The sequence below is a fragment of the Sporosarcina sp. NPDC096371 genome (assembly GCF_044762865.1).
GTDB lineage: Bacteria > Bacillota > Bacilli > Bacillales_A > Planococcaceae > Sporosarcina.
This window is the reverse complement of sequence record NZ_JBIWFE010000001.1, coordinates 458,229-515,899: the sequence shown is the minus strand read 5'-3', so window position 1 is coordinate 515,899 and position 57,671 is coordinate 458,229. Positions and strand designations below refer to the sequence as shown.

General features: G+C 43.2%; 55 protein-coding genes (2 of these 55 cut by a window edge). All 55 read right to left on the bottom strand.

Annotated features, from left to right (window positions below; translation table 11 throughout):
• Positions 1–400: the 5' end (the start) of an EF-P 5-aminopentanol modification-associated protein YfmF gene (gene yfmF / locus ACIQ0H_RS02385; protein ID WP_403410362.1), read on the bottom strand. 878 nt of this gene lie to the left of the window's left edge; only the first 400 of its 1,278 coding nucleotides appear in the window; its start codon is at positions 398–400; the stop codon falls past the left edge of the window.
• 157 nt (positions 401–557) lie between these two features.
• Positions 558–1,517 carry an ABC transporter permease gene (locus ACIQ0H_RS02380; protein WP_403410359.1) on the bottom strand — a complete coding sequence of 320 codons (960 nt, stop codon included), beginning with the start codon at positions 1,515–1,517 and terminating at the stop codon, positions 558–560.
• A 1-nt stretch (position 1,518) separates the two neighbouring features.
• Complete coding sequence (locus ACIQ0H_RS02375) at positions 1,519–2,565, bottom strand: ABC transporter permease (protein ID WP_403410356.1); 1,047 nt, start codon at positions 2,563–2,565, stop codon at positions 1,519–1,521.
• Positions 2,555–4,105, bottom strand: a complete 1,551-nt coding sequence (locus ACIQ0H_RS02370) for an ABC transporter ATP-binding protein (RefSeq protein WP_403410353.1) — start codon at positions 4,103–4,105, stop codon at positions 2,555–2,557. Before ACIQ0H_RS02370 ends, ACIQ0H_RS02375 begins: the two co-directional genes overlap by 11 nt.
• A 262-nt stretch (positions 4,106–4,367) precedes the next feature.
• On the bottom strand, positions 4,368–5,444 hold the full coding sequence (locus tag ACIQ0H_RS02365) for a BMP family lipoprotein (protein ID WP_403410350.1): 1,077 nt from the start codon (positions 5,442–5,444) through the stop codon (positions 4,368–4,370).
• A 48-nt stretch (positions 5,445–5,492) separates the two neighbouring features.
• Positions 5,493–6,221: a GntR family transcriptional regulator gene (locus ACIQ0H_RS02360; protein WP_403410347.1), complete on the bottom strand. Its 729-nt coding sequence runs from the start codon at positions 6,219–6,221 to the stop codon at positions 5,493–5,495.
• A gap of 165 nt (positions 6,222–6,386) precedes the next feature.
• A complete protein-coding gene (locus tag ACIQ0H_RS02355; protein WP_403410344.1) occupies positions 6,387–8,705 on the bottom strand; it encodes a DNA translocase FtsK in 2,319 nt (772 codons plus the stop codon).
• A gap of 121 nt (positions 8,706–8,826) precedes the next feature.
• Complete coding sequence (locus ACIQ0H_RS02350) at positions 8,827–10,494, bottom strand: ribonuclease J (protein ID WP_403410341.1); 1,668 nt, start codon at positions 10,492–10,494, stop codon at positions 8,827–8,829.
• 174 nt (positions 10,495–10,668) lie between these two features.
• The gene (gene dapA, locus ACIQ0H_RS02345; protein ID WP_403410338.1) at positions 10,669–11,559 is read right to left on the bottom strand and encodes a 4-hydroxy-tetrahydrodipicolinate synthase; all 891 of its coding nucleotides are present in this window, start codon (positions 11,557–11,559) and stop codon (positions 10,669–10,671) included.
• 21 nt (positions 11,560–11,580) lie between these two features.
• The gene (locus ACIQ0H_RS02340) at positions 11,581–12,609 is read right to left on the bottom strand and encodes an aspartate-semialdehyde dehydrogenase (protein ID WP_403410335.1); all 1,029 of its coding nucleotides are present in this window, start codon (positions 12,607–12,609) and stop codon (positions 11,581–11,583) included.
• 167 nt (positions 12,610–12,776) lie between these two features.
• Entirely contained in the window at positions 12,777–13,367 is a 591-nt protein-coding gene (locus ACIQ0H_RS02335; RefSeq protein WP_403410332.1) for a dipicolinate synthase subunit B, read from the bottom strand.
• 12 nt (positions 13,368–13,379) lie between these two features.
• A complete protein-coding gene (locus tag ACIQ0H_RS02330) occupies positions 13,380–14,153 on the bottom strand; it encodes a hypothetical protein (protein ID WP_403410329.1) in 774 nt (257 codons plus the stop codon).
• Positions 14,143–14,418, bottom strand: coding sequence for a YlmC/YmxH family sporulation protein (locus tag ACIQ0H_RS02325; RefSeq protein ID WP_403410326.1), 276 nt, complete (start codon positions 14,416–14,418; stop codon positions 14,143–14,145). Before ACIQ0H_RS02325 ends, ACIQ0H_RS02330 begins: the two co-directional genes overlap by 11 nt.
• A gap of 165 nt (positions 14,419–14,583) precedes the next feature.
• Positions 14,584–15,831 carry a M16 family metallopeptidase gene (locus tag ACIQ0H_RS02320; RefSeq protein ID WP_403410323.1) on the bottom strand — a complete coding sequence of 416 codons (1,248 nt, stop codon included), beginning with the start codon at positions 15,829–15,831 and terminating at the stop codon, positions 14,584–14,586.
• Between the two features lie 236 nt (positions 15,832–16,067).
• On the bottom strand, positions 16,068–18,185 hold the full coding sequence (pnp, locus tag ACIQ0H_RS02315) for a polyribonucleotide nucleotidyltransferase (RefSeq protein ID WP_403410320.1): 2,118 nt from the start codon (positions 18,183–18,185) through the stop codon (positions 16,068–16,070).
• A 298-nt stretch (positions 18,186–18,483) separates the two neighbouring features.
• The gene (rpsO, locus tag ACIQ0H_RS02310) at positions 18,484–18,753 is read right to left on the bottom strand and encodes a 30S ribosomal protein S15 (protein WP_403410317.1); all 270 of its coding nucleotides are present in this window, start codon (positions 18,751–18,753) and stop codon (positions 18,484–18,486) included.
• Positions 18,754–18,888: 135 nt separating this feature from the next.
• Complete coding sequence (locus ACIQ0H_RS02305; protein WP_403410314.1) at positions 18,889–19,827, bottom strand: bifunctional riboflavin kinase/FAD synthetase; 939 nt, start codon at positions 19,825–19,827, stop codon at positions 18,889–18,891.
• A 212-nt stretch (positions 19,828–20,039) separates the two neighbouring features.
• Complete coding sequence (truB, locus tag ACIQ0H_RS02300; RefSeq protein WP_403410311.1) at positions 20,040–20,999, bottom strand: tRNA pseudouridine(55) synthase TruB; 960 nt, start codon at positions 20,997–20,999, stop codon at positions 20,040–20,042.
• A 239-nt stretch (positions 21,000–21,238) separates the two neighbouring features.
• Positions 21,239–21,589 carry a 30S ribosome-binding factor RbfA gene (rbfA, locus tag ACIQ0H_RS02295; RefSeq protein ID WP_403410308.1) on the bottom strand — a complete coding sequence of 117 codons (351 nt, stop codon included), beginning with the start codon at positions 21,587–21,589 and terminating at the stop codon, positions 21,239–21,241.
• 22 nt (positions 21,590–21,611) lie between these two features.
• Positions 21,612–21,890: a DUF503 domain-containing protein gene (locus ACIQ0H_RS02290; RefSeq protein ID WP_403410305.1), complete on the bottom strand. Its 279-nt coding sequence runs from the start codon at positions 21,888–21,890 to the stop codon at positions 21,612–21,614.
• Positions 21,887–24,301, bottom strand: a complete 2,415-nt coding sequence (infB, locus tag ACIQ0H_RS02285; protein WP_403410302.1) for a translation initiation factor IF-2 — start codon at positions 24,299–24,301, stop codon at positions 21,887–21,889. Before infB ends, ACIQ0H_RS02290 begins: the two co-directional genes overlap by 4 nt.
• Positions 24,249–24,626, bottom strand: coding sequence for a YlxQ family RNA-binding protein (locus ACIQ0H_RS02280; RefSeq protein WP_403410299.1), 378 nt, complete (start codon positions 24,624–24,626; stop codon positions 24,249–24,251). The genes infB and ACIQ0H_RS02280 overlap by 53 nt, the downstream gene beginning before the upstream one ends.
• Complete coding sequence (rnpM, locus tag ACIQ0H_RS02275) at positions 24,623–24,901, bottom strand: RNase P modulator RnpM (protein ID WP_403410296.1); 279 nt, start codon at positions 24,899–24,901, stop codon at positions 24,623–24,625. Before rnpM ends, ACIQ0H_RS02280 begins: the two co-directional genes overlap by 4 nt.
• A 19-nt stretch (positions 24,902–24,920) precedes the next feature.
• Positions 24,921–26,105, bottom strand: coding sequence for a transcription termination factor NusA (gene nusA / locus ACIQ0H_RS02270; protein WP_403410293.1), 1,185 nt, complete (start codon positions 26,103–26,105; stop codon positions 24,921–24,923).
• 21 nt (positions 26,106–26,126) lie between these two features.
• Positions 26,127–26,603 carry a ribosome maturation factor RimP gene (gene rimP / locus ACIQ0H_RS02265; protein WP_403410290.1) on the bottom strand — a complete coding sequence of 159 codons (477 nt, stop codon included), beginning with the start codon at positions 26,601–26,603 and terminating at the stop codon, positions 26,127–26,129.
• Positions 26,604–26,885: 282 nt separating this feature from the next.
• Entirely contained in the window at positions 26,886–31,199 is a 4,314-nt protein-coding gene (locus ACIQ0H_RS02260; RefSeq protein WP_403410287.1) for a PolC-type DNA polymerase III, read from the bottom strand.
• Positions 31,200–31,315: 116 nt separating this feature from the next.
• Positions 31,316–33,019, bottom strand: coding sequence for a proline--tRNA ligase (locus ACIQ0H_RS02255; protein WP_403410284.1), 1,704 nt, complete (start codon positions 33,017–33,019; stop codon positions 31,316–31,318).
• Between the two features lie 136 nt (positions 33,020–33,155).
• The gene (gene rseP / locus ACIQ0H_RS02250) at positions 33,156–34,415 is read right to left on the bottom strand and encodes an RIP metalloprotease RseP (RefSeq protein WP_403410281.1); all 1,260 of its coding nucleotides are present in this window, start codon (positions 34,413–34,415) and stop codon (positions 33,156–33,158) included.
• 45 nt (positions 34,416–34,460) lie between these two features.
• Positions 34,461–35,609, bottom strand: a complete 1,149-nt coding sequence (locus ACIQ0H_RS02245) for a 1-deoxy-D-xylulose-5-phosphate reductoisomerase (protein ID WP_403410278.1) — start codon at positions 35,607–35,609, stop codon at positions 34,461–34,463.
• A 19-nt stretch (positions 35,610–35,628) separates the two neighbouring features.
• Positions 35,629–36,423 (bottom strand): phosphatidate cytidylyltransferase, encoded by a 795-nt coding sequence (locus ACIQ0H_RS02240; RefSeq protein WP_403410275.1) that lies wholly within the window; start codon positions 36,421–36,423, stop codon positions 35,629–35,631.
• The gene (locus ACIQ0H_RS02235) at positions 36,420–37,214 is read right to left on the bottom strand and encodes an undecaprenyl pyrophosphate synthase (protein WP_403410272.1); all 795 of its coding nucleotides are present in this window, start codon (positions 37,212–37,214) and stop codon (positions 36,420–36,422) included. The genes ACIQ0H_RS02240 and ACIQ0H_RS02235 overlap by 4 nt, the downstream gene beginning before the upstream one ends.
• Positions 37,215–37,587: 373 nt before the next feature.
• Positions 37,588–38,145 (bottom strand): ribosome recycling factor, encoded by a 558-nt coding sequence (gene frr / locus ACIQ0H_RS02230; protein ID WP_403410269.1) that lies wholly within the window; start codon positions 38,143–38,145, stop codon positions 37,588–37,590.
• Positions 38,145–38,870: a UMP kinase gene (gene pyrH, locus ACIQ0H_RS02225; RefSeq protein ID WP_403410266.1), complete on the bottom strand. Its 726-nt coding sequence runs from the start codon at positions 38,868–38,870 to the stop codon at positions 38,145–38,147. The genes frr and pyrH overlap by 1 nt, the downstream gene beginning before the upstream one ends.
• Before the next feature lie 79 nt (positions 38,871–38,949).
• Positions 38,950–39,834, bottom strand: coding sequence for a translation elongation factor Ts (tsf, locus tag ACIQ0H_RS02220; RefSeq protein ID WP_403410263.1), 885 nt, complete (start codon positions 39,832–39,834; stop codon positions 38,950–38,952).
• A gap of 149 nt (positions 39,835–39,983) precedes the next feature.
• A complete protein-coding gene (gene rpsB, locus ACIQ0H_RS02215) occupies positions 39,984–40,709 on the bottom strand; it encodes a 30S ribosomal protein S2 (RefSeq protein ID WP_403410260.1) in 726 nt (241 codons plus the stop codon).
• Between the two features lie 142 nt (positions 40,710–40,851).
• Complete coding sequence (locus tag ACIQ0H_RS02210) at positions 40,852–41,340, bottom strand: hypothetical protein (protein ID WP_403410257.1); 489 nt, start codon at positions 41,338–41,340, stop codon at positions 40,852–40,854.
• 17 nt (positions 41,341–41,357) lie between these two features.
• Complete coding sequence (locus ACIQ0H_RS02205) at positions 41,358–41,666, bottom strand: hypothetical protein (RefSeq protein ID WP_403410254.1); 309 nt, start codon at positions 41,664–41,666, stop codon at positions 41,358–41,360.
• Positions 41,663–42,445 (bottom strand): FliA/WhiG family RNA polymerase sigma factor, encoded by a 783-nt coding sequence (locus tag ACIQ0H_RS02200; RefSeq protein ID WP_403410252.1) that lies wholly within the window; start codon positions 42,443–42,445, stop codon positions 41,663–41,665. The genes ACIQ0H_RS02205 and ACIQ0H_RS02200 overlap by 4 nt, the downstream gene beginning before the upstream one ends.
• 130 nt (positions 42,446–42,575) lie before the next feature.
• Positions 42,576–43,067, bottom strand: a complete 492-nt coding sequence (locus ACIQ0H_RS02195) for a chemotaxis protein CheD (protein ID WP_403410249.1) — start codon at positions 43,065–43,067, stop codon at positions 42,576–42,578.
• 1 nt (position 43,068) lies between these two features.
• A complete protein-coding gene (locus ACIQ0H_RS02190; protein WP_403410246.1) occupies positions 43,069–43,701 on the bottom strand; it encodes a chemotaxis protein CheC in 633 nt (210 codons plus the stop codon).
• On the bottom strand, positions 43,691–44,158 hold the full coding sequence (locus ACIQ0H_RS02185; RefSeq protein WP_403410244.1) for a chemotaxis protein CheW: 468 nt from the start codon (positions 44,156–44,158) through the stop codon (positions 43,691–43,693). Before ACIQ0H_RS02185 ends, ACIQ0H_RS02190 begins: the two co-directional genes overlap by 11 nt.
• A gap of 16 nt (positions 44,159–44,174) precedes the next feature.
• On the bottom strand, positions 44,175–46,235 hold the full coding sequence (locus ACIQ0H_RS02180) for a chemotaxis protein CheW (protein WP_403410241.1): 2,061 nt from the start codon (positions 46,233–46,235) through the stop codon (positions 44,175–44,177).
• A 13-nt stretch (positions 46,236–46,248) separates the two neighbouring features.
• Positions 46,249–47,397 carry a protein-glutamate methylesterase/protein-glutamine glutaminase gene (locus tag ACIQ0H_RS02175; RefSeq protein ID WP_403410238.1) on the bottom strand — a complete coding sequence of 383 codons (1,149 nt, stop codon included), beginning with the start codon at positions 47,395–47,397 and terminating at the stop codon, positions 46,249–46,251.
• A 1-nt stretch (position 47,398) separates the two neighbouring features.
• On the bottom strand, positions 47,399–48,265 hold the full coding sequence (locus ACIQ0H_RS02170) for a MinD/ParA family protein (RefSeq protein WP_403410235.1): 867 nt from the start codon (positions 48,263–48,265) through the stop codon (positions 47,399–47,401).
• Positions 48,258–49,370 carry a flagellar biosynthesis GTPase FlhF gene (flhF, locus tag ACIQ0H_RS02165; protein ID WP_403412330.1) on the bottom strand — a complete coding sequence of 371 codons (1,113 nt, stop codon included), beginning with the start codon at positions 49,368–49,370 and terminating at the stop codon, positions 48,258–48,260. The genes ACIQ0H_RS02170 and flhF overlap by 8 nt, the downstream gene beginning before the upstream one ends.
• Positions 49,370–51,400, bottom strand: a complete 2,031-nt coding sequence (flhA, locus tag ACIQ0H_RS02160; RefSeq protein ID WP_403410232.1) for a flagellar biosynthesis protein FlhA — start codon at positions 51,398–51,400, stop codon at positions 49,370–49,372. The genes flhF and flhA overlap by 1 nt, the downstream gene beginning before the upstream one ends.
• Positions 51,401–51,421: 21 nt before the next feature.
• Positions 51,422–52,501: a flagellar biosynthesis protein FlhB gene (flhB, locus tag ACIQ0H_RS02155; RefSeq protein WP_403410229.1), complete on the bottom strand. Its 1,080-nt coding sequence runs from the start codon at positions 52,499–52,501 to the stop codon at positions 51,422–51,424.
• A 4-nt stretch (positions 52,502–52,505) separates the two neighbouring features.
• Entirely contained in the window at positions 52,506–53,282 is a 777-nt protein-coding gene (gene fliR, locus ACIQ0H_RS02150; RefSeq protein ID WP_403410226.1) for a flagellar biosynthetic protein FliR, read from the bottom strand.
• 4 nt (positions 53,283–53,286) lie between these two features.
• Positions 53,287–53,556 carry a flagellar biosynthesis protein FliQ gene (fliQ, locus tag ACIQ0H_RS02145; RefSeq protein ID WP_403410223.1) on the bottom strand — a complete coding sequence of 90 codons (270 nt, stop codon included), beginning with the start codon at positions 53,554–53,556 and terminating at the stop codon, positions 53,287–53,289.
• Between the two features lie 11 nt (positions 53,557–53,567).
• The gene (gene fliP / locus ACIQ0H_RS02140; protein ID WP_403410220.1) at positions 53,568–54,233 is read right to left on the bottom strand and encodes a flagellar type III secretion system pore protein FliP; all 666 of its coding nucleotides are present in this window, start codon (positions 54,231–54,233) and stop codon (positions 53,568–53,570) included.
• Positions 54,226–54,927: a flagellar biosynthetic protein FliO gene (locus tag ACIQ0H_RS02135; protein WP_403410217.1), complete on the bottom strand. Its 702-nt coding sequence runs from the start codon at positions 54,925–54,927 to the stop codon at positions 54,226–54,228. Before ACIQ0H_RS02135 ends, fliP begins: the two co-directional genes overlap by 8 nt.
• Before the next feature lie 7 nt (positions 54,928–54,934).
• Positions 54,935–55,297 (bottom strand): response regulator, encoded by a 363-nt coding sequence (locus tag ACIQ0H_RS02130; protein ID WP_403410214.1) that lies wholly within the window; start codon positions 55,295–55,297, stop codon positions 54,935–54,937.
• Between the two features lie 20 nt (positions 55,298–55,317).
• Entirely contained in the window at positions 55,318–56,505 is a 1,188-nt protein-coding gene (gene fliY, locus ACIQ0H_RS02125; protein ID WP_403412327.1) for a flagellar motor switch phosphatase FliY, read from the bottom strand.
• The gene (gene fliM / locus ACIQ0H_RS02120; protein ID WP_403410211.1) at positions 56,498–57,496 is read right to left on the bottom strand and encodes a flagellar motor switch protein FliM; all 999 of its coding nucleotides are present in this window, start codon (positions 57,494–57,496) and stop codon (positions 56,498–56,500) included. Before fliM ends, fliY begins: the two co-directional genes overlap by 8 nt.
• 45 nt (positions 57,497–57,541) lie before the next feature.
• Positions 57,542–57,671, bottom strand: partial view of a flagellar basal body-associated protein FliL gene (gene fliL / locus ACIQ0H_RS02115; RefSeq protein ID WP_403410209.1) — the end only. The gene runs 296 nt beyond the window's last position; only the last 130 of its 426 coding nucleotides appear in the window; the start codon falls outside the window, past its right edge; the stop codon is at positions 57,542–57,544.

Genomic DNA, 57,671 nt, shown 5'->3' with positions numbered 1-57,671 from the left:
CACGGGCAACAATGGCTTCATCGAATTGACCATCCACAAGATTCGGTTCAAAGATTGTGGTTTGGATTAGCCCTAGCACTTCATCCAAAACGCCGCCTTCTGATAAATACTCGTCATTCACGCACTCAGCATACAGAGAAAAAATATGTGTGTTGCCACGTTTGGCAACATCCGTGTAAAGGACTGCGCCATATAATTCGTCTAATGTATTGCGAAACGCCGTTTGTGTCCGGTAACGCCCGTTAGAATCTTGTAGGACATTCGACAATACTGCGCGTTGTGCTGATTTCTTTTCATCGAGGTCCGTTTTCCATTTCACGGAGAAATTGACCGTTTTGAATTGATCCGACTTGCGGATATATAATGTGACGCCATTTTGAAGCTCAACTTTTTTGAACATACAAACACCTCTGTTTTCGTTAATATGCGGAATCCTAACCTCACTATACATTCCGTTTGTCCGAATAAGCAAATAATAATGAACAGCGCCTGGAGCTAGACAACATTCAAAAAGCTGCCCGAAATCTGCAAAACCAGACTTCCGGGCAGCTATATGGTTAACGCTGTCCTTTAATATATGGTTGCCCAGTTGCTTTTGGTGCATTCGCTTTGCCGATAAATCCTGCAAGTGCAAGAATCGTCAGAACGTATGGAAGAATATGCAAATAGACGGAAGGTACATTTTGTAAAAAACTAATGCTAGACGCACTGATGGCCAGCGCCTGTGCAAATCCGAAGAATAGAGCAGCACCCATCGCACCAATCGGATGCCATTTCCCGAAGATTAGCGCCGCAAGCGCCATGAATCCTTGCCCATTAATCGTCGAGTGACTAAAATCATTCGTCATCGTTTGAGAATAGATCGCCCCACCGATACCAGCAAGTCCACCTGAAATAATGACTGCAATGTAACGGATTTTCGTGACATTGATCCCCATTGTATCCGCAGCCATTGGATGTTCCCCAACCGAACGAAGACGGAGACCAAATGGCGTTTTAAAGACGATAAACCAAGTCAGGAATGCCAGCCCGATTGCTAAAAATGATGAACCGTAGACCCCTTTAAAAAATAAAGGTCCGATAAACGGAATCTCATGTAAAAATGGCACGTTAAAACGTGGAATACTATATTGGATAAAGTCTGTTTGCCCTTTATCAAAAATCAATTTTACCGAGAATAGCGCAATCGCAATCCCCAGCATATTAATAGCAACCCCTGATACAACCTGGTCTGCTCGGAATGAGATCGACGCAACAGCGTGCATAATAGAGAAGATCGCCGCAACGAGCATCGCCGCAACCAACGCAAGCCACGGTGTCCAAGCACCGAACACGTCTGCGTAAAACAGGTTAAAGAGAATACCGATAAAAGCACCCATCACCATTAGACCTTCTAATCCGATGTTCACGACACCTGAGCGTTCGGAGAACAAACCACCGATTGCTGTAAAAATAAGAGGGGCGGCATATGAAATTGTCAACGGAATGACGAAATACAGTACTTCGAGAAAACTCATATCACTTTGCCTCCTTTTTCTTCTTCATCTTGCTGAGTAACACCCGGATAATATAACCCGATGCCACAAAGAAGATGATGAGTGCAATAACGATGGAGACAATCTCAATCGGGACGCCAGCTTCGTTCGGCATATTATTCGCACCATATTTTAACGAGCCGAAAAGAGTAGCCCCAAAAATAATTCCGAGTGGTGTATTGGCACCAAGTAGGGCAACGGCGATACCGTCAAACCCAATACCCGTAAAGGCACCACGCGACACCATATTACCGAATGTCCCTAGCGCCTCCATAGCCCCAGCAAGACCGGCAAATGCACCCGATATAACCATCGATAGGACAATGTTTTTCTTAACATTCATCCCCGCATATTGTGAAGCATGTTCATTAAATCCAACCGATTTAAGTTCATAACCCATTTTCGTTTTTTCTAACATAAACCACATCACAGCAACCATTGCTAGTGCAACAAGAATTCCATAATGTAACGTAGAGAAATCCGTTAAATTAGCTAAAAATTCTGATCGCAGAGAGGCTGTCTCATGGATTTTTTCGGTCTTATAACTACCATCTGAAACGGCTTTAATAAGTGCATTGACCGTATGAAGAGCAATATAGTTCATCATAATCGTAACGATTACTTCATGAACATGTAGTTTTGCCTTCAATATTCCAGGGATGAGTCCCCACAGTGCTCCTGCCGCCGCTGCCGCAAGAAGTGCCAGTGGCAAATGAATAATCTTAGGTAACTCAAACGCCATACCCACATAGGCTGCAGCGAACCAACCCACAATCAGTTGACCTTCTACCCCAATGTTGAATAGTCCCGTGCGGAAAGCAAAAGCAACTGCAAGACCCGCTAAGATATAAGGACTTATTTGTCGAATTGTTTCACCTATAGAGTACGAACTACCGAAAATCCCGTTCCATAGCGCAGTATAGCCTGCAACCGGATCATGACCGCTTAACAACATAACGACTGCTCCTACAAGCAATCCGAGAATAATAGAAATAATTGGTACTAATAGATTGAGAACTCTATTTGACATCGTGCTCTTCACCTTCTTTCCGTGCAACTTCTTCTTTCGTTTGCCCTGCCATCAGAAGGCCTAGCTCCTGTTCATTCGTCTCCGTTGGAATCACTGTGTCAACGATCGTGCCGTCGTAAATAACCGCAATACGATCCGAAACATTCATCACTTCATCCAGCTCAAACGAAATGAGCAAAACAGCTTTTCCATTATCGCGTTGTTCAATCAGTCTTTTATGAATAAATTCGATGGCTCCCACATCAAGCCCACGTGTCGGTAGTGCCGCAATTAGTAAATCTGGATTACGATCCACTTCACGACCGATAATCAGTTTTTGCTGGTTACCACCCGACAATGCTCGGACCGGCTCATGCTCACCCTGCGTCCGTACATCATACGTTTTAATGATGTCATTGGCCTTTTCAGATATCAGTTTATAATTAATGATACCGTTTTTAGATATAGGTGCCTGGTAATACGTTTGCAACGCCACATTATAACCTACCGAAAAGTCGAGCACCAAGCCGTGTTTATGACGGTCTTGTGGAATGTGACCGAGACCCGTTTCTGTTATCTCACGTGGTTTTCTACCCGTAATATCTTTCGAGTCCAAAAAGATTTTCCCACTCTTCACTTTACGGAGACCCGCAATCGCTTCGATTAATTCAGATTGACCATTGCCGTCAATACCCGCAATCCCAACAATCTCTCCTTTGCGTACGGAAAGATTTAACCCTTTCACTTTTGGAATCCCACGGTAATCATCGACAACAAGATTTTCTACGCGAAGAACTTCCTCTTTTGGATAAGAAGGCCCTTTTTCTGTTTTGAACGTCACTTGACGTCCAACCATTAACGTAGCAAGCTCTTCAGGATTTGTTTCGTCCGTAATGACTGTTCCAATCCCTTGCCCTTTGCGGATTACTGTCACGCGATCAGAGACGTCCATAATTTCTTGAAGCTTATGGGTAATAATAATAATAGATTTACCTTCATCCACTAATTTCCTCATAATTGAAATCAGTTCATCGATTTCTTGTGGTGTTAACGAGGCTGTCGGTTCATCGAAAATGAGAATCTCGGCTCCCCTATAAAGCGTTTTCAAAATTTCTACCCGTTGTTGCATCCCCACTGAAATGTCTTCAATTTTGGCATAAGGATCTACTTCGAGGCCATATAACTTTGAAATGTCAGCTACTTTTTTAGCTGCATCCTTAATATTGATCATACCTCTTTTTTTAGGTTCATTACCGAGAATGATATTTTCTGTCACCGTCAAATTTTCAACGAGCATGAAATGTTGATGAACCATGCCGATGCCAAGTTCGTTAGCGACGTTAGGATCTGTAATTGCCGTTACTTTTCCTCGTACTTTTATTTCTCCAGCTTCAGGCTGATACAGTCCGAATAACACGTTCATCAACGTAGATTTACCCGCACCATTCTCACCTAAAAGCGCGTGAATTTCGCCCTTTTTCAGCTGAAGTGTAATATTATCATTTGCAACAAAATTACCGAATTCCTTACGGATGTTCAGCATCTCAATTACATATTCCACTAGGTTCACTCCCTCGTATTCGCATATGTACGTTATGGTTAAGAAGCAAGTTAACAAATAAATACCATCGATGCCTCTACTAAATCTTCTTTTTATAAAGCTCTTTGACACAGCACCAACGGCTATCCATTTATTCAACTTGTCTTGTATTATTTTAAGTTAACACAAGAAAAGAATCCCTACATGGAATCCTTTCGTCTGTTAATTAAAAGGGAAATCATGAAGACCAAAATAATCCGGCCTTCATGATCCCGCATTGTTCTTATTTCTTTTTCTCAGTAAACTCTGGAACTTCGATTTCACCAGCTGCGATTTTTTTCGTGAATTCATCTACTTCAGCTAGAACTTCCTCAGGAATTGCGCCACGTGAATCAGCAAGTTCAATTCCTTCGTCAGCAAGACTGAATGTTGTTACTTTACCACCAGGGAATTCACCTTTAGCAGCAAGCTCCGCTGTATTTTTAACAGCAATGTCAACGCGTTTCAACATTGAAGTCAATGTGATGTTCGTTTTGTCATCTACGCGACCTTCTTCATACTGGTCAGAGTCCACACCGATAACCCATACATTTGCATTTGGATCTGCTTTTTTACGTTCTTTTGCTTCAGCGAATACACCATTACCTGAACCACCAGCAGCGTGGAAAATAATATCTACGCCTGAAGAATACATACGGTTTGCATGCGCTTTTCCAAGTTCAGCTTTTGCAAAATCGCCCGTGTACTTAACATCTACTTTGATATCTGGTCTTACTGCTGCAACACCTGCAACAAATCCTGCTTCAAAACGTTCAATAACTGGGATTTCCATACCGCCAACAAATCCGATTTTATCAGACTTTGTCATACGAGCAGCAGCAACACCCGCTAGGAATGCTCCTTCTTGCTCTTTGAACATAAGACTTGCAATATTTGGTGACTCGGACACTTCATCCACTAATGCGAATTTGCTGTCTGGACGTTGTTCAGCCACTTCTTCAAGTGCATCTTTCAAAAGGTAGCCTATTCCGAAAATTAGATCGAAGTCACGTTGAACAAGCTTGTTCAAATTCGATGGGTATTCCGATTCTTCTTTAGACTGCAAGTAGTCGAAACCACCGTTACCTTTTGTCAAATTGTTCTCTTTTCCGTATTCCTGGATACCAAGCCAAGCTGATGTGTTGAAGGATTTATCGTCAACACCGCCTGTATCCGTTACCATTGCAATCGAAAAAGTATCCTCTTTCGATCCGCCTGTAGAACCTGCATTGTCTTTCTCTTTATCCGTTCCACAAGCGCCAAGTATTGTACCAGCAGCCAGAACCATTGATAAAGCAAGACCAAATTTACGTTTGCTCATTGTTGGAACCTCCTATTTTTCTTCTTATTAGTAGGACGTATTAACGTCTTATACCCTTTTTCGTACAACATGAAAACTGAATTTATCAGCCCGGAAATAATTCTTAGAATATAAGACCATTTCGCCTGCCTCACTGTAATGATGCTGCAGCAGGACAAGCAGTGGAACATCAACACCACATCTTAGGATAGATGATGCCTCATCATCATAACCAACGGGCTCGATATGCGTCACAGCTTGGGCAATACGGATCGTGCCAGACTTTTCAATTGCATCAAAAATAGAATCATGAAAAAGATTTTCCGTACCAGACGGAAGATTTTTCGCTAACACTTGATCGATACAATAGACGACTGGTTCTTCGTCCGCTGTCCTTACTCTTTTAATCGTTACAAGACGATCCTTTTCATCACAACTAAACTTTTCCATACTTTCTTCACATAGGTCCGTTTCCGAAACATCCATGAAGATTGTTCCCGGTTCCATGCCAACATCGCGAATCATGGAAGAGACACTTGTTAAATGCTCAATGCCGGAAGAAAACAGCGGTCTAGGGTTCACAAATGTTCCCACACCATGTTTTCGTACAATTACTTTTTCTTCTTCAAGCACACGAAGCGCTTCCCGTAGTGTTGCACGGCTGACACCCAATGTACGAGCGAGCTCAAATTCAGAAGGAAACCTTTCGTTCTCTTTGAATATGCCTAATTCGATGTCTTGTTTCAAACGTTCAATCACCTGCACATACAAATGCCTTTGGTCCGCCTTTACCATCATCCCATCTCCCCCCCCTTAACGAGGTCAGACCTCAGATGTTTAACATCACTACTAATCATCCATACTATATCACTTTCGTCATCCAAAATAAACAACCTTCTAAAAAAAAGTATAAATGTGTTCGTTTCAAGTGCTGAAATGTACCTATTTTGTCACGCTAATTATTCAATAAGGGTCCACTTCATCCCTACCAACTAGGACTTGGCGCGGTTTACTGCCCTCAGGCGGCCCGACGACCCCACGCATCTCCATCTGGTCAACAATCCTGGCAGCTCTCGAATAACCGACGCGAAAACGACGTTGTAACATTGAAACAGAAGCCGTCTGCATTTCAGTGACAAGTTGTACCGCGTCATCATATAATTCGTCCGTTTCTTCATGAGCGGGCACTTCTTCGATATCTTGAGGAATCATTTCTTCTTGATATTGCGCTTTTTGCTGTTCAATCACAAAATCAACAACCGCTTCAACTTCACTATCTGATACAAATGCCCCTTGGATACGAACGGGTTTTGCCACACCTGCCGGTAGAAATAGCATATCGCCCCTTCCAAGCAGTTTTTCCGCCCCACCACTATCGAGAATCGTTCGCGAATCAATTGCAGACGACACAGCAAAGGCCACACGCGATGGAATATTCGCTTTGATAATCCCTGTGATAACGTCGACGCTTGGACGTTGTGTGGCAATGATAAGGTGAATACCTGCTGCACGAGCCATTTGTGCAAGCCGCGTAATGGAATCTTCTACGTCATTCGATGCAACCATCATTAAATCGGCCAATTCATCAACAATGACGACAATATAAGGCATGCGTGGATGTTTTTCTTCATTTTCTTCGTTCCATACTTCTATATGTTCGTTGTAGCCTTCGATATTCCTCGTCCCCGTATGCGAAAACAATTCATAGCGACGTTCCATTTCCGAAACCACTTTTTTAAGTGCTTGAGATGCCTTCCTTGGATCTGTTACAACAGGTGCAAGAAGGTGTGGAACCCCATTATAAACATTTAGTTCCACCATTTTCGGATCAATCATCATCATTTTGACTTCATGTGGTTTTGCACGCATTAAAATACTAATGATAATGCCGTTAATGCAGACACTCTTCCCGCTTCCCGTCGAACCCGCGATCAGTACATGCGGCATCTTATTCAACTCCGCTAGCATCGCCTGTCCTGTGACATCACGACCAAGCGAAATCATTAGTTTCGAGTCAGGACGGTTATTTTCCTTCGCTTCAATGACTTCCCGCAGGCTAACCATCGCTACCGAGCTGTTCGGCACTTCAATACCAATGGCTGATTTACCTGGAATAGGCGCTTCGATTCGAATACCGCTTGCGGCAAGTGCCAATGCGATATCATCCGCCAAGTTCACAATTCTGCTCACTTTGACACCCGTATCCGGTAACACTTCGTATTTCGTCACCGCAGGCCCTAGATGCACCTGCGTCACTTTTGCTTTGACACCGAAACTCAGGAATGTCCGTTCAAGTTTTTGTGCATTTGCTTGAATGGAATCGAATTCGTCTGACTGATCGGTAACTGGCGTTTGTTTCAGTAACGATGCGGGTGGCAAAATATATAATTCATTCTCTTCCTCGGCCACATTGGCATAGGTGACAACTTCTTCTGTCATCGGTTGTTCTGGTTCCTGTTTTTGTACTGGCGGTTCTTCCACCACAGCTCGTTCTTCACGAACTGGCTTATCAATCCGTTCACTGAATGCAGAAATAATGGGCTGTGATACGACTTCTTCCTGCTCTACCGGTGGGACAGGCGTTTCCTCTGTAGCAATAGCCCTTCTCGTTTTCTTCGAACGGGTTGTCCTTGGTTCTGTGACAGGCTTAGGAGTAGGTTTCTCCTTTTTTTCAAATAAATTCGTAGCCCAACTAATAAGTTTAGGAAAATAGTCGATTACATAAGGAACAAGTGCTTTTCCAGTAATCAGAATAAGTCCTATGAGTAATAATAAGACACCTGCAACCATCGCACCTGCCGAGTCGAACAACGAATGGAATAACGCAAACAGAATAGCTCCAGCCATTCCTCCGCCAAGTGCACCACTCCGTGACGTGATGCCACCATTCGTTACGAGTACTCTCCACGTTTCTTTCAGTGCAGATTCTGTCATCAAAATACGACTTGCGTGTAACTCTTTAAACAAGTAGACATGGCTGAATAGCACGAGACTTGCCAAAATAAACAAGCTCCCGACAACAATTCGATTTTTCCAACCACCCGCCTTGCGCTTAATCATGAACATTAGCGCTTGTACGATGAGTAACAGTGGAATCGCACTATGCCAATTTCCTAACAGGAAGCGTGAAACGGAAGAAAGTCCTCTACCGACAATTCCAAACTCAAAGATAATGATGACGGCAAGCCCAATCATCGCCAAGCCAATCACTTCATACAATAATGGGTTTAACCCAGACGGCTTCTTTTTCCGTGCGGCTGATTTCTTTTTTTTCTTAGCCATTTTCCCCTTCCTTTCTAGATCAAAGGCGAATAACGCCAATGAAAAAGGATTTCCCGCCGCTCAGACGGCAAGGAAATCCTTCGGATCGGTCCTTTACAAAGTTATCTATTCGTATAGACGATTAGTATTCCATGATAATCGGAATAATCATCGGTCTTCTTTTCGTTTGTTGGAACAAGTACGAGCTAAGTGTATCACGTATCTCTTGTTTAATGTTTGTCCATTCGAACGTCTCTTTATTCACATACTTCTCGACTATTTTTGTGACAAGTTTTGTAGATTCATCGAATAACTCTTCCGATTCACGGACATAGACGAATCCGCGTGAGACAATTTCAGGTCCAGCAGCAATGCGTTTTTGTTTGCGGCTCAGTGTAATGACGACTGTGAAAATACCATCCTGTGACAATAATTTACGGTCACGAAGCACGATATTCCCTACATCTCCTACTCCAATACCGTCAATAAGGATGTTCCCCGCTTGAACGCGTCCACTCATCCGCATTTTGTCATTTTTATATTCAACGATATCCCCTTTATCGGCGATAAATACTTGCGACTTTTGAAGGCCAATCTCCTGTGCAAGCTTGGAGTGCGCAATTAGCATCCGGTATTCCCCTTGAATTGGGATGAAATACTTCGGTTGCATCAAGTTAAGCATCAACTTCAAGTCTTCTTGACTACCATGACCTGATACGTGAACATTCTTACTAGATGTCAACACCGTTGCACCCGCTTTTGCAAGGTCATTCATCGTTTGGTACATCGACACTTCCATACCAGGTGATGGTGTGAAGGTAATCAATACCGTATCTGTCTCTTTGATGCGGATGTCTTTATGATGTTTACGTACAATTCGCTCAAGCGCATCTAGGGGCTCGCCTTTATTGCCCGTGACAATAATCACAATTTGGCTGTCATCGTATTTGTCGATTTCTTTAACAGGTATGACGACATCATCTTTGATGGTCAAATAACCTAATTTGACACCGACTTCAAAGTAACTTTCTAGACTCTTTCCAACAACCGCAACTTTTTTACCGTTTTCAAACGCTTTGTCAAACACTTGCTGGATACGGATGAAGTTCGATGCATACAGTGCAACAAGAATACGTCCTTCCGCCCCGTGAAACGTTTTGGATAAGCTGTTTTCGATGACTGATTCAGAAGTGGTATAACCTGGGCGCTCCGCCTCAGATGAATCTGACATCAGGATAAAGACACCTTCTTCTCCAAGCGCCGCCATCTTCGAAATATCTGGACGGTATTTCCCTTTCGCAGACTGATCGAATTTGAATTCGCCCGTATGAACGATTGCTCCTTCACTCGTATGGAATACAATTCCAAGAGAATCTGGGATGCTATGCGTTGTATGGAAAAATGTCACGCGTGTGCTTTTGAAATTCATCCGGCTTTTGTTTGTCACTTCAAAAAACTTGACGCTCGGGGGTGCCGGCATCTCTTTTAAATGTTCTTTTGCTAGAGCAATTGTCAATTTAGAGCCATAAACGGGCGCTTGCACTTTTTGTAATAAGTAAGCAATTGATCCGATTGCATCTTCATGACCATGTGTTAGGAAAATCCCTTTCACTCGCTCTTTGTTTTCTTCAATATAGGATATATCTGGAATAACGATGTCGATTCCAAGCATTTCCCCTTCTGGGAACATAAGCCCCGCATCAACAACGAATAGTTCTTCATCGATTTCGACGACGTACATGGCTTTCCCAATCTCCCCGACTCCTCCGAGAGGGATGATTCTTATAAGTTCATTTTTAGTTTTTACCACATTTTTTCCTCCTATGACTCATTCCCGTTCATCACGACTATGTTTCATTATACGGGACAGAACCTTTCTGCACAAACAAAAAAAGCCGGTATTCGCTACCGGCTTTAATTAAAAAGAGTTATTTCACTGAATCTGCTACGCTGTGGCTGATAGTTATACACAGGCGCAACTTAATTAGTTGAAAATAAGCTGGTTTTTCTGATAGTTTTCCCATACTTGATCGAAAGCAGTTTGGCCCTCGCCAAAATCAACTAACGGCAATCTCACGCCGCCCACTTCAAGCCCTATTTTTTCAAGCGCATATTTTACTGGTACTGGATTTGGAGCGGAGAATATCGCACGGAATAGCGGTAGCAATGCACGATGCATCGCTGCAGCTTCTTCTGTCCGCCCGCTTTTGAATGCATTAATCATCTGTTGCATTTCGTTACCAGCAACATGTGATGCGACCGAAATGACACCCTGACCACCTATCGCTAGAAGTGGTAATGTCAATGCGTCGTCACCACTGTAGACAGAAAATCCATCGTCCGTACCATCAATAATTGTAGCCATTTGTTCAAGACTTCCGCTCGCTTCCTTCACCGCACGGATATTTTTTATTTTAGACAGTTCGATAACCGTTTCAGGTAGCAGGTTGACCACCGAACGACCTGGAATGTTGTATAGCAAAATCGGCAATTTCGTTTCCGCCGCAATATGTGCAAAGTGTGCGTACATGCCTCTTTGGTCTGGCTTATTATAATAAGGCGTCACAAGCATAATACCGTCTGCTCCGAGCTTCTCCGCTTGCTGTGTTAACAAGACAGATTCAGCAGTACTATTTGTTCCTGTCCCCGCAATTACAGGAATGCGTTTATTAACCTGCTTGACCGCGAACGACAGTAACGCCCTCTTTTCCTGCGCCGTCACAGTTGGTGACTCACCTGTCGTGCCATTGACAATCAATGTATCCGTTCCATTTGCAATCAAATGCTCAATCAATTTTTTAGCTCGCTTGAAATCAATAGTGCCTGTTTCTGAAAAAGGAGTTACCATTGCCGTACCTATTTGTCCAAGATCCATTATGATCAATCCTTTAGCGTATTATTGTCGAATCAATTGTTCTGCAATTTGAACCGAATTCAGCGCGGCTCCTTTTAGCAGATTATCTGAGACAATCCACATATGGAAGCCTCCTGCATGATTCGGATCTTTACGGATACGGCCAACGAATACTTCGTCTTTCCCTTCCGCAAATAACGGCATTGGGTACAATTGTTGCTCCGGATTATCTTGGATGACGACACCTGGCGCACCTTCCATACTTGCTCGGATGTCTTCCACCGTTACATCCTCGTTGTCGACTTCGATATAAACCGACTCGGAATGACCTGTTACAACAGGCAATCGGACACAAGTTGCCGTTACAGACATATCGTAATCGCCAAAAATCTTTTTCGTCTCATTCATCATTTTCAATTCCTCAAGTGTGTAACCCGAAGCATCAAATGAATCGATTTGAGGGATGGCATTGAAAGCAATCGGATAATGCTTCTCTGCTGACGCAGATGGTAAAATCGCTGCTTCGTTTGCCACACGCCCTTCAAATTGTTGACTTTGACTGCCTAGTTCATCAATCGCCTCTGCACCTGCCCCAGAAACCGCCTGGTACGTTGACACAATAATACGGCTAAGACCGAACTTTTCTTTGACAGGCTGAAGCGCCGTTACCATTTGAATCGTTGAGCAATTCGGATTTGCGATGATGCCCGTATGGTTGCTTAGCGCCTGTGCATTCACTTCTGGAACGACCAACGGTATATGTTCTACCATGCGGAATGCACTAGTATTATCAACCACGACCGCCCCTCTTTTTACAGCTTCAGGTGCAAACTTTTCCGAAATAGAGCCACCTGCACTAAAAAACGCGATATCGATGCCTTCAAATGATTCCGGCACAGTTTCTTCAACAATATAGTTAGACCCACCTACCGTAATTTCTGTCCCAGCAGATCGTTTCGATGCAAGTAGTTTGATGGATTCAAATGGAAAATTACGTTCTATCAATTTTTCAAGAATTTTTGTACCGACAGCTCCCGTAGCACCGACGATTGCAACATTCACTTTTTTCATCTCTATCTCCCTTTCAGCCTTAACGGATATGAAAATAACTAGGACTATACAGTTCTCTGTCGTTTCACGTCGAAAAGCATGATCCGAAGAAAAACTTTAGTCCTTTACACCGTTAGCAGTTCATTGGTGGAATTATATCATATCTACGAATATTCTGTGCTGTATTTTTATATTTTTTCATGAATAATCAATAATGGTTGGAGTTGGCTGTTTTCGAGGGCTGCTGCTGCGGTAGGTACCATAAGTGTAAAATCAGCGATCAGGGAGTTTGGTTTATTGAATGGATCATCCTGTCCGAACGGTATAAAATATACATTTTTCATATTTAATAACTTCATAATGTTCATCGAATTCAAGCCGAGCGCATCATTTGTTGAGATACCAATCACAACTGGACTCCCATTGCGCAACGTTGCTTTTGCTGCCATTAAAACAGGTGAATCTGTTGCTGCATTAGCAAACTTACTAATTGAATTTCCTGTCATCGGCGCAATAATCATACAATCAACAGGCGTTTTCGGTCCAAATGGCTCTGCACCAACAATCGTCGAAATCACTTTTTCGCCCGTCGCTTCCTCTATGCGCGCAATCCACTCTTCACCTGTTCCAAAACGCGTTGCAGCCGTCAACACCGAATGTGTAATGATTGGAACAACCGTTGCTCCTGCGTCCTTTAGCGAATCAATGACCGGTATAATGGCTTCGTACGTACAATGTGACGCCGTAATACCAAGGCCGATCCTTTTACCCTGTAGCATCGAGATCCCCTCTCATTCTTTAGACATCCCCTCGACAGCATTTGCCAAAACAATTGCCGCATCAATAGGAAAATGTTTTCCCGGTAATCCGAGGAGTACTGTATAGTATTCGGGCGAAAGTGGTTCCTTTAGGCAACCGGGCGCAGATGCTAAATCAAAGACATGAAGATGAGGATTACCATTGACAGCTAGCCATTTTGCAGGAATTGTATTGACCAAATTTCCTTCCGTCATATCGAAATCAGCCGTCAATTGTTCCGTTTTATAGCCTAATGCCGTTGCTTCACTTAATTGTGTAATAGACCGCGCTACAACGGTCACCTCCGACCCAAGTGATGCCAGAACATGCGCCGTCATCTTACCAACCTTACCAAAACCAGCCACGTGGAAATGGTTCCCTAACAGTTGACGTTTTACGCGTGCATAATACTCATGGACAAATGCCTCCGCCGTCAATAGCGCATTATGCCAGATGAATGATTCATCCTTTACATAGGATCGAACCTGTAACCCTGCATCCTTGAAAGGCTTCAACCACTCGGCCGATGCAACGCCCGTATATAGCTCCGTTCCTTTTGCTAGTAAGGTCGGAGGAATGGTCCCTTTCATTTGCTGAATAGGAAAAATGATATACTTCGGTGACCATTCCGCAATGACTTCACCTAGTTGTTCCGAATAGTCATTCGTTGCAATATGTTGGCAACGATATCCTTTCGCAGTCAGTATATCGCAACAAGTCGCTAGCCGTTGATCCGTCCCAATCATGAGCCATTTATTATCTTTCATCGATATCCAACCCATCCATGCTGTGTGTTTTCCCAAAAAGGATTCGATGTTCCCCAATCAACACAATTTCACTCCATGGTATAAACTCATCCGAATGTTCTTGACGATTTTTAAACGAAAATCGTCCAAGTTTCTTCTTCACTTCAAATCCAATAATAGCTCCTGTTTTACCATCAAAAACAAGGTCGGTATCCGCCAAAAAGCCATACCGAACCCCGTCCTCTACTTGAATAAGCTCTTTCTGCGCAAGTTCTGAAAGTAGCATTGTCATTCTCCTCTCCATTGTCTCCATCCATCATATGAATTGGGGGCTGGAAAGCTGACTGCTACTAGCGAAATTGCGATAAAGAATTCCTTCGAATCCATTTAGGGTCCGAAGTTCCACGCTATGTTTATTTACACTACCACTCGTTTAACGACTATCGGACACTCAAATGGAGAGGGCTTCCACTACATCTTCAGGTGCAATAATTGACGTTGCCCGTTGTTTCGTGAATAAATCATTGGCCATTCTGTACACATTGGCTACTTGAACACCGTCAATCAGTGCTACGACCTCATCAATCGTCTTATGCCCTTGTAAAATAAGTTCGTTTTTGCCGTTGCGATGCATTCTAGACTCCGAACTTTCGAGCCCCAACAAGAAGGCGCCTTTTAGCTGTTCTTTAGCATTATGCAATTCGTTTTCTGTGATTCCCTGATGCAAAATGGACTGGATGACCTCGTCTATTGTGTCGGTTAATTTTCCTAAATTTTCTGGCGAGGTTCCTCCGTAGATGGCGAATACACCTGTCGTATTGTACGACGAATAATAAGAGCAGATGGAGTAAGCCAGGCCACGTTCTTCCCGCACTTCTTGGAACAGACGAGAAGACATCGTGCCGCCAAGGATGCTATCTAAAATGATCAAATCGTGAATGCGTTCGTCATTCACTGCAAGCCCCGGATAACCGATACAGATATGCGCTTGCTCGATGTCTTTCGCTTTTACCGTGTGCCCTGCATGGAATTCAGGCGTTTGGATGGCTATCGGCTGTTCAACCTGCTTCTCCCGTTTAAACGAACCAAATTGTACGTCGATAAGCTGGATCAGTCGATCATCATAATTTCCCGCAATGGAAATGACGATTTTTTCAGGTCTGTACATGCGCTCCATAAATTGTTCAATCATCTTTTTATCGAACGTAGCAATTGTTTGTTCATCGCCCAAAACAGGTTTACCGATCGCTTGATCCGGATACATCACACCCCATAAACGCTCATCCACATCATCATCTGGTGTGTCCTCAACCGCAGCAATCTCATCGAGAACAATCGATTTCTCTTTCTCCATTTCTGCTTGGTCGAATGCTGAGTTGAAAAACATATCCGCTAAAATTGTTAAAGCACGCGGTGCATGATGCCCGAGGACAGTCGTATAGTAACAAGTCATTTCTTTCGACGTGAATGCATTGACATCTCCCCCAATGCGGTCAAATTCTTCTGCAATCGTCCGTGCATTTCTCGTAGCCGTGCCTTTAAATAACATATGTTCGATAAAATGCGCAATCCCCGCTTCGGACTTGCTTTCATCCCCCGAACCTGCTCCGACCCATATGCCAATTGCCACTGAGCGTAAATGTGGCATTTTTTCATGAACAATTCTTACACCATTCGAACAAATATGTTTTTCTATCATCTAAGAATTCCCCCTTTTGTATCTATTAAGCCCCGACGTACGCTTATCTCATTTTTGATAGCCGCCTGGGACACACCTTGAATCAGGGGTTTCCCCCCTGCTCCATATGTATTGCGGTACCGCTCCCCCTACTAACAGGAAATAACGAACTGCTGCTGAATCAAGTTGTAGTAAGACAAAAAGCCTCCAACTCCAACTTACAGAGAGGGGCTTTCCATCTTATTGATCCTTCAAATTCAGTTTTTTTCTTTTTCAGCCGCTTCTTTTTCTTCTTTCAAAACGGTTTTTCTAGACAAGTTAACCCGTCCTTGGTTATCGATTTCAGTTACTTTTACGAACAATACATCGTCCATTTTCAAGACATCTTCAACCGCTTTTATCCGTTCTTCCGCAATTTCAGAAATGTGGAGCAGTCCGTCTTTACCTGGGAATAGTTCAAGGAAAGCACCGAATTTCTCAATGCGTTTCACTTTCGCCATATAATATTCGCCGACTTTAGCTTCACGGACGATATTTTCAATCATCGCTTTCGCTTTGTCGTTCATGTCATTATTTGGTGATGAAATGTAAATCGTACCATCTTGTTCCGTATCGATTTTAACATTCGTCTCTTCAATAATTTTGTTAATGACTTTTCCGCCCGGTCCAATAACATCGCGGATTTTGTCTGGATTGATCTTAATCATGATGATTTTCGGAGCAAATTCCGAAAGCTCTGTACGTGGTGTACTGATTGCTGTCATCATGTGGTTCAAGATTTTCAAACGGCCCACTTTCGCTTGCGCCAATGCTTCTTCTAAAATCTGGCGGGAAAGGCCGTCGATTTTAATGTCCATTTGAAGTGCAGTGATTCCTTGTTCAGTCCCAGCCACTTTAAAGTCCATATCGCCAAGATGATCTTCCATCCCTTGAATATCAGATAGTACAGAGTAGTTGTCCCCTTTTTTCACAAGCCCCATTGCAATACCTGCAACCGGCGCTTTTAGCGGAACACCTGCATCCATCATCGCCATCGTCGACGCACAGATTGAAGCCTGTGAAGACGAACCATTCGATTCCAGTACTTCTGCCACTAGACGCATTGTGTACGGGAATTCCGTTTCATTTGGGAGTACAGCTGACAACGCACGTTCCCCAAGCGCTCCGTGACCGATTTCACGACGACCTGGTCCACGAATCGGACCTGTTTCCCCGACGCTGAAGTTCGGGAAATTATAATGGTGCATAAAGCGTTTCGATTCTTCAATCCCAAGACCATCGATGATTTGTACTTCACCTAGAGCCCCAAGAGTACAAACGCTAAGCGCCTGTGTTTGTCCACGTGTAAAGAGACCTGAACCGTGCGTACGTGGCAAAATACCAACTTCAGAAGCAAGTGGGCGGATTTCATCCAAGCCACGGCCATCAGGACGGATTTTTTCATCCGTAATCAAACGACGTACTTCTTCTTTGACAAGATGATCCAAGATATTTTTCACTTGTTTCATCGTTGCTTCGTCTGCTTCCTCTTCCGTGTAGCGATCAATCACTGCATTTCTTACCGCATTGATGGCTTCTTCACGCGCATGCTTCTCCTGTGTTTGGATCGCATTTACGAGGTCCGTTTCACAGCTATTTTTAATAGCCGCTAAGATTTCTTCATCCAATTGGAACAACGGAATATCAAGCTTCGCTTTACCAATTTCAGCAACAATTTTCTCTTGGAATTCAATTAGCTTAATGATTTCTTCATGTCCGAACATAATTGCTTCCAGAACAATGTCTTCCGCAACTTCTTTCGCACCCGCTTCAACCATGTTAATCGCATCTTTCGTACCTGCAACTACAAGGTCAAGGTCACTCTTGTCCAATTGTGCTGGTGTCGGGTTGACAATGAACTTCCCATCAACACGACCAATTTGAACACCCGCAATTGGTCCTTCAAACGGAATATCAGAAACCGACAATGCTAAAGAAGAACCAAGCATTGCAGCCATCTCAGATGAACAGTCCTGGTCGACTGACATCACAAGTGAAATAACCTGAACATCATTACGGAAACCATCAGCAAACAAAGGACGGATAGGACGGTCAATTAGACGGCTTGTTAAAACAGCCTTATCAGAAGGACGTCCCTCACGCTTAAGGAAGCCCCCTGGGATTTTCCCAACTGCGTACATACGCTCTTCGTAGTTCACCGTAAGTGGGAAGAAATCCAACCCCCGTGAATTTTTTGAAGTTGTTGCTGTTGAAAGTACTGTTGTATCTCCGTAACGAACGAGTACTGCACCGTTCGCTTGTTTCGCAAGTTGCCCCGTTTCAATCGTTAACGGTCGTCCTGCCCAATCAAGTGTGTAGACTTTTTTTTCTGTCATTATAGAACTCCTCTCCATATTCCAGCCTGAACTGTATACGTTATATGTATTAATAATAGTGTAAGTGATAGCGCTCAGTGAATACAAGTTTTATCATCAATAACCGACATCATGGCACATTTGTACAGTATACCACTTTTTTGCGGATTCTAATATAGGATAGCCATATTTATTGGGGTTTTGATTTTTTTGTAGGGAAATCAAGAACAAATACGCCAAAGGCTTTGCTGATTAAACGATGGGCAAACTTGAAAAAACAAAAAAGCGAGCACTAGGCTCGCTTTTCCAAGTTATCTTATTAACGGCGTAGGCCGAGTTTAGCAATAAGATCACGGTAACGTTGTACTTCTGTTTCACGAAGGAAACGAAGAAGACGACGACGTGTTCCGATCATTTTGTAAAGACCGCGACGTGAGTGGTGGTCTTTCTTGTGAAGACGGAAATGTTCCGTTAGGTTATTGATCTCTTCAGTAAGGACAGCGATCTGAACATCTGCAGATCCAGTGTCAGTATCGTGAATTTTGAATTCGTTGATCAATTCGTTTTTACGTTCTTGTGTAATAGCCATCCTTTTCACCTCCAATAATTGAAATATCCCCGGTTCCCGAGCAAACGTTGGTGATTCGTGTTGCCAAGGAATGGTTTGCGCGTATTTGCACTTATTCATAGTACCATGTCTATTTTTGAATTGCAATACTCAGCTTTATGCCGTCAAAATATCTCGTGCTTGTTGTTTATCTATGACCATCTGTTCAATCAATGCATCCACCGAATCAAACTTTTCTTCTTTGCGAAGATATTTAACCCAGTCAACAGCTACTTCTTTGCCATATAAATCGCCATCAAAGTCCAGGACATTCACTTCCACAATAGGTGGGATTCCTGATTCATGGAAAGTCGGTTTCACACCGACACTACATACGCCATTACGCGTGATGCCGTCCGTCATAAAGCGCACAGCGTAGACACCGTTAGCCGGCAAAACTGTATCATCATCTGGCAAGACATTCGCTGTAGGAAAGCCAAGTTGTCGCCCACGTTTTTCACCATGGACAACAATACCTACTGTTCGAAATGGTCTATTTAGAAGCGTCGCCGTCTCCTCAACATTTCCTTCCGCTAACAGTTGACGAATACGCGTCGATGAAATTTTCTCATCACGATCTGTTACTTTGTCAATTACTGTCGTGCCAAAAGCACCGTCCGCCAACATCGCCATATGTTCCATAGTGCCAGCCCCCTTTGATCCAAACGTGAAATCAAAGCCTGCCGTGACATGCATAACACGAAGCCCTTTTATGAAAATATCCACAAACTGCTCTGGCGAAAGTGATGCAAGTGCCCAGTCGAACGTCACGACGAACAATGCATCAACGCCCATCGATTCGAGTACTCTAACTTTCTCAGGAAATTGTGTTATGTAACCTACCTTATCTTTACCCTCGCCAAACAAATGCGATGGATGCGGGTCGAATGTCATAACAGCGGAACGAATCCCTAGCTCTTCAGCTCTCCTCTTTGCTTCGGCAATCACGGTTTGGTGACCTTTATGCAAGCCGTCAAAAAAACCAACAGCCAGTGAATACGATTCTGCGTTGTCTATGTCAACCGTTCCTGGATAATGTAATTTAAAAATATCCATTGTTGTTCCTCCTTACATAATCAATTACGCCTCGGCGTAATTGCGTCCAAATTTTGAATTGCGCTTGAGGCCTACAGGATGTAGGTCATGCAGTCGTTGCGACAGGACGTCGCGACCTTAGACTGCCCTCATTAACTCCCTACAAAATTTGTGACATCCGCCGGAGGCTAACTTGATTCAGCAGGGGTTTGAACCCCCACTGAATCAAATGGTTATTCTGCATTCATCCCATCACTTATAGAAGTGGGGGACTTCTGCTGAAGCATGTTCAACGGAAACATCTTTTCAGGCTTCATTAAACCTGGCTTTGTAGGATGTTTCTTATACACTGCAATCGCCTTACCTTCCGACACATAAACGATAGACTCAACACTTTGTAGCTGTGGATGCTCAGGCAACACTTGGCCGTTCATTACTTTTTCATAAAGATCCTCGCTAATTTCAACGCGTGGGAAATCAACCAGGGCATCTTCAAGGGGACGCAAGATTTCTGCGATATTACCTTCTTCTTGCAGTTTCCTTACTCCATCCAACGTGCGGCAATCCGCTTGTCTATATGTTCCCGAAACAGTCCTAACGAGAGAAGCCATATGGGCCGGATAACCAAGTAACTCACCAATCTGCACCGCAAGTGTTCGAATATACGTCCCTTTGCCACAAGCGACTCGGATACGAAAAGTAACTTCCGTCCCTTCGTACAATTGTACAGGGTCTAGCAACTCAATGTCATGAATCATGACTTTACGCTCTGGGCGTTCCACTTCAATCCCCTTGCGAGCGTATTCATATAATCTACGGCCGTTCACTTTTACAGCAGAATACATCGGTGGAATTTGAACGATTTCACCCGTCAGCTGGGCAAGCACTTCTTCGATTTGACTTCGCGTAATTTGCTTTGCCGACACATCAGAAGCTACAACCTCACCGTCAGCATCTTCTGTTTCAGTTGCCGTCCCGATTGACACGACTGCAACGTACTCCTTGCCAGAATCCGTCACGTATTCAGCCACTTTCGTTGCTTGTCCAATACAAATCGGCAGCACACCTTCTACACTTGGATCCAGTGTCCCTGTATGCCCAACTTTCTTTGTCCCAAGAATTTTACGCAATTTAAAGACACAATCGTGTGAGGTCATTCCTTTTTCTTTCCAAAGAGGAAGAATTCCGTTCATGTGCATTCTCCTTTTATATGTAAATAGAGGAAGCCGGAAAGTCCTTGTGGACACCGACTTCCTCCATTTTGTCATTGTGTAGACATAAGGCGTCTATACAGGCACCCTACGCTTTTCTTAGTGTCTAGCTTCAGCGCCTAGGGGCTCGGGTCATAAGCCAGCTTGGCTACGAGGCAAAGTGCGCCTCTTCGCCAATCCGTTTTATGCCTGTCACCCCTGATCAGGCGCTTACGCTTTTCTTAGTCATCCTGTCCGTCTTTCACTTGTCTAAGAAGTGAATCGATTCGATTACCGTATGCAACGGATTCATCGAATTCGAACATGATCTCAGGTGTTATGCGGAGTCTGATTCGTCGGCCGATCTCTGTGCGAATAAAACCTTTCGCCTTGTTGAGACCTTTCAACGTATCTTCTTTTTCCGAATCTTTCCCAAGAACTGAGATGTAAATCGTTGCTTGTTGAAGATCACCAGTCACCTCGACATCAGTTACTGTCATAAAACCAATTCGCGGATCTTTTACTTTGTTACCGATGATATCGCCAAGTTCTTTTTTCATCTGTTCTGCGACACGGTTAGCACGCATTGACATGGATGGTCACCCCGATTCCGTATCAGTAATAGTTGAGCGTCATATCGGACATTTGCCATTCTGGATTAGACTCCAGAAATCCAATTGCCCGTCTGACTTCACGCTCAGCCGCATCTTTTGATGAGGCAATGGCAACGAGCGCGATAGTCGTTCGCTGCCATAAATCTTGATGATCAATTTCCGCGATGGAAACATTATACGAGTTTTTCACCCGGTCTGTCATACGTTTTAAAACAGACCGCTTGTCTTTCAAAGAAGCCGCCTCTGAGATAAAGAAACAACATTCCGCATAAACAATCATACTCGTTTAATTTCTTCCATAACGAAAGCTTCAATAATGTCGCCTTCATGAATGTCATCGAATTTCTTAATCGTAATTCCACATTCATAGCCCTTTGCAACTTCTTTTGCATCATCTTTAAAGCGTTTCAATGTATCTAATTCACCTTCGAAGATAACGATATTATCACGTAAGATGCGGACGCTTGAATCACGAGTGATTTTACCTTCTGTTACATAGCTTCCCGCAATCGTACCAATTTTAGACACTTTAATTGTTGCGCGTACTTCAGCTTGGCCGATTACTTTTTCCTCGTATTCAGGATCAAGCATACCTTTCATTGCCAATTCGATTTCTTCGATCACTTTATAGATGACGCGGTGTAGTCGAATATCGACACCCTCTTCATCCGCCGCACGTTTCGCGTTAGTATCTGGACGAACGTTGAAACCAATAACAATTGCATTTGATGCAGAAGCAAGAGAGATATCAGATTCGTTGATTGCACCGGCACCCGTATGGATGATTTTCACGTTAACGCCTTCAACTTCGATTTTCATCAATGAGGCAGCCATCGCTTCAACCGTACCTTGCACGTCTGCTTTAACGATCAAGTTCAACTCTTTCATTTCGCCTTGTTTCATCTGATCAAACAAGTTATCAAGCGTAATGCGTGTTTTCTCAACACGTTGCACTTGTTGCGCTTCGCTAGCTCTAGTTTCACCGATTTGGCGTGCTGTTTTCTCATCTTCGAAGACGACAAAACGGTCACCCGCTTGCGGTACATCACTAAGACCCGTAATTTCAACCGGAGTTGATGGGCCCGCTTCTTTGACACGACGACCGACATCATTGATCATCGCACGCACTCGTCCAAAGGTATTCCCAACAACGATTGGATCACCTACATGAAGTGTTCCATCTTGTACAAGGAGAGTTGCTACCGAACCGCGACCACGGTCCAATTGCGCTTCGATAACTGTTCCACGTGCCCGAATGTTTGGATCTGCTTTTAGTTCGCCTACTTCGGCAACTAGAAGAACCATTTCAAGCAATTGGTCAATCCCTTCACCTTTTAATGCTGAGATTGGTACAAAGATTGCATCTCCACCCCATGCTTCAGCTACAAGGCCGTGTTCAGTCAATTCTTGCATCACACGATCAGGGTTTGCTGACGGTTTATCCATTTTATTCACAGCGACAATGATTGGAACTTCTGCTGCTTTTGCATGGTTAATCGCTTCAATTGTTTGTGGCATAACACCATCGTCTGCTGCGACAACAAGAATGGTAAGGTCGGTTACTTTTGCTCCACGTGCACGCATTGTTGTGAACGCTGCGTGTCCTGGTGTATCTAGGAACGTAATTTTCTTCCCTTTTTCTTGGATCTGGTAAGCACCGATATGCTGAGTGATACCACCCGCTTCGCCTTGTGTTACTTTTGTATTTCGAATCGAGTCCAAAAGCGTTGTTTTACCGTGGTCAACGTGCCCCATGATTGTAACAACTGCAGGACGTTCGATTGGAGTAGATTCAGCTATAGTTTCTTCAGATTCCTCAAAATAAATTTCAAGATCTGTTACGTCAACACGAATTTCCTCTTCTACTTCCACTTCGTAATCTGCACAGATAAGTTCAATTGCATCCTTATCTAGTTCTTGGTTAATTGTTGCCATGACACCAAGCATGAACAATTTTTTGATGATTTCAGATGGTTCACGATGTAGTTTTTGTCCAAGTTCAGCTACAGATAATGACTCGTAAAATGTAATTTTTTCCGGTAACGGCAATTCTACTTTCGGTTGTGGAGCCGGACGGTATCTTCTGCGTCCTTGGTTAATACCACGTGCTGGTGGACGTCCACCGCGCGCACCGCCTCCACTTGGACGACCTCCAGTAGGACGGCTTTGTCCACCTTGTGCTGGACGATTGCCTGCTGGTGTTGCCGTTCCTTGTGCTGGACGATTTTGCCCACCTTGAGCCGGACGGTTGCCACCCTGTGTTCCTTGTGCTGGACGATTTTGTCCACCTTGAGCCGGACGGTTGCCACCTTGTGTTCCTTGTGCTGGACGATTTTGTCCACCTTGAGCCGGACGGTTGCCACCTTGTGTTCCTTGTGCTGGGCGGTTTTGTCCACTTTGTGCTGGACGGTTGCCACCTTGTTGCGTATTCTTCTGTCCTGCATTCGACGTATTAGCAGGACGAGCAGATGTTGGCTTGCTTTGTTGTCCAGCATTTTTCACGCCAGTTGTAGGCGCTTGCTGACTGCCTTTATTCCCACCAAATTTACTGTCAAGCTTCGTAATCGACTCTTTGTCAATTGTTGACATATGGTTTGCTACATTCACATTCATTTTTCCAAGCTCATCGATAACTTCCTTACTCGACCGATTCACCTGTTTCGCGTATTCGTGTACACGTATTTTCGTCATTAGCCCACCCCCGGTTAAATTCGTTGAGGAGCCCGGACAGTTTGCGAGCAAACCCTGCGTCCGTAAGCGCAAGTACAACTCGCGACTCTTTTCCGATTGCATGCCCGAGATCTTCGCGATTCCCAAAAGCATGCTTCTCAACGTTGTAATACAGACATTTATCAGTTAATTTTTTCATGGTATTGTTAGATGCATCTTCGGCAACAATAACAAGATGCGCAGTTCCAGCACGTACTTCACGTACGACCAGTTCTTCGCCCGTAATGATCATCCTTGCCCGCGCAGCCATACCAAGCAATTGAAAGATCTTTTTCTGCTCATTCATTTCAATGCCTCCCGGCGGATTGCATGGAGAAGATCTTCAAATACCTGTTCAGGTACAGCAGTTCCAAGTTGGCTTTCAATCGATCGATTACGACGCGCCACTTCAACTGCCTCTTCGGATTTTGACACATATGTCCCGCGGCCCGATTTCTTGCCTGTGAGATCAACTGAAACTTCTCCTTCTTTCGGGCGAACGATGCGGATCATTTCCTTTTTCGGAAACATCTTACCCGTTGCCGCACATTTACGCAAAGGAACTTTTTTCATGTTTGTCATGTGTGGTCATCCTTTCTCCTCAGTCTTCGTCATCCGAATACAAGTCGATGGATGTATGATCTACCTCATCTGTCGCTTCTTCAACAAAATAAGGATCGCTATCGTTTGCTGGCTCTTCTAATTGGCCTTCTACAACTGACTCTTCAAAAACGGGTGGATAGATGCCCAATTCACGTGCATCCGTTTCACTCTTAATGTCAATCTTCCAACCAGTTAGTTTAGCCGCAAGCCTTGCATTCTGTCCGCGTTTCCCAATTGCAAGCGATAATTGATAATCTGGTACAACCACTCGTGTCGATCTTTCTTCTTCGTTGACTTGAACATCAATGACTTTCGACGGACTTAGAGCATTGGCTACAAATATAGCCGGATCCTCAGACCATTCAACAATATCGATTTTCTCGCCATTCAATTCATTAGAGATCGTCTGAACACGCGCACCTCTTGCACCTACACAAGAGCCGACTGGATCCACATCTTCGTTATTCGTATGAACAGAAATTTTAGATCGGTCGCCTGCTTCACGTGCGATGGATTTGATTTCGACGATGCCTTCAAATATTTCTGGCACTTCGACTTCAAATAATCTGCGCAGAAGTCCTGGGTGAGTTCTTGATACAAACACTTGCGGACCACGTGATGTGCGCTCAACCTTTGTAATATACACTTTGATGCGGTCATGCGGTTGATATGATTCAGTTGGAATCTGTTCCCCTACCGGTAAAACAGCTTCAACTTTCCCGAGTCCTACATATAAATTACGTGCGTCAAGACGCTCAATAATACCGTTGACGATATCATCTTCTCTATCGACATACTCTTCATAAATGATTCCTCGTTCAGCTTCTCTCACGCGTTGCGTCACAACTTGCTTAGCAGTTTGTGCTGCGATACGCCCGAAATCACGTGGTGTTACTTCTTGCTCGACGATATCTGCAAGTTCATAAGCTGGGTTAATCTTTTGCGCATCTTCAAGCGAGATATACAAACGATCATCCTCAACCTCCTCGACGACATCTTTGCGGGAATAAACTTTCATTGTCCCTTTAGCAAGGTTTAAATCAACTCGCACGTTTTGCGCTTGATTGAAATTGCGTTTATATGCAGTTACAAGTGCTGCTTCGATTGCTTCTACCAAAACGTCCCGAGAAATGCCTTTTTGCTTTTCAAGGGCTGTCAATGCATCGAGTAGATCACTACTCATGTTAATCACTCCTACATTCAATTATGCGGAAAAATCGATTGCCAAACGGGCGAGTGCGATTTTGTCCTTGTTAATCACAACAGTCACTTTTCTTGTCTTGATGCGCATTTCAACCTCTGCAGTGTCTGGTCCGTTTGCTAGTAAATAGCCTTCGAATTCCTTCATACCATCGATCGGTTCATACGTCTTGATAAATACAAACTGACCAATCGCTTTTTCAAAATCCTCTTCTTTCTTCAACGGGCGTTCTGCACCAGGTGAAGAGACTTCGAGAAAGTAATTTTGCGTAATTGGGTCCGTTCGATCCAATTCCTCACTCAGTTTTTCACTGACTTGAGCACATTGATCGATATCGATACTTCCCTCAGGTGTGTCAATATAAACCCGAAGGAACCAGTCTCTGCCTTCCTTCAGAAATTCGACGTCAACCAGTTCCAATTTTAGTTCTTCTAAAATTGGACTGACGAGTTTCTCGATTTCTTCTGTAATTTTACTCATCTTATCCCTCCAAGAATCTTTATCAAATACGCCTCGGCGTATTTGTGCCGGAGGCTAACTTTATGTCGCGTGAGTCTTGACTCCACACTGCATAGAGATTACTTACGCCTAGGCGTAATCAACCATCTAGCCACTTATGGAAGTGGGGACTTCTGCTGAAGTAAGTTAAAAAAACAGTATAGAACAACAGAAAAGAGCGGGAAATCCCACTCTTTTTGCGCAAGACTATTACAAAAGTTGTTCCAATCATACCATACGTTATAGTGGCACGCAAATAATGTGTTAGAACAGCGATAGTTGATTGGCCTCTGGCATCCCTTCAAGACAGCCTAGCGTCGTCATATACTCCACAACCGTTTTCGAAACACGGCCACGCTGTTGAAGGTCTTCTTTCGATAGAAACTCGCCATCTTTTCTTGCTTCCACAATCGTATTGGCAACGTTTGTCCCAAGAGACGGAATCGAATTGAATGGCGGGATAAGTGTATCGCCATCAATCAAAAACTCCGTTGCATCCGATTTGTACAAGTCTGGCTTCATAATGGAAAAACCGCGTTCACTCATCTCAAGTGCAATCTCAAGCACCGTCAGTAAACTTTTTTCTTTTGGTAAAGCATCAAGCCCTTTGGCGTTGATTTCTTTAATTTGTGCGCGCATGGACGCCGAGCCTTTAGTCATCGTCAGGAGATCATAATCCGTTGCCCGTACAGTGAAATACGTCGCATAATATAAAATCGGATGATGTACTTTAAAATATGCAATTCGAAGAGCCATTAGAACATAGGCAGCTGCGTGTGCTTTCGGGAACATGTATTTAATCTTTTTACATGATTCGATATACCAATTTGGTACGCCTTGTGCCTTCATTTCCTCTTCGAATTCCGGTGTCAAACCTTTACCTTTTCGAACAGACTCCATGATTTTAAACGCCATGGATGGATCCAATCCTTGGTAGATCAAATACACCATAATATCATCCCGACAACCGATAACATCGGACAGTTGACATGTTTTATTCTGAATCAATTCCTGTGCATTACCGAGCCAAACGTCCGTACCATGAGATAAGCCAGAAATCTGAATCAGCTCCGAAAATGTAGACGGTTTCGTTTCTTCAAGCATCTGACGAACGAACCGCGTCCCAAACTCCGGTACACCAAGTGTTCCTGTCTTACAGCCAATTTGTTCTTCCGTCACGCCAAGCGACGATGTCCCACTGAATAGTTCCATGACGCCCTTGTCATCAGGTGGAATCGTGAGTGGATCAATACCGGAAAGGTCTTGTAACATTTTAATCATCGTTGGATCATCGTGTCCAAGAATATCGAGTTTCAACAAGTTATTATCGATGGAATGGAAGTCGAAATGCGTCGTCTTCCAACTCGAATTCGTATCATCGGCTGGAAACTGAATCGGTGTAAAATCAAATATTTCCATATTATCCGGTACAACGATAATCCCGCCGGGGTGTTGCCCAGTATTACGCTTAACACCTGAACATCCTTGAACAAGCCGATCAATTTCAGCCCCACGGAAGGTATAATTATTATCATTCATATACCCGCGAACATAACCATACGCCGTCTTCTCCGCAACGGTCCCAATCGTTCCCGCCCGGTACACGTAGTCCTCACCAAACAAATCCTTCGTATAATTATGCGCATGCGCTTGGTAATCACCGCTGAAGTTGAGATCGATATCGGGTACCTTATCTCCTTTAAATCCTAAAAATGTTTCAAACGGGATATCTTGTCCATCTTTTTTGAATTTCGTTTCACAAGAAGGACAATCTTTATCCGGAAGGTCATAACCCGAGTTAACAGATCCATCATCGAAAAACTCCGACGTTTTACATGCAGGACACACATAATGTGGCGGCAACGGATTGACTTCAGTAATCTCCATCATCGTGGCGACAAGTGATGACCCTACCGAACCACGCGACCCGACGAGATAACCGTCATCCAGCGACCTCTTAACTAGTTTATGGGAGATAAGATAAATAACCGCGAAACCATGTCCAATAATCGACTTCAATTCTTTCGTAATCCGTGCCTCGATAATTTCTGGCAATTGCTCACCATAAATTTTATGAGCCATCGAATACGTCAACTCTCTTACTTCCTCATCAGCGCCTTCAATTGTCGGCGGATATAAATCGTCTTTAATCGGCTTGACGTCGCCTATTCTTTCCAAAATTGCATGCGGATTATCAATGACAATCTCTTCTGCCACTTTCTCTCCGAGGAATGAGAACTCCGCCAACATTTCATCCGTTGTACGGAAATGGACCGCCGGTAGCGTATAACGATTCATTGGATTGGCACCGCCTTGCGAACGGACAAGCACTTTACGGAATGTCGCATCTGTTTCATCGATATAATGGACGTTGCCTGTAGCACAAACCGGTAGGTCAACTTTTTTCCCAAGCTTCACCATTTTACGCATGATATCTTCCAGATTCCATTCATCGCGAATCAATTCCAGTTCGATAAGATGTGAATAGACGGGTTTCGGATGAATCTCAAGGTAATCATAAAACTTCGCAATTTCCTCAACCTCATCCAGGGACTTTTGCATAAGCCCTTCAAATACTTCCCCTTTATCACATCCCGAGCCGACGAGTAGCCCTTTTCGATGCTTCACAAGCAACGAACGAGGGATACGCGGAACCCGATAAAAGTAATCCATATGCGAATAGGAAACGAGTTTGAAAAGATTTTTCAACCCCTCATCATCCACTGCTAGTAGCGTACAATGTGATGGACGTGACCGTTTATAGGCATCCCCTTCCCCTATCCGCTGGTTAAAGTCATCGAGGTAGACAATCCCTCTCTCTTCTGACTCTTTCAATAGCCGTAAGAATAGATGCGCCGTAGCTTCGGTATCGTAAATCGCACGGTGATGTTGCGTCAATTCGATATTATACTTTTTCGCTAATGTATTCAGACGGTGATTTCTCATTTCAGGATGAATGAAGCGAGCCAGTTCGAGCGTATCGATAACAGGATAGGCAACAGCCGGCAATCCAGCCTTCTTAGATGCTTCGTAAAAGAACCCCATATCGAATTTGGCATTATGGGCCACTAATATCGAATCGCCGATGAAGTCACTGAAATCTTTCACCACATCCGCTACTTCAGGTGCGTCTTTTACCATATCGTCCGTAATCCCAGTTAACTCCGTCGTCGTCGAAGATAACGGATGATGAGGATTAGCAAAACGTTCAAACGTCTCAATAATTTCACCATTTTTTAATCGAACCGCAGCGAGCTCAATTATCGTATCGTATACGGCAGAAAGCCCCGTCGTCTCCACGTCAAAGACAACATACGTATCCTCTTCAAGCTTGCGGTGTTGCTCATCAAACACAATCGGTACGCCATCATCTACTAAATTGGCTTCTAGTCCAAAAATGACTTTTACGCCTTGTTTCTTCCCCTCTGCATAGGCTTCCGGGAACGATTGAACATTGGCATGATCTGTAATGGCAATGGCAGGATGCCCCCATTTGGCTGCCTGTCCAACCAGTTTCGATGCCGAAACAACTGCATCCATCTGACTCATCGTCGTATGAGCATGTAACTCAATCCGTTTGCGATCTGCCGGTGCCTTGTCTTGACGGATAATTGGTGATACTTCCATCACATCTTGCGCCATCATAATGAGGTCGCGAACGAATGTATCGTTCTGGATACCCCCGCGTGCGCGAACCCAGGTCCCTTTTTTCAACATCTTCATCATTTCTGCATCTTCATTGTCCCGCGAGAACATTTTCACAAGAATCGAATCAGTATAGTCCGTCACTTTAATGGTCAACAGCGATCGACCACTTCGTAATTCGCGCACTTCCGTATCAAACACATAGCCTTCAATGGTTACGCGGCGTTCCTCATCCTGGATATGTTGAATTTCCATAATTTGCTCATCCTGTTTGATAGGTGTACCCAGACGGAAAGGTCCAGACACAGTGTTTCCACTATCTTTCTTGGTCGTTTCACGTTGCATCATATCCGTTAGCGCTTTTTGACCAAGTGCTTCTTCTTCCGCCGTCCGTTGTGCAAGAAATGCGAGACGAGCTGCTTCCGCCCCACTATCCTCCTCTGTTAATTTGAAATCGACAAACGGTCGTGCAAATCCGAACGAACTATAGACATTCGCAATCAAATCGCCGTACTTGCCTTTCATGGTTTGCAACTCCATATCATTTGTACAAAGGAGCGTAAGTTTTCCTCCCGTCATCACCGGTTGTTGACTCATTAGTCGTTCCCGTATAGGGGGCGACATATCACTCAACTCTTCGATAATAAACGGCCAGTAATCTATCAGTAACGTTTCGTCCACTTCAGTCGTGTGACAAGTCATTTCTAAACGCACCGTCGCAATCGCCGAAAATGCCTCGTTGACCCGCTTGGAAAACTCTCGATAGACAGTAGCGGGTAACGGTTGTTTAAGCGTTAAATTAAATTGCCATAGTCGCGATTTCCGGTGGATATTCACCCGGTTCAACTCTGCCCGTTCAAAGTGGATGGCATATTGGTCATCCGTCATCCCTATTTGCTGTAACAAAATATACAGCTTGTTTATCGCGTCCATAAGCCACACCCTTCTATTTCATCCCTTACGGCTCGGCGCAAGGGAATACATTCGATCAGTTTACAAGTGAAAAAGAAGGGAAGCACCGACTGACGGCCTTCCCTTCCCGATACGCATTATGCACCAAAAAACGCTTGCAATTTTTCAGTAAGTTCTTCTTTTCGCCATTCAATTGATTCTCCGGTTTGTCTGAATTTAACTTCAACAATCCCTTCCGAAGCCTTTTTACCGACTGTAATGCGGACCGGTAAACCGATAAGATCCGAATCAGCAAATTTAACCCCAGCCCGCTCAGGACGATCATCATAAAGAACATCATAGCGATAAGATTTCAAAACGTTATACAGTTCGTCGGCCAACCCAACTTGACTGTCATCCTTGACATTCACTGCAATCAGATGCACATCGAAAGGTGCTAACTTCGTCGGCCATTTTAAACCACTGTCATCATTATATTGTTCTGCGACAGCTGCCAAAATCCTCGATACACCGATTCCATAACAGCCCATGATGAACGGTTTTGCTTTCCCATTATCATCTAAGAATGTCGCTTCCATCGACTCGCTATACGTTGTGCCTAATTTGAAGATATGCCCAACTTCAATCCCTTTAGCAAACTTAATCGTTCCATTGCCATCTGGTGAAGCGTCACCTTCACGGATAAACCGCAGATCTTCATAGCGATCTATGGCAAAATCACGCTCCGGATTAACATTCCTCAAGTGGAAACCATCTTCATTCGCCCCACAAACACCATTGACAATCGAAGCAACCGCATGATCAGCAATGACTTTTAGACCTAATGGCAATTTAACAGGTCCAATCGATCCCACTTCACAAGACAGTAGTTCAAGTACATCTGTTGCATGTGCTAAATCAACGACAGTCGCACCCAGCGCATTTTTAAGCTTAATATCATTGATCTCATGATCGCCACGACTCAGTACAATCACCAGTTCATCGTCTGCTTTGAATATGAGTGTCTTGATAAGGCGGGTTGCATCCACTTCAAGGAATGTCACAACTTCTTCGATTGTCCGTTGATTTGGTGTTGCAACTTTGTCCACTTCTTTCAACGACTCACCTGATTTTTCATAAGTCATATTCACTTCAGCCATTTCAATATTCGCCGCATAAGAAGATGAATCACTATAAGCAATCGTATCTTCACCGATGTCGGATAACGCCATAAATTCATGCGTCCCCGTTCCACCAATCGAACCACCGTCTGCAATGACTGCACGAAAATCAAGACCAAGTCTCGTAAAGATATTCGTATACGCCTGCATCATATCCATATATTTTTCATGTAGACTGTCTTCTGTAGCGTGGAAGGAATAGGCATCCTTCATGATGAACTCGCGGCCACGAAGAAGTCCAAAACGTGGGCGTTGCTCGTCCCTAAACTTCGTCTGAATTTGGAACATGGTCAGTGGTAACTTTTTATACGATTTCACTTCATCACGAACGAGAGAAGTAATGACTTCTTCGTGTGTTGCGCCAAGCGCAAACTCCCTGTTATGCCGATCTTTCATACGGAAAAGTTCCGGACCATATGCATTCCATCTTCCCGTTTCCTGCCAAAGCTCCGCCTGTTGCATAGCCGGCATCAACACTTCCACTGCATCGATGGCTTCCATTTCTTCACGAATAATCGTCTCGATTTTCTGAAGAACTTTCTTACCAAGTGGTAGGAAGGAATATATTCCGCTCGTATTTTGTCGGATAAACCCTGCACGTAAAAGTAACTGGTGGGATGTAATATCCGCATCAGAAGGTACTTCACGCATTGTAGGGATAAATGTACGTGATTGTTTCATCTTAGTTCCCACCTCAAGTAAAGTTTTAAGCGTATTTCCGTTAAATAGAAAATCGCTTTACATCCGCTTCGGCACCTCCCTTGGAAGGCGCCTCCGCTTAGTTCGCGATCATCAATTATATGTTCAGTCTATAGAATTATGAAAAGAAAAACTGTTGAATGTCGTTCCATGTAACCACTAACATCAGCAACATGAGAAGGACAATCCCAACAAAATGAACCATTCCTTCTTTTTGCTTGTCGATTGGCTTACCACGAACTGCTTCAAATAAGAAGAACAGCAGTCTTCCACCATCTAATGCCGGAAGTGGCAGCAAGTTCATAATACCAAGGTTAATGCTCAAAATGGCGGCCCAGTTCATGAGATTGTAGACCCCATACTGCGCAACAGTCTCTGTCGCCTTGTAAATCCCAACTGGTCCAGATAATGCGTCAAGCGTAAATTGACCTGTTACCAACTTCCCAAGCAATCCTAATATTTCCTTAATCCAATTGACGGTTTGTTCCGCACCATACACAACTGCCTTCACCGGATTTTTTTCCAGCGGTCGGGTAACACCAAGTTGCCCGTATTTTTGACCTTGTTTATCTTTTATCGTCGATGGAGTGATGTTTAGTTTTACCAATGATCCATCACGCTCTACAACAAACTGCAACGGAGCGCCCGGACTAGCTTGGACGATTTTCACAAATTCATCCCAAGTGCTAATCGACTGACCATCGACTTCTTTTACAATGTCCCCCGACTTCATCCCTGCCGCTAAAGCAACGCTATCACTTTGCACCTCAGAAATAATGGGGTCATCAATCGGAATCCCTTGCATAAGTCCAAGCGCTAGGAAGATGAAAAACGAAAGAATGAAGTTAAATAGTGGACCCGCAAAAATAGCCATCGCTCGGCTACCCACAGATTTCGATTCGAATTGTCGATCATAAGGCGCGATAAGCGTTTTCTGGCCTTTCTCATAGATAACCGCTTGCCTCGACACATTGTATCGGACTAGCTGACCTTCATCATCATAGCCTTCAATGAACAATTCTTTTTCCAAATCGGATGATTCTGTTTCTAGAAACAGCACGTCTGGATTCGCAACATTACGATTCAAATAGATTTTTTCCACTTCGTCCGCAGCATTGATTAATAAACCTACACGATAACCCGGCTGTAATTCAACCGTATCAAAATCTTCTCCCGCCATTCTAACATACCCACCAAGTGGTAACAGACGGATTGTATAGAGTGTCTCACCTTTTTGAATACCAATAATTTTAGGTCCGAATCCAATTGCGAATTCGCGTACCATAATCCCTGCCTTTTTTGCGAACAGAAAATGTCCCAGTTCATGAAAAAAGACCAGTGAACCGAATATGATGATAAAAGCAATAACGGTTTCCATGAAAAACCACCTTCACTGACCATTTTGGTCGATTCTTAAATTAACTCATTCTACCATAGCGTATACCATTTTTCTAGCAAGTGAATCTACTTCCAAAATCGTCTCAAGATCTGGTACGGAGCTTGTTCGATGTGCATCCATAACTCTCTCGATCATGTCCTCGATTTGAATAAACGGGATACGCCCCGCCATGAACAGTGCCACAGCAACTTCATTCGCTGCATTCATAGCCGTTGGCATCGTGCCTCCCTCTCTTCCAGCAGCATAAGCAAGTCCTAATGCCTTAAAACGGACAAGATCCATTTTTTCAAAATGCAACTTCCCGATGTCTTCCAGACGAAGCGGCTTGGCGTTTTGCATCGGGATACGATCTGGATACGTTAATGCATATTGAATGGGTACCCGCATATCTGGTGAACCCAGCTGTGCCATAACACTCGTATCTTCAAACTCAACCATTGAGTGGATGATACTTTCCTTGTGGAGCAGGCAATCGATTTGATCATACGGCATACCGAAAAGATGATGTGCTTCAATCACTTCGAGTCCTTTGTTCATCATCGTGGCAGAGTCAATCGTTAATTTATTGCCCATCGACCAGTTCGGATGAGCTAGCGCCTGTTCCACTGTCACAGCTGATAGTTCTTCCCTTGACAGGTCCCTAAAACTCCCCCCTGATGCAGTCAAAATCAGTCGGGAAATACGTTTCGGATTTTCTCCATTCAATGCCTGAAAAAGTGCCGAATGTTCACTATCGACAGGCAATAGAGGCACACCGTATTTACGGGCTTCCGCCATGACGATATCCCCTGCCGCAACAAGCGTTTCCTTGTTGGCGATCGCAATGGTGATGCCTGCACGGATCGCCTCAAGCGTCGGCTTTAGCCCCACACTACCAATCACTGCATTGACCAGGACATCTGCGTTTGTATGGGCAGCCACCTCAACAAGGCCTTCTTCGCCGTGCACAAAACGGATAGCCGGGAATTCAGTTTGTAATCTTTCTGCATCTTCACGCCTAATCAATGATACCGTTTGCGGCTGATGCTTAGAAGCAATTTCTCTCACTCCATCGATATTCATACCAGCTGAAAAAGATACTAGCGTAAATTTATCTGGATTCGACTCGATGATATCAAGGGTTTGTATACCAATTGAGCCAGTTGCTCCAAGTAGACTTATTTTCTTTGTCATCATGACACCTATCTTTCCGTTAACCTACAAAATGTAGAAAATGAAGTAGCGGTAACACGAAAAGGAGGCTGTCGAACCTGTCTAGAATTCCACCATGACCCGGTAACAGCTTTCCTGAATCTTTGACCGCATAATGCCTTTTAAGCGCCGATTCCACGAGATCGCCCATTTGTCCAACAATCGATGCCACAATCGTTACAGCGATCAGGATCGTATATGTAGAAGCAATTGGATAGAAATACTGGAAGACGAGTGCAAAAACAACAGCCAATACAACACCACCAACAAATCCTTCTACGGTTTTATTCGGAGATATTTCTGGCCATAGCTTACGCTTACCGATTTTCCTACCAACGAAATAAGCGCCCGAGTCGGTTGTCCATATGACAAGTAAGGCATATACCACATATTCAATGCCGTACAGTCTCGTTTCAATTAAATAATAAAAGCCGATGCCAACATATAATGCCGCCAATACAGCAAAAGCTGCATGATCGAACGTAAATCGATTTTTGACAATTACAGTATACGTCAACAAAATAAGAACAGTGGCAAACGCCATTTCAATTTTCGTATAGCCAAGCGCCTGAAGGACATTGCCCTCCCAAGCAGCCGGCATAAGTAACACTGCAAGCGCAACCCACGCCAGCAATCCTTCTACTGACAATAGGTGTATATCCCTCATCCTCAAAAGCTCATATAAACCGACTGTTGCGATTAAATATACGGCAATTGTAAAGGGCAAGCCTCCTACTATAACTAGCGGAACGAATAAGGCAAACGCAACAATTGCCGTCAGTATTCTTTGTTTCAAACGTTCCCGTCTCCTTCCAGGCTTCCAAAGCGTCTATTACGTAATTGGAAATCTTCGATTGCACTCAACATGCATGATGCATTAAAATCAGGCCAAAGTACATCTGTAAACGAAAATTCTGCATAGGCAACTTGCCACAACATGAAGTTGGAGAGTCTTACTTCACCACTTGTGCGGATAAGTAAATCTGGTTCCGGTAAATGCGCGGTCATTAGATGAGACCCGATGAGTGATTCGTCAATATCTTCCACAGAGATAGAACCATCTGCAATCAGCGTCGCAATTTCTTTAAAAGACTCGACGAGTTCTAGTCTACTGCCATAGTTCATGGCAAAATTCAAGGTTAGACCATCATTATCTGCGGTAGCCTCCATTGCCCTCTGAATCGCATGTTTTGTATGATCCGGCAACATTTCGAAGTTGCCAATCATTTCAACTTTCACATTCTGTTCGACCAGCTCAGGGAGGTATGTACTAAGAAATTCTCCAGGCAATTTCATTAGGAAATCTATTTCCATTTTCGGTCGTTTCCAGTTTTCCGTGGAGAAAGCGTAAAGTGTAAGCACTTTTATGCCGAGTTCATTTGCGATACGCGTAATTTTACGAACCGTCTTCATCCCTTCATGATGGCCAGCTATCCTAGGCAAATTACGTCGCTTCGCCCATCTGCCGTTACCGTCCATAATAATCGCGACATGGGCAGGGACTTGCTTGCTTTTGACGGCTGCAATCCGTTCGGTTATTGAGCGATCTGGCGCCGCAGTTTTTTTACGCAAAAGTTTTTCCAGCATGTTGTTTCCTCCACTCAGCTACTTTTCAGAGCAAGTACCTACTCTATCGTAACAAATTAGACGATAAATTTCATTTTATATATATTAAATACACCTCTGCGCATTCACAACTGTTACTTCGCTCTCGTCGCGAAGAACAATGCGTCTAGATTTTGAATGGAGCTTGAGGCCTACAGGGGGAAGGATTGAACTGCATCCTTCCTTGTTGCGACAGGACGTCGCGAACTTAGACTGCCTTCCTTGACTTCCATTCAAAACCTGTGGCATGCGCCGGAGGTTTAACTCATTTAGCGGATATTTAAACTTATGCTCAATGAAGTTAAAAAAAGACGTCCTGGAATTAGGACGTCCCGGAATATAGAAAGTTCTTTTATCAGATTTCCATGATTTCGTTTTCTTTATCTTTTGCAATTGAATCGACTTTTTCAATTGTAGAATCCGTCAACTTCTGGATTACTTCACCATTACGGCGTAATTCATCTTCTGTGATGTCGCTACTTTTTTCAAGTTTTTTGAAATCATCATTGGCATCACGGCGAATGTTACGTACTGCAATCTTTGCATCTTCTGCTTCTTTTTTCACCAATTTAACGAGCTCTTTGCGGCGATCTTCCGTCAACAATGGAATCGCAAGGCGGATTAACGTCCCATCACTAGATGGCGTAATTCCAATATCCGATTTCATAATTGCCTTTTCAATATCACCAATCGTCGTTTTATCATACGGTTGAATGACAAGTAGGCGAGCTTCAGGAACTGAGATTGCTGCCATTTGGCTAAGGGGAGTAGGTGCTCCGTAGTACTCGACAGAAATTCTGTCAAGCAGGGAAGCATTGGCACGCCCTGCACGAATTGATGCTAATTCTCTTGTAAACGCACCAATCGCTTTTTCCATACGCTCTTTTGTTTGATCCATTACTGTGTTCGGCATTATAAATTCCTCCTGACAACCGTCCCAATCGGTTCACCGAGGACGGCTCTTTTTATATTTCCATTTTCCATAATTGAGAATACTACGAGCGGGATATCATTGTCCATACAAAGGGTTGAAGCTGTAGAATCCATTACTTCAAGACCCTGGCTAATCACGTCTAGGTACGTAAGTTCTTTGTATTTAACTGCATTTTTATCTTTCATCGGATCGGCAGAGTAGACACCATCCACATTATTTTTCGCCATAAGAATGACATCTGCTTCGATTTCCGCTGCGCGTAATGCCGCTGTCGTATCTGTCGAAAAATAAGGATTTCCAGTACCTGCTGCGAAAATGACAACCCGTTTCTTTTCAAGGTGTCGGATCGCTTTACGGCGTATGTATGGTTCCGCCACTTGTCTCATTTCAATCGAAGATGATACACGCGTTTCAACACCAAGTTTCTCAAGTGAATCCTGCAAAGCAAGAGAATTCATAACTGTTGCAAGCATACCCATATAGTCTGCTGTCGCTCGGTCCATACCCATTTCGCTACCAATCTTACCGCGCCAAATATTGCCGCCACCGACAACAACTGCCACCTCAACATCAAGATCAACAACTTCTTTTACCTGTTCTGCAACCGTTTTAATGATCTCGGGTGATAGCCCAAAACCTTTATCACCAGCAAGTGCTTCTCCACTTAACTTCAAGACGATTCGTTTGTACTCTTGGACGCTCATTTGTACCCTCCAACTATTTCGTATTCTCGAAAATAGGGAACACACGCATGTGTTCCCCATTAGTTATTCTTATGATAAATCAGTTACCTTTAACTTGGCTCATTACTTCTTCAGCAAAGTTGTCTTCACGTTTTTCGATTCCTTCACCAACAGCATAACGGATAAATTCTACCAACGTACCGCCAGTTGAATTTACGAAGTCACCGACTTTTTGATCAGAGTTTTTAACGAACGCTTGATCAAGCACACAAATTTCTTCAAAATATTTACCGATACGGCCTTCGACCATTTTCGCTACAATATTCTCAGGTTTTCCTTCGTTTAATGCTTGTTCAGTTAGAATTTTACGCTCATGCTCAACTTCTTCAGCAGAAACTTGGTCACGTGAAACGTATTTAGGGTTCAATGCCGCAACGTGCATTGCAACGTCTTTCGCCGCTTCAACATCTGTTGAACCTTCAAGAACAGTAAGAACACCAATACGGCCACCCATATGAAGGTATGGACCAAATGCGTCTGCGTCTGTTTTTGTACGAATTTCGAAGCGACGAAGTGATAACTTCTCACCGATTTTCGCAACAGCGTTTGAAATGTGGTCAGCAACTGATAGACCACTTGCCATTTTTGTTTCAAGTGCCTCTTCAACTGAAGCAGGTTTTGTAGCAAGAAGATGCTCAGCAAGCTCTTGTACAAGTACTTGGAAACCTTCGTTTTTAGCAACGAAATCAGTTTCAGCATTCACTTCAAGAAGGATTGCTTCGTTTCCGTTTACATAGATAGATGTTGTACCTTCCGCTGCGATACGGTCAGCTTTTTTAGCCGCACTAGAAAGTCCTTTTTCACGAAGAAAGTCGATTGCTGCATCCATATCACCGTTTACTTCTGTAAGTGCTTTTTTGCAGTCCATCATACCTGCACCTGTTTTTTCACGTAGTTCTTTTACCATTTGAGCTGTAATTGCCATTTTATTTTCCTCCTAATATTACGTCATCAATTCCTAAGAATAGCGGATATGTCGATTTTTATCCCGAGCGTTAAGCAGCTGGATCCTAGACAATTCCTAAAAAAGACGATAAGGGTATAAGCCGCTTATCGTCTTTTCATGTACTGGATTTACTCTGCAGCTACTGCTGCTTCTTCAGTCGTTTCTTCGTCTTCGCCTTGTCTTGCTTCAAGCAAAGCATCAGCCATTTTACCTGTTAATAGACGTACTGCACGGATCGCGTCATCATTCGCAGGAATGATGTAATCGATTTCGTCTGGATCACAGTTTGTATCAACGATTCCAACTAATGGAATATTTAATTTGATTGCTTCTGCTACCGCGATACGTTCTTTGCGTGGGTCAACAACGAACATAACGTCAGGAATAGCTTTCATATCACGGATTCCGCCAAGGAATTTAACAAGGCGTTCGTGTTGTTTTTTAAGTTGTCCAACTTCTTTTTTAGGAAGCACGTCAAACGTACCGTCTTCTTCCATTTTCTCGATTTGTTTCATACGAGCAACACGTTTTTGAATCGTGCCGAAGTTTGTAAGTGTTCCACCGAGCCAGCGTTGGTTGATGTAGTACATTCCAGCGCGTTCAGCTTCTTCTTTAATCGCATCTTGTGCTTGTTTTTTTGTACCAACGAATAGAACTTTACCACCGTCAGCACCAACTTGGCGCATGAATGCATATGCTTCTTCTAGTTTTTTCACCGTTTTTTGAAGGTCGATGATGTAAATACCGTTACGTTCTACGAAGATAAATTTCTTCATTTTCGGGTTCCAACGACGTGTTTGGTGACCGAAGTGTACTCCTGCTTCAAGCAGTTGTTTCATTGAGATTACTGACATTTGTTTTTCCTCCTGTTTGGTTAGATTCCGCCGTGCGCTTCATCCGGTAGAGCGACCTTTCGGCACCGTATCTATCGTCCGTGCACGTGTGTAGTAATACCATTTGATAATATACCACGATATGTTTTTTTTTGCAACCACTTCATCTAAATTTCAAGATAAGTTCTACTTCCGTTCGCCCCTTACCTAGTACTTTGGCAATTTGCTCGATAGATTGCCCTGCATCATGTAGTTTAAATGCTTGTGTACGAGCGTCATCCGCTTCCACTGAAGGTTCTTGCGCAGTCGATATACTATTATAAGACTTGAGAGCAAGATTGACGGGTATAACAGGTTTTTTGGCACGTATGACAGGCTTAGGCTGCTCCAAAGCGACAGCGACTTCTTTGCTGTTCTTCTGACTGTCCACTTTAGGAGCAATAACCACTCTATCCCGTGCAGCAAGGCGTTCAATTAGTCGTTCATTTTCATCTTTCAACTCGGACAAATACGCACCTATGGAATCATCCATCTCCGTCATAAGCTTGCGTTGTTTTTTTTCAAGGTCGTCAAATTTCGAAACCTTTGTGTACAGCAAGACAAGAAAGTAAAAACCAATTATTTGTACTATAAACAAAAAAACTAAAGCCATCCATACCATTATGTCTATTACCCTGTGAAGTCAACGAATGAACCTTTATAAGGATGCCTCGTATTCTTCTCCTCTTCTTCTTTTTGTAGCCGTTGCTGTTCTTTTTCATGCGCACGTTCTTTTTCATGTTGATCCGCGTCTGCGTCCATTTTAGCGTACTTCTCCGACTCCAAAACGGTCTCACTATTTTTCACCATTTGCTGTTCCATGCGGGTCTTTGCCTGATCCTGATTCAATTGCGTCTGCAGATGTTTCTGTTCCGCAATCTTTCCCGCATCGAACGTCTTCGGGATCGCAATTTGCAGTTCAATCCCTTTCAGGCTCATAAGATCCCTCCATCTATTATTTCAGGTGATAATAGCTTGCGAAGTTTAAATAATGCTTTGGAGTGAATCTGAGAAATGCGGGAAGTGGATAAGCTTAGTATTTCACCAATCTCCGTCAACGTCATTTCTTCCGTATAGAAAAGACTTAGCACAAGTTGCTCATTTTTATTTAGTTCTTTGATTGTATTGACCAAGTCACCTATCAATTCACTCATCATCGTTCGCTGTTCAGGGGATTTTGATACTTGGTCCTGTATGATAAACGATTTTTGACTATCATCTTCGTCATCATCCATTTTCTCATCAATAGAGAGGACATTTGAAAAGTAATGCTCATGGACAGTCTGGTAGACATCATCAACACTCATACCCAAATGGTCAGCAACTTCTTCTGGTGTCACATGACGCAATAACTTTTGTTCCAACTTGGAAATTTCATCTTCCATCTTCTTTGATTTCTCCCGAGAAGAACGCGGTAACCAGTCTTCTTTCCTTAACCCATCGATAATCGTTCCCCTAATCCGGAAAGAAGCATACGTATCGAATTTCAAATCCCTACCCGGATCAAATTTAGTCAAAGCATCAAATAAGCCATGTAGTCCTAGACTCATAATATCGTCACGAGACACGTTCTTTGGTAACCCTGAGCTAATCCGTTGTACGTGATAGGTGACAAGTGGAGTGTATCGTTGAACAAGGATATCCCCCGCATCAGGATCGCGATTACGAATCCAAAGGTCCCAACATGCATCTTCTTCCATCAAATCCTGTTTTGACATCGAATCCCTCACTCTCCATGATGATTCCGTCACAATTACTTACTATCTATATAGCAAATAATCGCGAAAACAGCGGCTAGGCTAGGCATTATGCCTTCTAGTCACAGATCGTGCAAGCCACTCTCGTTGCTCAAAGTTCTTTCGTTCCCTGATTTACCGTTCTAACATTGAGGATAGATGTTGCTGGATCGAATTCAATCGTACGACCACTGGATCCCCCCGTGTCTTCAGCGATTATAGGAATGGACAAGCGTCTCAATTCTGTTTTTACGGCCTCAACATTTCTTGGACCGATACGAACTGTGTCACCAGAACCAAATTGAAACATCTGAGAGCCACCCGCAATCTTCGCTTTTAAAGACATCGGTCTAACCCCCTCCGCTTTTAGCATTTCCATCAATGCATAAATACCTGTATCTGCAAATTTTGCTGCATTCAACTGATTGGATTTGCCAAGCGTAGAATCCGGAAGCATGATATGTAACAAACCGGCCACCTTCCGCAATTCATCATACAACACAACCCCCACACATGAACCAAGCCCAGATGTACGGATTGTCTGCGGTTCCTTGACTATATTCATATCTGCAATCCCGACCCGAACCACCTCTTTGAGCACCATGTTACATCACGCCTAACGAACGAAAAATCGTTATATAAGAGGTTGGATCTGGAAGCAAGAAAAAGTGACCGTCAATACTTGTACTGCCATTCTCACCTTCTGCCTGAATCTGCGTGTCAATAACAATAACTTCATCGCTAAAATGAGAGACTTCAATCAGTCCAAAACTAACGATTGCGCCAACCATATCCACGCTCAAAGAAGGCACTGTCGGATAGATTTTCAATCCCGTAAAATCGGACAGTGCCGACAAATAAGATCCTGAAAGAATATTACCAAGTTCCTGCATAGCGGATACGCCAATCTCAGGAAGATTAGAGGCACCAAAATCAAACGTCTCATCATTTAACAACCTTTTAATGAAGTGATTGGCAGATTCCACGGAAAGAACGAAAAACATACTACCCGATAAGTCTCCCTCAATCCGAAGGAAAATACCTGCTACAATCGCTTCCGCCCCTCCCGCGAGGTCAAACATTTCATCAAATGAAACAAGCTTGACATTCGGTACATACATCTCGATTTTGCAATCTAGTAATTGTGACAAAGACGTTGCCGCGTGCGCAGCGCCAATATTACCAATTTCTCTCAAAACATCGAGATGCATTTCCGTTATGGCATTTTCAGAGGTCATCTGAAGTCACCCGCTTAATGGGCTCTAGAACTTTCGCCAAATTAAGCATAACGAGCAAACGCTTTTCCACTTTAGCTACACCTGAGATGAAATCCACTTCGACAGAACCAATCACTTCTGGTTGCGGTTCAATTGACTCCACTGGAATATCTAGTATATCGTTCGCCGCATCAACGATTAGCCCCACATCATAGTCTTCAAGCGTGACAATAATAATTCTTGTATGTTCATCCGCCTCTTTGACATCCAAGCCAAATCGAGCGCGCAAGTCAACGATTGGTGTCACTACGCCCGCCAGATTAAGAACTCCTTTTACATAAGACGGAGTTTTCGGAACCCGTGAAATGGACAACATTTTCTCGATCGACTGAACGACGTCGACACCAATTGCATATTCCTTATCCATCAACTGGAAAACAATAACTTTCATATCTTTTTGATTGAGTATTTCAGTCATGATCTTTCACTCCCGCCTATTTGATCAGTGAGTTGCAATCAACAATGAGCGCAACTTGTCCATTTCCAAGAATGGTTGCACCAGATATTGCAAAAACGCTTTGCAAGTAATTACCAAGAGACTTCAACACTATCTCCTGTTGACCGATGAATGAATCGACAACTAATCCCGCAAGTCTTTCGCCTTTACGAACGATAACGACTGACTGGAACCCATCGGACTCATCATGCTGTTCAGGCATTTCGAAAATTTCTTTTAGGTAGACAAGCGGTACGATATTCCCACGGAAATCAATCACTTTTTGGTTATGCGCATGTAAAATATCTGATGTCTGAATAATGGCCGTTTCAATAATAGATGACAATGGAATGGCATACACTTCTTTCTCCAACTCCACCAGCATTACTGAAATGATGGACAATGTTAATGGCAGTTGGACTTGGAATAGAGAGCCTTGTCCCTCTGTTGACTCGATAGAAATATAGCCTCCAAGCGACTCAATCGTGTTTTTAACAACATCCAACCCTACACCTCGACCGGATACATCCGAAATTTTCTCAGCCGTTGAGAAACCTGATGCCAAAATGAGTTCGGCCACTTGACGGTCCGTCATTGTTTGTGCAACTTCTTCAGTGATGAGTCCATTTTTGATGGCTTTGGCAACTACGCGCTCACGATTTACGCCAGCCCCATCGTCTTCAAGTTCAATGAATACGTGATTACCTGAATGGTAAGCGCGCAACGTGACCGTACCTTCTTCAGGCTTACCTTTCGCAAGTCGCTCTGCTGGACTCTCAACCCCATGATCAAGTGCATTACGGATCAAATGGACAAGCGGATCACCGATTTCATCAATAACAGTTCGATCTAGTTCAGTTTCAGCACCGATAATCTCTAGCGAAACTTTCTTGTTCAAATCACGTGCCAGTTGCCTGACCATTTTCGGGAAACGATTGAAGACTGTTTCGACCGGTATCATTCGCATATTCAAAATGATGCTTTGCAAATCACCAGATACCCGCGTCATCCGTTCAACAGTTTCATTCAATTCCGGGTTATTGAGCTCACCCGCAATGGATTGGAGTCTGCCACGATCGATCACAAGCTCTTCGAATAAATTCATAAGAATATCGAGCCGATCAATATTGACACGGATGGTCTTGCCACCTGACTGTACCCCCGTATTGCGTTTTCCTTGAGGTTCAGTTTGTTCCGTAGTGATAGTCGGCGATTTTTGAATTGCTACTACAGTCTCTTGAGATGTAGCCACTTCTTCATCATTGTAGCGTTTACCATTTATTAAATAATCATCAGTCAGTATAGTAACGGTTACAGATTCCACTTCGGATACTTTCATCACTTGAGCCTGCAATGTGTCCGCGTGTTCTTTCGTAATCAATGCCACAGAAAATATTTCGCCAAATTCTTCATTTTCAAGTTGTTCAACTTTCGGCTCAGATTTAATGATTTCACCAGCTTTTTCAAGTAGGCCAAATACCATGAATACCCTTGCCGCTTTTAACACACAGTCTTCCCTCAATTGCACAGTGATCTCCAATGCATTAAATCCTTGCTCGAACGATTGGCTAATGACCGTCATTTCATAATCATCGTAATGAAGTGCAGCTTGTTGACCGTTTCCATTCTCTATTACAGCAGTTGCCGCAGTTTCGGCGATTGCTAGGATATCTGCAGAGCCACCAGCCTCAATGCGATTTAGTGATTCCACAAGTTCACGGACATCTTTTTTACCTTCGCCACCAGAAGCTATATCCATGACCATTTCTTCAAGATAATCAACAGCTTGAAGGACAACATCCAAAATTTCAGTTGTGACAGGTATTTTAGAGTTGCGAATTGCATCCAAAACATTTTCCATCATATGTGTTAAGTCAGCAATGTCTTCGTAGCCCATTGTTGCAGACATCCCTTTTAACGTATGGGCAGATCGGAATATTTCATTTACAATGCCAAGATCTTGCGGATTTTTTTCAAGTTCTAACAGATGTTCATTACACGATTGAAGGTGCTCTTTACTTTCGTCAATAAACATTTCCAAATATTGATTTGTATCCATTGTGACGCCCCCTCTACGACTTTATGATTTCCAAAATCGATTCTGATATATTTTGTAAGTCCACTACTTCATCGGCAAGTCCAGCTTCCTTTATCGCCTTTGGCATGCCATAGACAACAGATGTCTTCGCAGACTCTGCAATCGTCATCGTTCTTCCATTTTTCCGTAGTACTTCCATACCCACTTTTCCGTCATATCCCATACCCGTCATGATGACAGTCAAAAAGTTAACATCTGCATGTTCTGCCGCTGACTCCAGAAGGACATCCACAGACGGACGGTGGCCTATTCGCGGAGGTTCCTCAGCATCTAGTCTGACGAAATAGTCCAACCCCTTTTTCATCATTTTGAGATGCTTACCTCCTGGTGCAATATAAGCAGTCCCACTTTCAAGAATCTCGCCATCTTCCGCTTCCTTGACAGTTATATTGCAGAGTCCGTTCAGTCTGTCCGCAAGAGACTTCGTAAATCCTGGTGGCATATGCTGAACAACGAGGATAGGAACACCAATCGTAGCAGGCAATTTTGTTAACACTTCCTGAAGCGCTCTAGGTCCCCCTGTTGAAGTCCCTACTAAAACGAACGTCTTACCTGATTTAAACATCTTGTTTTTTGACCTGAATGACACCCGATTTTGTAGATTCGCTGTGGAGAATAATTCATTTTTTGATTCGGACGAATAACGGGTTGATTTCGAAACGAGTAGACTTGTCACAGGCGTACTAGGTATCGTTCGTGTCAGCGTAGACATACGTACGCCAACAGCAGCCATTACTTTTTTCAGTATCTCTTCCTTCACTTCATGAAGATTTAAAGAAATTGCTCCCCCTGGCTTTGCGACAAAATCAACAGCCCCATATTCCATGGCAAGCATCGTATTTTCTGCGCCTATTTTCGTCGTGCTTGATAACATGACTACGGGTACTGGGTGCTTCTCCATAATTTCCTTCAACGCTTCTAGGCCATTCATAATGGGCATTTCGATATCCATTGTGACAACATCTGGCCTTAATGTTCGTACTTTTTCTACAGCCTCTTTCCCATTACGTGCAGTTCCAATCACATCAATTTCTGGATGCCCTGAAAGAAAGTCAGTAATGAGCTTACGCATAAACGCCGAATCATCCACAACAAGCGCTTTCTTTCGATTGCCTGTATCCAAATCATCCACGCCCTTTCGTAAATATGTATCTCAATTTCCCGAGGAACCCGTCTCCTTGCTTAGACACTACACCGGAATTTGTTCCGGCAAACGTATCCGCGATTAACATCATCCTTTTTGAAATAGGAGAATTTGGAAAAAGAAGCATAAATGGTTGCTGTGCAATAACCGCCTTATGGACAGTTGGATCTTCGGGAAGAAAACCAAGAACCGTAGTCTCTTTATTCAAAAATTTCCGCATAGCATACTGAAGTCTTAATACAGCATCATTATCTTCATCATTTTTTGAAACGCGATTACTCACCAAGTGAAAGGTCTTATCAGGATCTTGTATACAAATGAACTTCATCATAGAGTACGCGTCTGTAATCGACGTTGGCTCCGTCGTCGAGATAACGATGATCTCGTCGACCGCCACAATCAATTCGATTGATCGCTGGGTCGCCCCTGCCCCCATATCAAACAATATGAAATCGTATTCTGTTTGCAAGTACTCAAATGCTAAAACTAAACGATCAAACACTTCTTTTGACCACTCCAACACATCGTCTAAGCCCGACCCTCCAGAGATAAAACGCAAACCTTCCTCCGTCTCATTAATGACTGCGTCAATCTCTTCCGTACCTTGTAGATAATCTTTTAAACTAAATATCGGCGTCTTACCAAGAAGGATATGGATATTCCCCATGCCAATATCCATATCCACGATAATCACTTTCTTACCTTTTGAAAGAAGTGCATGGGCAAAATTTGTAGAGAAATTGGATTTCCCAACGCCGCCTTTTCCACTGACTATAGCAATCGATCTAGATAGTTCCCCTTGAGACTTCAGCATCTTGAGTCTGAGTGTTTCCGCCTGATCACGCATCGTAAGCACCCTTCAACAGCAAAGTAATTAATGTTTGATAATCTGCCTCTGTAATATCTTCTGGCACTTCTTGACCATCCGTATAATAAGCAGTCCCAATACTGTGATCCTTCATCAAATTGAACATAGGTCCGATTGAGCTTGTTTCATCCATTTTAGTGAAAATAAACTTTTCAATTGAAAATGCCTTGAACTGTTCCACGATTATCTTCATATCCTGTTCTTTCGATGTCATAGAAAGAACTAGGAATGATTCCATATCTAGCGAAAAATCAATCAGCTTTGTCAAATCTTCCACAAACTTTACCTCTTTGTAATTTCGTCCCGCTGTATCAATGAAAATGAGATCCCGATCTGCAAGTTTAGCGATAGCCTTTTCAAAGTCCTGGCTATTGTAGGCAACTTCTACAGGAGCTTGTAGTAAATTCGCATAAGTTCGAAGTTGCTCGATTGCCGCAATTCGGTATGTATCCGTTGTAATAAAACCTATTTTTTTCTTTTTCTCAAGGAGAGCCCGCGCCGCAATCTTGGCAATCGTGGTCGTTTTACCAACACCAGTTGGCCCAAGTACATTAATGTATTTTTTATTGAAAGAAACGCCCCCGAACGGCAAATCCCTCATTGTTCTTTCTAGAAAATCTTTAGCGATGAGATATTGCTCTTCATGGGTGAAGTCTTTTTTCTCAGCTTTCATCCGATCGAAAATCTCTTCCCCGATTTGTGTAATAAACTCTGCAGATAAACCCTGCTTCTCAAGATGTGTCAGTAATGGTTTCACGTTTTCAGGTAACCTTGAATGATTAGCAGATTGCTGCATTTCCTTCAACATAGTTTTCATCTCAAACATTTCTTTCTTCAGTTCAATAGAGGTCTTGTCAGTACTTTCAAAACTTGGCGATAGAAACGGAAGAACCGGTTCTTCCATTTTCAAAGTCGGTTCATCAAAGCCCGCGACAACTTCTACAGATTTCTTTTTAAAAAAACCAAGAAATCCTTTCGACTTGACGACGTTTGAACTAAGAATCAGCGCATCATCCCCAAAATCAGCACGCACTTTTTTCATTGCATCAACCATGGTTTCCGCTGTATACTTTTTCATTTTCATCAAATATCAACCACCCCAACGCTTTGAACTTCAATCGATGCTTCTAATTCGTTATAGGATAATACTGGAATTTGAGGGAAATACCTCTCTGTAATCTGTCGGAGATACATCCGAATTGCTGGTGAACAAAGAACGACTGGCGACTGATCCATCAATGCTACACGTTCTACTTCCCCTGCAATCGATTCAAGAATTTCTTGCGAATGTCCTGGATCAATGGATAAGTAATTTCCTTGTTCTGTTTGCTGTATATTATCTGCTATCATTTTCTCGATTTTGCCAGACACAGTCAGTACTTTTAGAGATTGTCCTGCCGTCACGTACTGATTGGTAATTTGCCTTGCAAGACCTTGCCTAACGTATTCCGTCAAAACATCTACATCCGATGTATATTTCGAATAATCCGCAAGCGTTTCAAAGATTATTGGCAAATTTCGAACTGAGACATGCTCGTTCAATAATTTAGCCAACACTTTTTGAATCTCGCCAATTGATAGCGGTGTTGGTGTTAGTTCATCCACAAGAATCGGGAATGTTTCACGCACATGATCGACAAGTTGCTTCGTTTCCTGGCGACCAATCAAAGCCGAAGCATTCGCACGAATAACTTCCGTCAAATGTGTAGACACAACGCTTGGTGGATCGACAACGGTGTAACCCAAGATTTCTGCATCTTCTTTGACATCTTCGGCAATCCATTTAGCCGGCAGTCCGAATGATGGCTCAATCGTATCAATCCCCTCGATCGAATCATCACCTCCAGGGCTCATCGCAAGATAGTGGTCAAGCAAAAGTTCTCCCCTTGCTAACTCACTTCCCTTAATCTTGATTCTGTACTCATTTGGCTGTAATTGAATGTTATCCCGAATACGAACAACTGGAATAACTAGCCCAAGTTCGATGGCCAACTGTCTACGAATCATAACGACTCGATCGAGAAGATCCCCCCCTTGCGTTGCGTCAACGAGCGGGATTAATCCATAGCCAAATTCAAATTCGATGGGATCGATATTAAGAAGATTGACGACATTCTCCGGGCTCTTCATACCCTCAGCTTCAGTCTCTTCTTCCATTTCTAACAATTCCTTAGGGTCCTCTTCCACTTTACGTGACATCATAAATGCAGAAATGGCAAGTGCAGCGGCAATTGGAATCGTTAGCACGTCGTTGATAGGTGTGGCAAGTCCAAGTAACAGAATCGTCGCAGCACCCACATAAAGCAGTTTCGTTTGGCCAAGTAGTTGCTTGGTAATGTCCGCGCCTAAATTCCCTTCAGACGTTGCTCGTGTGACAACAATTCCAGTTGCGGTCGAAATTAGCAGAGCTGGAATTTGAGAAACAATCCCGTCACCGACCGTCAGTTGTGAAAAGAGCGTGGCCGCTTCTCCAAACGGAAGCCCCATTTGGACGACTCCGATAATCATTCCGACGAGTAGGTTTATAATGACCATGATAATCCCTGCAATCGCGTCCCCTTTAACGAACTTCGTTGCCCCATCCATCGCGCCATAAAAGTCAGCTTCATTACTTACTTTTTCACGTCGCGCACGCGCTTCCGTCTCAGAAATCATCCCTGCATTCAAATCAGCATCGATACTCATCTGCTTACCTGGCATCGCGTCGAGTGTAAAGCGAGCAGCAACTTCCGATACCCGCTCCGCCCCTTTTGTAATAACGATGAACTGGATAAGAACCAGAATCGTAAAGACAACAAGTCCGACGACAACGTTTCCACCTGTTACGAATGTCCCGAACGTTTCTACAACCCCACCTGCATCTCCATTCGATAAAATGGCTCGCGTTGTGGATACATTCAAACCAAGTCGGAACAATGTCAGAAGTAGTACTAGCGTTGGGAAAATAGAAAACTCCAATGCTTCCTTCATATTCATAGATGTCATTAACACCATTAAACCAAGTGTAATATTGACGATAATCAGGAAGCTTAGAAGCCAAGTCGGAAGCGGGATGACAAGCATAGCGACAATCATGATGACCGCCGCAAGCACGCCTATATCTCTAAATTTCATGTCATCCCTACTTTCTTGTAATCAAATTTTGCGTTGTATACGATAAACATACGCTAGGATTTCTGCAACAGCTTTAAAAAATTCTTCTGGGATTCGTCCCCCAACTTCCACATCATCGTACATAGCTCTTGCCAACGGTCGATTTTCAACCATCGTGATATCATGCTCTTTGGCAATCATTTTTATCTTCTGGGCTACAAAATCGACACCTTTTGCCACAACAACCGGTGCATCCATATCGCCATCGTCATACTTGAGTGCAATGGCATAGTGCGTTGGATTTGTAATGACAACATCTGCATGCGGAACTTCTTGCATCATGCGTCGCATAGCCATTTCGCGCTGACGTTGCTTAATACGTGATTTGATAATGGGGTCCCCTTCAACGTTTTTATGTTCATCCTTAATATCCTGTTTGGACATTCGGAGATTTTTTTCGTAGTCAAATTTCTGATAGAAAAAATCAAGAATTGAAATGAATAACAGCACAAATGCCGCCGTGATTCCCATAATAGCTGCAAGTTGTCCGACAGTTGTTAGCGTATCCCAAGGACTTTTAAAAGCCAACGCAAGTACTTTGTCGAGATTCAACATAAGGATAATCACAGTTGTCGTACCAATGAATGATATTTTCAGTATAGATTTCATTAATTCAACAATTGCTCGAATGGAAAAAATTCGTTTAAGTCCTTTAATTGGATCGATTTTCTTCAAATCGAGTTTTAATGGTTCCGTCGTAAAGAGCAAACCAAACTGAAATAAGTTTCCCGCCAAGCCCGCAACAACCGCAACAAGCATGATTGGTAGCAAAATGAATGCCACTTGAATTAAGACTTCAGAATAAATGAGCATTGCCTTCCCCTCATTAAAGTTCGTGAGCGGAACATACTCTGTAAATGCTTGAGTGAAAAACATGAAAAAACGGTCCCTCATGAACCCTGCGGCAAAGAACAGGAAAAGGAACACGGTAAGCAGGACAATTGCACTTGTCACATCCTGGCTTTTTAACACTTGCCCTTTTTTTCGGGAATCTTGACGCTTTTTCGGAGTAGCTTTTTCGGTTTTTTCCCCTGCAAAAAACTGCAGATTAAGCCGTAACATCTTGTTAGCCACCCCCAAGTAGGACCATCAAATCCCGCATACCAATTATCATCACTTCGAATAACTTTTTCATCATTTGAACCATGACGCCCATCATGATAGCTAACACAAGAAAACTAACGCCAATCTTGATTGGAAAACCGACGACGAAAATGTTCATTTGCGGTACAGCTCTAGCCGTAATCCCAAGTGCCAAATCAACAAGGAACAACGTTGCAACAATTGGTATTGACATTTGAAAAGCAATCCCGAAGGATGTCGCAAATATCCTAACAACGAATTCAGCTAAGCGCTCCTCACCTAAGGACGGCCATAATTGATCCATAGGTATGAATTGGTAGCTATAAAAAATTCCATCCAACAACATATGGTGGCCATTCAATACCAACAATAGCAAAATCGCAAGTGAATTGAAGAATTGACCGAGTAGTGGAGATTGCGCTCCCGTTTGCGGATCAATCACGTTTGCGATAGCAAAACCCATCTGAAAGTCGATGAAACCTCCAGCAATTTGAATCGCCGCCATGATGATGTACGCAATCATGCCTATGGCTAATCCCGTAATTACCTCTTTCACAACAAGTAGAAGGTATGTCCCATCAATCTCTAAATCTGGCACATCAATCGAATAAACAAGCATCCATGCGAGTAAGGCTCCAAAAATGATTCGTAGAGTGGTTGGAATAGCACGATAAGAAAACAATGGTACTGTCACAAAAAATGCAGTAACCCGAGTTAAAATAAGTAAGTATGCGGCGAATGAGGGTATTAAATCTTCCATCTTATCACCCGATATACCTAATTAGATTTTCAAAAATATCGGATGAGAAGGATGTTACCTTCGCTAACATCCACGGACCAAAAACAACAATGCCGACAAGTACAGCAACAATTTTAGGGACAAACGCAAGTGTTTGTTCCTGTATTTGCGTTGTAGCCTGAAAAATACTGACAGCAAGACCTGTTCCAAGTGCAATGAGAAGGAGGGGGCCTGATGCCAAAAGAATGACCCAGATTGCACTCTCAGCTATGCCTACAACCATTTCCATCGTCATGTAAACCCCTCCTAGAAACTTTGTAACAATGATTTAATAATGAGGTACCAACCATCGACAAGTATAAATAACAAGATTTTAAAAGGTAATGAAATCATAACTGGTGGTAACATCATCATCCCCATCGACATCAAAATACTCGCGACAATCATATCGATTACAAGAAACGGTATGAAGATCATGAAGCCCATTTGGAATGCAGTTTTGATTTCACTGAGCGCAAATGCAGGTACGAGCATCGTGAGTGATATGTCTTCAAGAGAGTCAGGTCGATCCGCTTGGTTATAATGAAGGAATAATTCCAAATCCTTCTGCCTTGTATGTTTACTCATAAATTCTTTTAACGGCATGCTAGCCTTTTCATAAGCTTCTTCAAGTGTTATTTCGTCTTCAAACAATGGTGTTAGTGCTTGTTCATTTACCTGTTGAAATGTCGGTGCCATAATGAAAAATGTTAAGAAAAGGGCAAGTCCAACGATTACTTGATTCGGCGGCATTTGTTGCGTTGCAAGTGCTGTTCTGACGAATGACAGAACGATCACAATTCGCGCGAACGAAGTCATCAAAATAAGAATCGCTGGTGCAAGAGACAAGACCGTCAAAAGGAGCATCATTTTAATAGATGTCGATACGTTGGACGCCTCACTGTCCGAAAAGAATTGAACGAAATCATTCATCTAGGTTTCGCTCCTTTTCTGTCAATCGGCCAATTTGCCGATTCCTTTCCTCTTTCATCTCATCGAGTCTGGATTTGAACAGTTCACCAAAGTCAGCTGACTCTTTCGATTGATGCATTTGACCTTTTTTCAATTGACCAGTCATTTTCATGAGCACACGGTTGAGCATGCCAGTTGCCAGTTCCCCATTGTCTCCCTCGTAAAACTGTACAAGTTTGTCAATCTCCTCGGGCTCCGTAATTTCTTTCAATAGCCGAATATCGTCCCCTACACCAATTAGGTAGTACGATTCGCCAATAGTTACTAATTGAATCGATTTATGCTGTCCTAGCGAGATACCGCCCATATTTTTCATGAATCGATTTTTATCGTATAGCCGATTTTTTCGATTGACCAATTTTAATAGTCCAAATAATAATCCAACAACAAACAGTAATGCGAACATAACCTTTATATAATCACCTGCCGATGAACCAACCGCCTTCCCCTCAGATGTACGGTCGGCGGTTGGTTCGTTGGTGTCAGGTTCAAGTTCTTTTTTTTCCGTATCATTGTCTTCTTCAGTACTGAAGTAATCCGATACAGGCTTGTTTGAATCCTCGTCTGCTAAGGCGTATACATACGACAACTGTCCTACTAACAGAAGCATCAAAATGAATGCTGACAAATATTTTTGTACTGTGGCTAATTTCATCCCGTTATTATCCTAAAGCTTTTTCGATTGCTTCAATCACGCGGTCTGCTTGGAAAGGCTTAACGATAAAGTCCTTCGCTCCAGCTTGAATCGCATCGATAACCATCGCTTGTTGCCCCATCGCTGAACACATAATGATTGTTGCAGATGGATGTTTTTCTTTAATCGCTTTTAGTGCAGCGATTCCATCCATTTCAGGCATTGTAATATCCATTGTGACAAGATCCGGCTTCAATTCTTCATATTTCTCAACAGCTTGTGCCCCATCAGCCGCTTCACCGACAACTTCGAAATTATTTTTCGTCAAAATATCCTTAATCATCATGCGCATAAAAGCTGCGTCATCCACTATTAAAATACGTTTACCCATTCTGTATTACCTCCTGTTATTTAGCGTAGATTATTTAAACGGTCTGTTTGGCTTAAAATATCCGTGATGCGTACACCGAAGTTTTCATCGATAACAACCACTTCACCTTTGGCAATATGACGATTGTTGACCAGTATATCGACCGGCTCACCCGCGAGCTTATCAAGTTCAATGATAGAACCGCTTGACATCTCTAATATTTCCTTAACAGAACGCTTTGTTCTTCCTAGTTCAACAGTCACCTGCAACGGAATATCGAGAAGCATATTCAAGTTATTGGTCTCGACCTGCTCCAAAGGTGGACTTTCAAAGCTCGCAAACTGTGCTTGTTGGACATTTACTTGCGGTTGTCGCACATACATTTGTTGTTGTGGCGGTGCAGGTTGTTGCATGCCTTGGGTTGGAACACTTTGCTCGTACATTTGTTGTGGCGGCTGTTGCATAGTCGGTTGTTGTTTTTCAAGCGTTGGCGCCACTTCGACAACGGCTGCTGTCTCGCTCATCGCACTTCCCCCAAGAAGGGTAGCTACTAACTCTTGCCCAAAAACAAGTGGTAGGAGTTGCATGATATTCGAATCAATTAACTCACCTACTTTAAGTGCAAATGATACCTTTATCGATAACTCCTCTTGCGGGATTAGTTCACGACCTCTACCGGAATCCATATCCAATAAATCAATTGAAGGTGGTGATATATCTACTTTTTTGTTGAACATCGTTGACATCGATGTTGCTGCAGAACCCATCATCTGATTCATAGCCTCTTGCACTGCACTTAAATGGATTTCTCCAAGGTTCATATCGGGCTGTGTTCCTTCACCACCAAGCATAAGATCCGCAATAATTGCTGCATCACTTTGCTTGATGACAAATAGATTCATCCCGCTTAGCCCTTCCGTATATTTCACCTTTACAGCTACATACGGATGGATAAATTCTTCCTCTAGTTCTTTTCTGTTCACAACCGTAATGGTCGGTGTTGTGATATCAACCTTTTGCCCAAGTAATGCAGACAATGCTGTTGCCGCACTTCCGAATGAAATATTTCCAATTTCTCCAAGTGCGTCCCGTTCTAACTCGTCCAAGTAATCAGCAGTTTTTATGCTATCGGTGGACGAGTCGCTAGTTTCTTCAGTCCCGACAGGTTCAACGGGCTCACCGCGTAATAAAGCTTCGATTTCTTCCTGCGAAAGGATATTATCACTCATCATCCTCATCCCCTCCTATCAATGTGTCTATTATCTGCACAGCCATCCGACTCTTTAAATGACCCGGTTGCGCTGTGAATTTCGGGATATCGCCAATTTTCACGACGAGCGGGGCATCAATTTTACTCTCCAGCGGGATAACATCCCCTAGTTGTAGATAAAGGAAATCTTCAACCGACATCTTCCCTTGCCCAAGCTCAGCTACTACAGGCAATGTGGCTTGCCTTAAGCGTTTTTCAAGCACAACACTTTGCTCCGGTGTTGGTTCTTTCTTATTGGATTGCATCCAATAACGGACCGATAAATTCGGAACAATTGGCTCTAACACAACATGAGGAATACAAATGTTAATCATTCCACTTGATTCACCAATCATGATGTTAAATGAAATAACAACTACTGTTTCGTTGGGAGATATCATTTGAAGAAACTGCGGATTCACTTCCATCTCTGTTAGGAACGGATCTATATCGATGATGCCGGACCAAGCCTCACGTAAGTTATCGAAGGATCTTTCAAATAAATTCGTCAAGATTTTAGATTCAATTTCAGTTAAATTATCGGCTTTCCCTGGACTTGTTCCAGCCCCCCCCATAAGGCGGTCGAGCATCGAATAAGCAATGTTAGGATTCACTTCCATCAAGATATTCCCATCGAGTGGAGGCACTTCAAAAATATTGATCAAGGTCATATTAGGTATGGAACGAATAAATTCCTCGAACGGAATTTGATCGACTGAAGCAACATTGATCTGAACATACGTCCGTAACTGTGCTGAGAAATAGGTTGTCAGAAGTCTAGCGAAGTTCTCGTGGATCCGAGTCAAACTTCGAATTTGATCTTTGGAAAACCGGAGAGCACGTTTGAAATCATATACTCTGACCTTTCGCGTCTCATCCTCTTTCTTCATGTCTTCTGCAGACATTTCTCCTGTCGATAATGCAGACAAAAGTGCGTCTATCTCATTTTGAGACAATATATCTCCAGACATATGGTCACCTCCTTATACTAAAGTTTGTTGTTACTATTTGAATTGTCATTGGATAATATAGGAGGTTATATATACTTTTTGAACTTCACCTGCTTGCATAAGTTGGTTCAGATGCGAACTAATCGAATCCTCAAAGGCTTGTTTACCGACTTTGCCTTCAAGATCTTGTGGGGTC

Bases quoted from the DNA above. Each gene is read 5' to 3' on its own strand.
- ACIQ0H_RS02305 (WP_403410314.1), bottom strand. From the start codon at position 19,827: ATGGATATTTTTAAATTACATTATCCAGGAACGGTTGACATAGACAAC.
- flhB (WP_403410229.1), bottom strand. From the start codon at position 52,501: ATGTTACGGCTTAATCTGCAGTTTTTTGCAGGGGAAAAAACCGAAAAA.
- tsf (WP_403410263.1), bottom strand. From the start codon at position 39,834: ATGGCAATTACAGCTCAAATGGTAAAAGAACTACGTGAAAAAACAGGT.
- pnp (WP_403410320.1), bottom strand. From the start codon at position 18,185: ATGACAGAAAAAAAAGTCTACACACTTGATTGGGCAGGACGACCGTTA.
- frr (WP_403410269.1), bottom strand. From the start codon at position 38,145: ATGCCGAACACAGTAATGGATCAAACAAAAGAGCGTATGGAAAAAGCG.
- ACIQ0H_RS02325 (WP_403410326.1), bottom strand. From the start codon at position 14,418: ATGCTACTTTCAGAACTTGCGCAGAAAGAGCTTATTCAAGTAGAGGAC.
- ACIQ0H_RS02355 (WP_403410344.1), bottom strand. From the start codon at position 8,705: ATGGCTAAGAAAAAAAAGAAATCAGCCGCACGGAAAAAGAAGCCGTCT.
- fliP (WP_403410220.1), bottom strand. From the start codon at position 54,233: ATGAATGATTTCGTTCAATTCTTTTCGGACAGTGAGGCGTCCAACGTA.
- infB (WP_403410302.1), bottom strand. From the start codon at position 24,301: ATGACGAAAATACGTGTACACGAATACGCGAAACAGGTGAATCGGTCG.
- ACIQ0H_RS02365 (WP_403410350.1), bottom strand. From the start codon at position 5,444: ATGAGCAAACGTAAATTTGGTCTTGCTTTATCAATGGTTCTGGCTGCT.
- rseP (WP_403410281.1), bottom strand. From the start codon at position 34,415: ATGGAAACCGTTATTGCTTTTATCATCATATTCGGTTCACTGGTCTTT.
- nusA (WP_403410293.1), bottom strand. From the start codon at position 26,105: ATGAGTAGTGATCTACTCGATGCATTGACAGCCCTTGAAAAGCAAAAA.
- fliY (WP_403412327.1), bottom strand. From the start codon at position 56,505: ATGAGTGATAATATCCTTTCGCAGGAAGAAATCGAAGCTTTATTACGC.
- fliQ (WP_403410223.1), bottom strand. From the start codon at position 53,556: ATGACGATGGAAATGGTTGTAGGCATAGCTGAGAGTGCAATCTGGGTC.
- pyrH (WP_403410266.1), bottom strand. From the start codon at position 38,870: ATGAGCGTCCAAGAGTACAAACGAATCGTCTTGAAGTTAAGTGGAGAA.
- ACIQ0H_RS02330 (WP_403410329.1), bottom strand. From the start codon at position 14,153: ATGAAAGATAATAAATGGCTCATGATTGGGACGGATCAACGGCTAGCG.
- fliR (WP_403410226.1), bottom strand. From the start codon at position 53,282: ATGGAAGATTTAATACCCTCATTCGCCGCATACTTACTTATTTTAACT.
- rpsO (WP_403410317.1), bottom strand. From the start codon at position 18,753: ATGGCTATTACACAAGAACGTAAAAACGAATTGATCAACGAATTCAAA.
- rpsB (WP_403410260.1), bottom strand. From the start codon at position 40,709: ATGTCAGTAATCTCAATGAAACAACTGCTTGAAGCAGGAGTACACTTC.
- ACIQ0H_RS02180 (WP_403410241.1), bottom strand. From the start codon at position 46,235: ATGGATACAAATCAATATTTGGAAATGTTTATTGACGAAAGTAAAGAG.
- ACIQ0H_RS02320 (WP_403410323.1), bottom strand. From the start codon at position 15,831: ATGATAGAAAAACATATTTGTTCGAATGGTGTAAGAATTGTTCATGAA.
- ACIQ0H_RS02290 (WP_403410305.1), bottom strand. From the start codon at position 21,890: ATGATTGTTTATGCGGAATGTTGTTTCTTTATCTCAGAGGCGGCTTCT.
- truB (WP_403410311.1), bottom strand. From the start codon at position 20,999: ATGAACGGAATTCTTCCTCTTTGGAAAGAAAAAGGAATGACCTCACAC.
- rimP (WP_403410290.1), bottom strand. From the start codon at position 26,603: ATGAGTAAAATTACAGAAGAAATCGAGAAACTCGTCAGTCCAATTTTA.
- ACIQ0H_RS02260 (WP_403410287.1), bottom strand. From the start codon at position 31,199: ATGGACGCGATAAACAAGCTGTATATTTTGTTACAGCAAATAGGGATG.
- rnpM (WP_403410296.1), bottom strand. From the start codon at position 24,901: ATGACAAACATGAAAAAAGTTCCTTTGCGTAAATGTGCGGCAACGGGT.
- flhF (WP_403412330.1), bottom strand. From the start codon at position 49,370: ATGAAAATGAAAAAGTATACAGCGGAAACCATGGTTGATGCAATGAAA.
- ACIQ0H_RS02185 (WP_403410244.1), bottom strand. From the start codon at position 44,158: ATGACTGAAATACTCAATCAAAAAGATATGAAAGTTATTGTTTTCCAG.
- ACIQ0H_RS02335 (WP_403410332.1), bottom strand. From the start codon at position 13,367: ATGCTACAGGGTAAAAGGATCGGCCTTGGTATTACGGCGTCACATTGT.
- ACIQ0H_RS02135 (WP_403410217.1), bottom strand. From the start codon at position 54,927: ATGAAATTAGCCACAGTACAAAAATATTTGTCAGCATTCATTTTGATG.
- flhA (WP_403410232.1), bottom strand. From the start codon at position 51,400: ATGAAATTTAGAGATATAGGCGTGCTTGCGGCGGTCATCATGATTGTC.
- ACIQ0H_RS02245 (WP_403410278.1), bottom strand. From the start codon at position 35,609: ATGACAAAGAAAATAAGTCTACTTGGAGCAACTGGCTCAATTGGTATA.
- ACIQ0H_RS02195 (WP_403410249.1), bottom strand. From the start codon at position 43,067: ATGGTGCTCAAAGAGGTGGTTCGGGTCGGGATTGCAGATATGAATATA.
- fliM (WP_403410211.1), bottom strand. From the start codon at position 57,496: ATGTCTGGAGATATATTGTCTCAAAATGAGATAGACGCACTTTTGTCT.
- ACIQ0H_RS02200 (WP_403410252.1), bottom strand. From the start codon at position 42,445: ATGTCAAAACAGGATTTGATGGAAGAAGATGCATGTTGGGACCTTTGG.
- ACIQ0H_RS02130 (WP_403410214.1), bottom strand. From the start codon at position 55,297: ATGGGTAAACGTATTTTAATAGTGGATGACGCAGCTTTTATGCGCATG.
- ACIQ0H_RS02255 (WP_403410284.1), bottom strand. From the start codon at position 33,019: ATGAAACAATCACGTACATTTATCCCTACAATGCGTGAAGTACCTTCT.
- ACIQ0H_RS02280 (WP_403410299.1), bottom strand. From the start codon at position 24,626: ATGAATGAGCAGAAAAAGATCTTTCAATTGCTTGGTATGGCTGCGCGG.
- ACIQ0H_RS02375 (WP_403410356.1), bottom strand. From the start codon at position 2,565: ATGTCAAATAGAGTTCTCAATCTATTAGTACCAATTATTTCTATTATT.
- ACIQ0H_RS02170 (WP_403410235.1), bottom strand. From the start codon at position 48,265: ATGCGTGATCAGGCGGAAACACTCAGACTCAAGATGCTGAAGTCTCAA.
- ACIQ0H_RS02340 (WP_403410335.1), bottom strand. From the start codon at position 12,609: ATGAAAAAAGTGAATGTTGCAATCGTCGGTGCTACGGGAGCTGTCGGT.
- ACIQ0H_RS02190 (WP_403410246.1), bottom strand. From the start codon at position 43,701: ATGACCTCTGAAAATGCCATAACGGAAATGCATCTCGATGTTTTGAGA.
- ACIQ0H_RS02205 (WP_403410254.1), bottom strand. From the start codon at position 41,666: ATGAGCCTGAAAGGGATTGAACTGCAAATTGCGATCCCGAAGACGTTC.
- ACIQ0H_RS02380 (WP_403410359.1), bottom strand. From the start codon at position 1,517: ATGAGTTTTCTCGAAGTACTGTATTTCGTCATTCCGTTGACAATTTCA.
- ACIQ0H_RS02360 (WP_403410347.1), bottom strand. From the start codon at position 6,221: ATGATGGTAAAGGCGGACCAAAGGCATTTGTATGTGCAGGTGATTGAA.
- rbfA (WP_403410308.1), bottom strand. From the start codon at position 21,589: ATGTCAATGCGTGCTAACCGTGTCGCAGAACAGATGAAAAAAGAACTT.
- dapA (WP_403410338.1), bottom strand. From the start codon at position 11,559: ATGGATCTTGGACAAATAGGTACGGCAATGGTAACTCCTTTTTCAGAA.
- ACIQ0H_RS02235 (WP_403410272.1), bottom strand. From the start codon at position 37,214: ATGCTGGAAAAACTTTTGCGTAAAAAAACTGCGGCGCCAGATCGCTCA.
- ACIQ0H_RS02210 (WP_403410257.1), bottom strand. From the start codon at position 41,340: ATGGCTTTAGTTTTTTTGTTTATAGTACAAATAATTGGTTTTTACTTT.